General features: G+C 70.1%; 59 protein-coding genes and 1 tRNA gene (2 of these 60 only partly in view). 38 read left to right on the top strand and 22 right to left on the bottom strand.

Annotated elements, in window-relative coordinates:
- The 3 genes in view from ABD798_RS08015 to ABD798_RS08005 are tightly spaced (at most 3 nt apart) and all read right to left on the bottom strand, a layout consistent with a single transcriptional unit that may run on beyond the window.
- Nucleotides 1-480, bottom strand: partial view of a hypothetical protein gene (locus tag ABD798_RS08015; RefSeq protein WP_344872210.1) — the 5' end (the start) only. Its footprint begins 1080 nt before the window's first position; only the first 480 of its 1560 coding nucleotides appear in the window; its start codon is at nt 478-480; its stop codon lies beyond the left edge, outside the window.
- Nucleotides 473-1345: a hypothetical protein gene (locus tag ABD798_RS08010; RefSeq protein ID WP_344872208.1), complete on the bottom strand. Its 873-nt coding sequence runs from the start codon at nt 1343-1345 to the stop codon at nt 473-475. Before ABD798_RS08010 ends, ABD798_RS08015 begins: the two co-directional genes overlap by 8 nt.
- 3 nt (nt 1346-1348) lie before the next feature.
- Nucleotides 1349-2293, bottom strand: coding sequence for a glycosyltransferase family 2 protein (locus ABD798_RS08005; protein WP_344872206.1), 945 nt, complete (start codon nt 2291-2293; stop codon nt 1349-1351).
- A gap of 51 nt (nt 2294-2344) precedes the next feature.
- On the opposite strand from ABD798_RS08005, the gene msrA reads away from it, so the two are divergent.
- The gene (gene msrA / locus ABD798_RS08000; protein WP_344872204.1) at nt 2345-2932 is read left to right on the top strand and encodes a peptide-methionine (S)-S-oxide reductase MsrA; all 588 of its coding nucleotides are present in this window, start codon (nt 2345-2347) and stop codon (nt 2930-2932) included.
- Nucleotides 2933-3077: 145 nt separating this feature from the next.
- Here the strand turns inward: msrA and ABD798_RS07995 are convergent, their stop codons facing one another.
- The 3 genes from ABD798_RS07995 to ABD798_RS07990 all read right to left on the bottom strand — a co-directional run bounded on the left by ABD798_RS07995 (nt 3078) and on the right by ABD798_RS07990 (nt 4106).
- Nucleotides 3078-3257: a hypothetical protein gene (locus tag ABD798_RS07995; protein WP_344872202.1), complete on the bottom strand. Its 180-nt coding sequence runs from the start codon at nt 3255-3257 to the stop codon at nt 3078-3080.
- Complete coding sequence (locus ABD798_RS37200) at nt 3232-3663, bottom strand: DUF3800 domain-containing protein (protein ID WP_425549176.1); 432 nt, start codon at nt 3661-3663, stop codon at nt 3232-3234. Before ABD798_RS37200 ends, ABD798_RS07995 begins: the two co-directional genes overlap by 26 nt.
- 152 nt (nt 3664-3815) lie before the next feature.
- Nucleotides 3816-4106 (bottom strand): DUF6247 family protein, encoded by a 291-nt coding sequence (locus ABD798_RS07990; protein WP_344872200.1) that lies wholly within the window; start codon nt 4104-4106, stop codon nt 3816-3818.
- Between the two features lie 78 nt (nt 4107-4184).
- Between ABD798_RS07990 and ABD798_RS07985 the strand changes: the two genes are divergently transcribed.
- Nucleotides 4185-5102, top strand: a complete 918-nt coding sequence (locus ABD798_RS07985) for a phosphotransferase enzyme family protein (protein WP_344872198.1) — start codon at nt 4185-4187, stop codon at nt 5100-5102.
- A 6-nt stretch (nt 5103-5108) separates the two neighbouring features.
- On the opposite strand, the gene ABD798_RS07980 is transcribed toward ABD798_RS07985, so the two are convergent.
- Entirely contained in the window at nt 5109-5732 is a 624-nt protein-coding gene (locus ABD798_RS07980) for a LysE family transporter (RefSeq protein WP_344872196.1), read from the bottom strand.
- A gap of 151 nt (nt 5733-5883) precedes the next feature.
- Nucleotides 5884-6492, bottom strand: coding sequence for a lytic polysaccharide monooxygenase auxiliary activity family 9 protein (locus ABD798_RS07975; RefSeq protein WP_344872194.1), 609 nt, complete (start codon nt 6490-6492; stop codon nt 5884-5886).
- 161 nt (nt 6493-6653) lie between these two features.
- On the opposite strand from ABD798_RS07975, the gene ABD798_RS07970 reads away from it, so the two are divergent.
- Nucleotides 6654-6974: a hypothetical protein gene (locus ABD798_RS07970; RefSeq protein ID WP_344872192.1), complete on the top strand. Its 321-nt coding sequence runs from the start codon at nt 6654-6656 to the stop codon at nt 6972-6974.
- Here the strand turns inward: ABD798_RS07970 and ABD798_RS07965 are convergent.
- Nucleotides 6971-7750, bottom strand: a complete 780-nt coding sequence (locus ABD798_RS07965) for an alpha/beta fold hydrolase (protein WP_344872190.1) — start codon at nt 7748-7750, stop codon at nt 6971-6973. The two genes, ABD798_RS07970 and ABD798_RS07965, sit on opposite strands and share 4 nt — an antisense overlap.
- 18 nt (nt 7751-7768) lie before the next feature.
- Here ABD798_RS07965 and ABD798_RS07960 point away from each other — a divergent pair, with 18 nt between their 5' ends.
- Both ABD798_RS07960 and ABD798_RS07955 read left to right on the top strand, forming a co-directional pair.
- Nucleotides 7769-8185 carry an NUDIX hydrolase gene (locus tag ABD798_RS07960; RefSeq protein WP_344872188.1) on the top strand — a complete coding sequence of 139 codons (417 nt, stop codon included), beginning with the start codon at nt 7769-7771 and terminating at the stop codon, nt 8183-8185.
- A gap of 83 nt (nt 8186-8268) precedes the next feature.
- Nucleotides 8269-9738 (top strand): chitinase, encoded by a 1470-nt coding sequence (locus tag ABD798_RS07955; protein ID WP_344872186.1) that lies wholly within the window; start codon nt 8269-8271, stop codon nt 9736-9738.
- A 4-nt stretch (nt 9739-9742) separates the two neighbouring features.
- On the opposite strand, the gene ABD798_RS07950 is transcribed toward ABD798_RS07955, so the two are convergent.
- A complete protein-coding gene (locus ABD798_RS07950; protein WP_344872184.1) occupies nt 9743-10927 on the bottom strand; it encodes an SGNH/GDSL hydrolase family protein in 1185 nt (394 codons plus the stop codon).
- A 107-nt stretch (nt 10928-11034) separates the two neighbouring features.
- Between ABD798_RS07950 and ABD798_RS07945 the strand changes: the two genes are divergently transcribed.
- Complete coding sequence (locus ABD798_RS07945; protein WP_344872182.1) at nt 11035-11820, top strand: crotonase/enoyl-CoA hydratase family protein; 786 nt, start codon at nt 11035-11037, stop codon at nt 11818-11820.
- Here ABD798_RS07945 and ABD798_RS07940 read toward each other — a convergent pair.
- From ABD798_RS07940 to ABD798_RS07930, 3 genes are all read right to left on the bottom strand, one after another.
- On the bottom strand, nt 11807-12220 hold the full coding sequence (locus ABD798_RS07940) for a PPOX class F420-dependent oxidoreductase (RefSeq protein ID WP_344872180.1): 414 nt from the start codon (nt 12218-12220) through the stop codon (nt 11807-11809). The genes ABD798_RS07945 and ABD798_RS07940 overlap by 14 nt on opposite strands.
- A 163-nt stretch (nt 12221-12383) precedes the next feature.
- Nucleotides 12384-12455, bottom strand: a tRNA-Gly gene (locus ABD798_RS07935).
- A 77-nt stretch (nt 12456-12532) separates the two neighbouring features.
- On the bottom strand, nt 12533-13276 hold the full coding sequence (locus ABD798_RS07930) for an alpha/beta fold hydrolase (protein WP_344872178.1): 744 nt from the start codon (nt 13274-13276) through the stop codon (nt 12533-12535).
- A 52-nt stretch (nt 13277-13328) separates the two neighbouring features.
- Between ABD798_RS07930 and ABD798_RS07925 the strand changes: the two genes are divergently transcribed.
- From ABD798_RS07925 to ABD798_RS07915, 3 genes are all read left to right on the top strand, one after another.
- A complete protein-coding gene (locus ABD798_RS07925; protein WP_344872176.1) occupies nt 13329-14024 on the top strand; it encodes a TetR/AcrR family transcriptional regulator C-terminal domain-containing protein in 696 nt (231 codons plus the stop codon).
- A 219-nt stretch (nt 14025-14243) separates the two neighbouring features.
- A complete protein-coding gene (locus ABD798_RS07920; RefSeq protein ID WP_344872174.1) occupies nt 14244-14681 on the top strand; it encodes a DUF983 domain-containing protein in 438 nt (145 codons plus the stop codon).
- A 155-nt stretch (nt 14682-14836) separates the two neighbouring features.
- On the top strand, nt 14837-15703 hold the full coding sequence (locus ABD798_RS07915) for an Fpg/Nei family DNA glycosylase (RefSeq protein WP_344872172.1): 867 nt from the start codon (nt 14837-14839) through the stop codon (nt 15701-15703).
- On the opposite strand, the gene ABD798_RS07910 is transcribed toward ABD798_RS07915, so the two are convergent.
- Genes ABD798_RS07910 through ABD798_RS07900 form a run of 3 tightly spaced genes read right to left on the bottom strand, consistent with a single transcriptional unit; the run spans nt 15704 to nt 18481 of the window.
- Nucleotides 15704-16324: a LutC/YkgG family protein gene (locus ABD798_RS07910; protein ID WP_344872170.1), complete on the bottom strand. Its 621-nt coding sequence runs from the start codon at nt 16322-16324 to the stop codon at nt 15704-15706.
- Complete coding sequence (locus ABD798_RS07905; RefSeq protein WP_344872168.1) at nt 16317-17747, bottom strand: LutB/LldF family L-lactate oxidation iron-sulfur protein; 1431 nt, start codon at nt 17745-17747, stop codon at nt 16317-16319. The genes ABD798_RS07910 and ABD798_RS07905 overlap by 8 nt, the downstream gene beginning before the upstream one ends.
- Nucleotides 17729-18481 carry a (Fe-S)-binding protein gene (locus ABD798_RS07900; protein WP_344872166.1) on the bottom strand — a complete coding sequence of 251 codons (753 nt, stop codon included), beginning with the start codon at nt 18479-18481 and terminating at the stop codon, nt 17729-17731. The genes ABD798_RS07905 and ABD798_RS07900 overlap by 19 nt, the downstream gene beginning before the upstream one ends.
- A gap of 145 nt (nt 18482-18626) precedes the next feature.
- Between ABD798_RS07900 and ABD798_RS07895 the strand changes: the two genes are divergently transcribed.
- From ABD798_RS07895 to ABD798_RS07845, 11 genes are all read left to right on the top strand, one after another.
- A complete protein-coding gene (locus ABD798_RS07895) occupies nt 18627-19838 on the top strand; it encodes a sensor histidine kinase (protein WP_344872164.1) in 1212 nt (403 codons plus the stop codon).
- A 21-nt stretch (nt 19839-19859) separates the two neighbouring features.
- Nucleotides 19860-20729: a S49 family peptidase gene (locus ABD798_RS07890; RefSeq protein WP_344872162.1), complete on the top strand. Its 870-nt coding sequence runs from the start codon at nt 19860-19862 to the stop codon at nt 20727-20729.
- 140 nt (nt 20730-20869) lie between these two features.
- Nucleotides 20870-21706, top strand: a complete 837-nt coding sequence (locus tag ABD798_RS07885) for a LytR/AlgR family response regulator transcription factor (protein ID WP_344872160.1) — start codon at nt 20870-20872, stop codon at nt 21704-21706.
- Nucleotides 21703-22197 (top strand): DUF485 domain-containing protein, encoded by a 495-nt coding sequence (locus tag ABD798_RS07880; RefSeq protein ID WP_344872157.1) that lies wholly within the window; start codon nt 21703-21705, stop codon nt 22195-22197. The genes ABD798_RS07885 and ABD798_RS07880 overlap by 4 nt, the downstream gene beginning before the upstream one ends.
- 16 nt (nt 22198-22213) lie before the next feature.
- A complete protein-coding gene (locus ABD798_RS07875; RefSeq protein ID WP_344872155.1) occupies nt 22214-24034 on the top strand; it encodes a sodium/solute symporter in 1821 nt (606 codons plus the stop codon).
- A 176-nt stretch (nt 24035-24210) separates the two neighbouring features.
- Nucleotides 24211-24561, top strand: a complete 351-nt coding sequence (locus ABD798_RS07870; RefSeq protein WP_425549175.1) for a DUF485 domain-containing protein — start codon at nt 24211-24213, stop codon at nt 24559-24561.
- The gene (locus ABD798_RS07865; protein WP_344872153.1) at nt 24558-26189 is read left to right on the top strand and encodes a solute symporter family protein; all 1632 of its coding nucleotides are present in this window, start codon (nt 24558-24560) and stop codon (nt 26187-26189) included. Before ABD798_RS07870 ends, ABD798_RS07865 begins: the two co-directional genes overlap by 4 nt.
- 118 nt (nt 26190-26307) lie before the next feature.
- On the top strand, nt 26308-26835 hold the full coding sequence (locus tag ABD798_RS07860; RefSeq protein ID WP_086818572.1) for a SigE family RNA polymerase sigma factor: 528 nt from the start codon (nt 26308-26310) through the stop codon (nt 26833-26835).
- Between the two features lie 13 nt (nt 26836-26848).
- On the top strand, nt 26849-27715 hold the full coding sequence (locus ABD798_RS07855; protein WP_344872149.1) for a hypothetical protein: 867 nt from the start codon (nt 26849-26851) through the stop codon (nt 27713-27715).
- A 64-nt stretch (nt 27716-27779) separates the two neighbouring features.
- A complete protein-coding gene (locus ABD798_RS07850) occupies nt 27780-28103 on the top strand; it encodes a rhodanese-like domain-containing protein (protein WP_344872926.1) in 324 nt (107 codons plus the stop codon).
- Nucleotides 28104-28108: 5 nt separating this feature from the next.
- Nucleotides 28109-29008 carry a DUF4328 domain-containing protein gene (locus ABD798_RS07845; protein ID WP_344872147.1) on the top strand — a complete coding sequence of 300 codons (900 nt, stop codon included), beginning with the start codon at nt 28109-28111 and terminating at the stop codon, nt 29006-29008.
- Nucleotides 29009-29161: 153 nt separating this feature from the next.
- Here ABD798_RS07845 and ABD798_RS07840 read toward each other — a convergent pair whose 3' ends face one another.
- Nucleotides 29162-30400 (bottom strand): cytochrome P450, encoded by a 1239-nt coding sequence (locus tag ABD798_RS07840; RefSeq protein WP_344872145.1) that lies wholly within the window; start codon nt 30398-30400, stop codon nt 29162-29164.
- 41 nt (nt 30401-30441) lie between these two features.
- Between ABD798_RS07840 and ABD798_RS07835 the strand changes: the two genes are divergently transcribed.
- From ABD798_RS07835 to ABD798_RS07815, 5 genes are all read left to right on the top strand, one after another.
- A complete protein-coding gene (locus ABD798_RS07835) occupies nt 30442-31314 on the top strand; it encodes a glycerophosphodiester phosphodiesterase family protein (RefSeq protein ID WP_344872143.1) in 873 nt (290 codons plus the stop codon).
- Between the two features lie 20 nt (nt 31315-31334).
- A complete protein-coding gene (locus ABD798_RS07830) occupies nt 31335-32288 on the top strand; it encodes a DUF5926 family protein (RefSeq protein WP_344872141.1) in 954 nt (317 codons plus the stop codon).
- A 136-nt stretch (nt 32289-32424) separates the two neighbouring features.
- Nucleotides 32425-33120, top strand: a complete 696-nt coding sequence (locus ABD798_RS07825; protein WP_344872139.1) for a hypothetical protein — start codon at nt 32425-32427, stop codon at nt 33118-33120.
- Between the two features lie 93 nt (nt 33121-33213).
- A complete protein-coding gene (locus ABD798_RS07820) occupies nt 33214-33708 on the top strand; it encodes a SigE family RNA polymerase sigma factor (RefSeq protein ID WP_344872137.1) in 495 nt (164 codons plus the stop codon).
- Complete coding sequence (locus tag ABD798_RS07815; RefSeq protein ID WP_344872135.1) at nt 33705-34397, top strand: hypothetical protein; 693 nt, start codon at nt 33705-33707, stop codon at nt 34395-34397. Before ABD798_RS07820 ends, ABD798_RS07815 begins: the two co-directional genes overlap by 4 nt.
- 65 nt (nt 34398-34462) lie before the next feature.
- Here ABD798_RS07815 and ABD798_RS07810 read toward each other — a convergent pair whose 3' ends face one another.
- Nucleotides 34463-35017 carry a ferritin gene (locus tag ABD798_RS07810; protein ID WP_344872133.1) on the bottom strand — a complete coding sequence of 185 codons (555 nt, stop codon included), beginning with the start codon at nt 35015-35017 and terminating at the stop codon, nt 34463-34465.
- 270 nt (nt 35018-35287) lie between these two features.
- Between ABD798_RS07810 and ABD798_RS07805 the strand changes: the two genes are divergently transcribed.
- Entirely contained in the window at nt 35288-36088 is an 801-nt protein-coding gene (locus tag ABD798_RS07805; protein WP_344872131.1) for a hypothetical protein, read from the top strand.
- Nucleotides 36089-36314: 226 nt separating this feature from the next.
- Nucleotides 36315-39203, top strand: a complete 2889-nt coding sequence (locus ABD798_RS07800) for a beta strand repeat-containing protein (protein ID WP_344872129.1) — start codon at nt 36315-36317, stop codon at nt 39201-39203.
- A gap of 154 nt (nt 39204-39357) precedes the next feature.
- Here the strand turns inward: ABD798_RS07800 and arcA are convergent, their stop codons facing one another.
- Nucleotides 39358-40578 carry an arginine deiminase gene (gene arcA, locus ABD798_RS07795; RefSeq protein ID WP_344872126.1) on the bottom strand — a complete coding sequence of 407 codons (1221 nt, stop codon included), beginning with the start codon at nt 40576-40578 and terminating at the stop codon, nt 39358-39360.
- A 121-nt stretch (nt 40579-40699) separates the two neighbouring features.
- On the opposite strand from arcA, the gene ABD798_RS07790 reads away from it, so the two are divergent.
- Both ABD798_RS07790 and ABD798_RS07785 read left to right on the top strand, forming a co-directional pair.
- A complete protein-coding gene (locus tag ABD798_RS07790) occupies nt 40700-41533 on the top strand; it encodes a glutamate ABC transporter substrate-binding protein (RefSeq protein WP_344872125.1) in 834 nt (277 codons plus the stop codon).
- Nucleotides 41534-41684: 151 nt separating this feature from the next.
- On the top strand, nt 41685-42662 hold the full coding sequence (locus tag ABD798_RS07785; RefSeq protein WP_344872123.1) for an SDR family NAD(P)-dependent oxidoreductase: 978 nt from the start codon (nt 41685-41687) through the stop codon (nt 42660-42662).
- Between the two features lie 90 nt (nt 42663-42752).
- On the opposite strand, the gene ABD798_RS07780 is transcribed toward ABD798_RS07785, so the two are convergent.
- Both ABD798_RS07780 and ABD798_RS07775 read right to left on the bottom strand, forming a co-directional pair.
- Entirely contained in the window at nt 42753-43565 is an 813-nt protein-coding gene (locus ABD798_RS07780) for a CPBP family intramembrane glutamic endopeptidase (protein WP_344872122.1), read from the bottom strand.
- A gap of 49 nt (nt 43566-43614) precedes the next feature.
- Entirely contained in the window at nt 43615-44337 is a 723-nt protein-coding gene (locus tag ABD798_RS07775; protein WP_425549191.1) for a DUF2470 domain-containing protein, read from the bottom strand.
- A 269-nt stretch (nt 44338-44606) separates the two neighbouring features.
- Between ABD798_RS07775 and ABD798_RS07770 the strand changes: the two genes are divergently transcribed.
- The gene (locus ABD798_RS07770; protein ID WP_344872118.1) at nt 44607-45602 is read left to right on the top strand and encodes a hypothetical protein; all 996 of its coding nucleotides are present in this window, start codon (nt 44607-44609) and stop codon (nt 45600-45602) included.
- A 23-nt stretch (nt 45603-45625) separates the two neighbouring features.
- Nucleotides 45626-46690 carry a hypothetical protein gene (locus ABD798_RS07765; protein WP_344872116.1) on the top strand — a complete coding sequence of 355 codons (1065 nt, stop codon included), beginning with the start codon at nt 45626-45628 and terminating at the stop codon, nt 46688-46690.
- On the opposite strand, the gene ABD798_RS07760 is transcribed toward ABD798_RS07765, so the two are convergent.
- On the bottom strand, nt 46648-47835 hold the full coding sequence (locus ABD798_RS07760; RefSeq protein ID WP_344872114.1) for a homogentisate 1,2-dioxygenase: 1188 nt from the start codon (nt 47833-47835) through the stop codon (nt 46648-46650). The two genes, ABD798_RS07765 and ABD798_RS07760, sit on opposite strands and share 43 nt — an antisense overlap.
- Nucleotides 47836-47915: 80 nt before the next feature.
- Between ABD798_RS07760 and ABD798_RS07755 the strand changes: the two genes are divergently transcribed.
- The 7 genes from ABD798_RS07755 to cydD form a co-directional block, all read left to right on the top strand.
- The gene (locus ABD798_RS07755) at nt 47916-48806 is read left to right on the top strand and encodes a hypothetical protein (RefSeq protein WP_344872112.1); all 891 of its coding nucleotides are present in this window, start codon (nt 47916-47918) and stop codon (nt 48804-48806) included.
- Complete coding sequence (gene fahA / locus ABD798_RS07750) at nt 48803-49999, top strand: fumarylacetoacetase (protein ID WP_344872110.1); 1197 nt, start codon at nt 48803-48805, stop codon at nt 49997-49999. The genes ABD798_RS07755 and fahA overlap by 4 nt, the downstream gene beginning before the upstream one ends.
- A 27-nt stretch (nt 50000-50026) precedes the next feature.
- On the top strand, nt 50027-50656 hold the full coding sequence (locus ABD798_RS07745) for an IclR family transcriptional regulator (RefSeq protein WP_344872924.1): 630 nt from the start codon (nt 50027-50029) through the stop codon (nt 50654-50656).
- Between the two features lie 73 nt (nt 50657-50729).
- Nucleotides 50730-51713 carry a sporulation protein gene (locus ABD798_RS07740; protein ID WP_344872108.1) on the top strand — a complete coding sequence of 328 codons (984 nt, stop codon included), beginning with the start codon at nt 50730-50732 and terminating at the stop codon, nt 51711-51713.
- Nucleotides 51714-51831: 118 nt separating this feature from the next.
- Nucleotides 51832-53328, top strand: coding sequence for a cytochrome ubiquinol oxidase subunit I (locus ABD798_RS07735; protein WP_344872106.1), 1497 nt, complete (start codon nt 51832-51834; stop codon nt 53326-53328).
- An 11-nt stretch (nt 53329-53339) separates the two neighbouring features.
- Entirely contained in the window at nt 53340-54347 is a 1008-nt protein-coding gene (gene cydB / locus ABD798_RS07730) for a cytochrome d ubiquinol oxidase subunit II (RefSeq protein ID WP_344872104.1), read from the top strand.
- A gap of 80 nt (nt 54348-54427) precedes the next feature.
- On the top strand, nt 54428-55630 hold the beginning of the coding sequence (gene cydD / locus ABD798_RS07725) for a thiol reductant ABC exporter subunit CydD (RefSeq protein WP_344872102.1). The gene runs 2115 nt beyond the window's last position; only the first 1203 of its 3318 coding nucleotides appear in the window; its start codon is at nt 54428-54430; its stop codon lies beyond the right edge, outside the window.

Here is a 55630-nt window from a genome sequence, read left to right as displayed (position 1 = left end):
GCGCCCGCGCTGCGCGTAGAACACCGCCAGGACGCCGGGCACCGCCATGAGCAGCCAGGTGGCTCCGGTGACACCGACCCCGTAGAGCTCCAGTTCGCGCGAGCCGAAGAGCAGGAACGAGAACGCGGCGGTCAGCGCGAAGCGGCTCGTGACGCTGAGGTCCTTGGGAAGCATGCGGTGCAGCACAACGAGCACGACCAGCGACAACACCACGGTCAGCAGGCCGAGGACGTGGTTGTTGCCGCCCAGGTACCGCGCCTCCGCCCAGAACAACAGGCGCGGGATGAAGGTCGGGTGCCCGTTGTGCTGCTTGAGCAGGCCCGCCGGGTCGAGGGTGCCGTCAGGATGCGTCGCGCCCTCGACGAACCACCAGTAGTCCGCGAAGTTCAGCCGTGACGACCGCAGCACCTCGAAGACCGTCACGATCACGGGCAGCGCCGCGACCGCGGACAGCACCGCCGCGGCTCGCTTGTCACTCACCCTGGTTCCCCCTCGTGAATCCAACGGCCAGCGCGATGTCGGCGACCGTATGGCACAGCCGCAACAGCAACGCCACCGAGGCCGCTTCCGCACCGCCGACGAGCGGAGCCAGCGCCGCGATCAGCACCGCTTCCCTGGCGCCGAGCCCGGCCGGGGCGATCACCACCACCAGCCCGACCACCCACGCGATCGCGAAGGCGCCGGTGCAGGTCACCGCCACGCCGAGCATGTCGTCCGCCGGTGCCAACGGCGTTACCAGCACGAACGCGCTCAGCCCGTAGGCGGTCCACGCGGGAACCATCCACGCCAGCGCGGCCCCTGCCGAGGACCACGTCATCGGCAGCCGCTCCGGCGCCCCGAGCTTGGCGGGAATGCGCTTCACGAGCGCTGTCAGGACTCCGGGGTGCAGCAGCGCCAGCGCGGGCACCGCGATCAGCAGGCTGAGGTCCGTTCGGCCCGGCAGCAGAGCCGCTCCGACCAGCACGCCGCTGACCAGGTGCACTGCCAGGAAGCGCGCTCCGACGCCGAGCGTCACCGCCGCAGGGACCCCGTGCCGCGCGGCGAAGCGAACTTGGGCGACGTAGGGCCACACCAGGCCCGGGAGGTACTTGCCGACCTGCGCGGGGAAGAACACCCCGCACGTGTCCACTGTGGACAGACGGTGGCCGAAGGCGGTCAGGCCCGCCGCCCACATCCGCGAGGTCGCCAGCAACCCGAGCCCCGCGAGCGCCGCCGCGACCACCGCGCGCACCCACCCGATGCGCTCGAAGCCCGCGAGGACCTCCGGAATCCGGTCGTGGAAGCCGATCGCGGCGGCGGTGACCGCGACCACCACGAACAGGATCTGGGGCAGGGCTTTGCGCATCAGCTAGCGATCCGCGTCCGTGGTGCGATCGACGACGAACCGTTCGACTTCCTCGCTCTGCAGCGTTCGCGCCAACACCAGTTCCGCGATCAGCCCGAGCCCCACCAGCTGCACGGCCAGGATCTCCAGCAGCACGCCGAGCGTGAGCAGGGGGCGCGTGCCGATCGACTGGTCCGTGAAGACCCAGACCCCGGTCAGGTAGAGCAGGATCACGGTCCCCACCAGGCCCGACAGGGCGCCCAAGCCTCCGAAGAGATGGCCCGGCCTGCGTCCGTACCTCGTCAGCGCCACCACCGTGAGCAGGTCCAGCGCTCCGCGCAGGTAGCGCTCGAAGCCGTACTTCGACCGCCCGTGCTCGCGCGCCCGGTGGTGCACCGCTTCCTCGCCGACCCGGAAGCCCATCGCGTGCGCCAGCGCGGGCACGTAGCGGTGCAGCTCGCCGTGGATCGGGATCGTCGTGAACACCTCGCGGCGCCCGGCCTTCAGCCCGCAGTTGTGGTCCCGCAGCCGCAGCCCCGTCACCCAACCAGTGATCGTGTTGAAGAACTTCGACGGCAGCCGCTTCGACAGGGGGTCCTTGCGATCCTTCTTGTGACCGCTCACCAGGTCCGTGCCGTCGTCCAGGCGCGCGACGAGCCTCGGCACCTCCGCCGGGTCGTCCTGGAGGTCCGCGTCCATCGTCACCAGCAGTTCGCCCCTGGCTTCCCGGATAGCCACCGCGAGCGCCGCCGCCTTGCCCATGTTGCAGCGCAGGCGCAGCGCGCGGACCCGGTCGTCCGCCTCGGCCAGCTCTGACATCACCCGCCAGCTCTTGTCCGTGCTGCCGTCGTCGACGAACACGACCTCCCAGTCGAAGCCGGGGTCGAGGCTCTCGTGCAGCTGGCGGACTAGTTCGGCGATGGTGTCCTGTTCATCCTTGGCGGGGACGAGGACGGACAGGGTCGGCACGCGGAGGATTCTGCACGTTAACCGCAGTCCCGGCGCGCGTACCCTGGAACCGTGACCGCGACCCACGCCGTTTTCCCCGACCGGACCATCCAGCCGCCCTTCCCCCAGGGCACGCAGACGGCCGTTTTCGGCATGGGCTGCTTCTGGGGCGCCGAGCGCTTGTTCTGGCAGACCCCCGGCGTCTGGACCACCGCCGTCGGCTACGCGGGCGGGCGCACCGACTCACCCACCTACGAGCAGGTCTGCGCGGGCATCACCGGCCACGCCGAGGTCGTCCTCGTGGTGTTCGACCCCGCCCAGATCTCCTACGAGGCGCTGCTCCGCGTCTTCTGGGAGGGCCACGACCCCACGCAGGGCATGCGCCAGGGCAACGACATCGGCACCCAGTACCGCTCCGCCGTCTACTACACCTCCGACGAGCAGAAGGCCGTCGTCGAGGCCAGCCGCGACGAGTACCAGAAGTCCCTCTCGGCGGCCGGCTACGGCCCCATCACCACCGAGATCGCGCCGCTGCGGGAGTTCCACTACGCCGAGGGCTACCACCAGCAGTACCTCTCCGACGCCAAGAACCCCAACGGCTACTGCGGCCTCGGCGGCACCGGCGTCTCCTGCCCCGTCGGGCTGGGCGTCGCCGAGTGAGGATTCCACGCGTGGCCTTCTCGAACCGTTCCAGCTAGACTGTTACGCACAGGGCCTCTGAGGAGGTCGCGGGGACAATGCTTGGTCTGCTGCCAGACCCTTCCGCAAGGATGACGCACCCCGGACCCCCTTGAAGGCCCTGTTTTCACAGGCCCTCCGCCGGCCACCACGGCAGCCCGCGAAGTGCTTGTTCGTCGCCGAGCAACTTCAGCCCTCGCCCCCACGCCGCACCCGCCGGACTTCGACGCAGCTGGTGCCTGGTGGCGAGGAGATGAGCGGCTTCGTAGCCGCCGAACTCGTCAGGGTGACAAGCGGCGTACAGCATTCCCGCGTACTGGTCCGCGACCTGGAGTCCGTCGCACGCTGTTTTGGTCGCTGAAGTGGACGGAGTGCAGGCACCGCCACGGAAGGCCGACTGCCGTTCCGCACTGCTGTTTCTTGGCGAAGTACGAACGTGTTGCCTTGTCGACGAACACGTACACGGCGCTGAGCTGGGGAAGCGTCCTCAGCCGCCCCGTCACGTACTGGCGTCTGGCAAATGTCTTCACGTGCCTGTTCCAGTGCAACGCGGTGCTGGGCGGCACCTTCAACGTGGAACGGATCTCGTGCACCACTGCACGGACCGCTGCCTCGTCCTCGTCAGGGATCAGAACTGCCGCGAATGCGAAGAACGGAGACGAGCGGGCGGAGGTTCCACGGTCTCCGGTCTCGTCGACGTAGACGCGGAGCAACTTCCTTGTCGGACCGGGAGAGCTCCCATCGCCCTCCCCGTTCTTCTCGTGATCATCACCATGATCTTCCAGGGTGGGACCAACTCCCGGGCGGGCGACCCCACCTTGCCAGGGTGGCAAAAGCGCAGATCAGAAGGTGTATGGAGACGTGCTCATCCGGTGATCTCCTGACGCCAGGACTCTGGGCCGAGGTCGTTCAGTGGTTCGCTGAGCTGCCTGACGAGATCAGGGTGGGAGTGGATCTCGGCGGTGGTGCGCCACGCGTGCAACGTCTCCGCGAGCGGTGACCAGTTGTCCGCTTCGGCGCACGCGCGGAACACCCGGACGAACTCCTCGGCGAACTCCTGGCGGTCGGCCTCGGGAAGCACCGAGATCCAGGGGAACGCTTCGGACCAGGTCACGTGGTTCGGTCGCTCGTCGGCGTGCGCGGGAACCGGCTTCATGAAGCCAAGATGGCACGAAGCGGAGGTGCCAGCGCAAATTGGTTGCGGGTGATGGCTGAGCCGCTGAGGATTCGTTGCGTGACAGAGTTCGCCGCCGTTGCCGACGCGGCCGGGTTGTTCGAGCACTTCGGGGTGCGGCCGACGGAGAGGCACTCCTGCTACCAGTGGTCGCCGGTCTTCCGGGCGGAGCACGACGGCGAGGCGGTGGTGCTCAAGCGCACGGCGCCGTTGATCGCGGACTGGTGCCGTCGCCTTAGTGCACAAGGCTTTCCGGTGGTGGTGCCGGTGCGGCTGGACACCGCCAACCCGGCGCGGGTGGACGGTGAGGACTGGGTGGTCTACCCGTGGGTGGACGGGCGCCGTTACGACGGGAGCCCTGCCGACATCGCGGCGACTGGGGACCTGTTGGGGCGGTTGCACGCGCTGGGTGGCACGGAGCTGAGGCCGTTCACGTGGCCGACGTACGAGCCCGGCGAGCCCGCGAAAGACCTGCCAGAACTGCGTCAGAAGTTCGGTGAGCACGCGCCGGAACACCTGGACGCGATCATGGCGCGCCTGGAGCCGCTGGGGGAGGGCTTCGAGAGCTCGACGTTGCCGGCGATCAGGGACGCCGGGCTGCCGGTGGTCGACGCGACTATGGACTTCAAGGCCAACAACCTGGTCTTCACCGGCGACGGCCCGGTCCTCATCGACCCGGACAACGGTGAGTGCCTGCCGCGCGTGCTGGACCTGGCGTTGGCGGCGTTGATGTTCCACATGGAGGACACGCCCGACAAGCCGTTCACCACGGCCGAGTGGATCACCTTCCGCGATGCCTACTCGGCGCACGTCGAGCTGACCGACGCGGAGGTCGCGGCCTGGCCGGACGCGGTCGACTACATGTTGTGGGAGTTCGGGACCTGGGCGATGGCCGACAGTTCCGAGTGGCATGTGGCGCGCCAGCGCTCGTTCCTGATCGGCCTCGCCCAGGTCAGGGCGGACGATTTTCCTGTCTGAGCTGGCTCAGCCGGACAGCAGTGTCCCGACGGCGAGGCCCGCGATCACCGCACTGGACACCAGCGCGGTGACCAACCGGCCGCGCCGCCCGGTGAGCAGGCGGCCGAGCACGGTGCCACCACCGGCGAGGACCAGCTGCCAGCTCGCCGAAGCGACGAACGCGGCTAGCACGAACACCAAGTCCCCCAACGGTCCCAGGGCCAAGGCGTGCTGCCTGCCGAGCACCAGGGCACCGAAGTAGACGAGCGTCAGCGGGTTGAGCAGTGTCAGCCCCAAGAAGCCGAAGAACGCGCGCAGCGGTGTCGTCGGCCGTGTGTCGGCCTGGCCGGGCGGGGCGCGGTGCTGCCGCAGCGCCGTCACCGCCGTGCGCGCCGCGAGTCCCAGGAGGACGGCTGCGGCGAGCCAGCGGAGCGGGACGGCGACGGGCTGGACGACCCCGGCGAGCGCGGCTCCGCCCAACACCGCCACCACGGCGAACAGGCCGTCAGCGGTGGCGACGCCGAGTGCGGCGGCCGCACCGACGCGGAACGAGGTCCTGGCGCTCAGACTCATGATCAAGGCCGCGATGGCTCCCACCGGCACGGCGATGCCGTACCCGGCGAGCAAGCCAGCGACCAGGACCTCGGTCACGACCTTCGCGGATGGTCGTGACCGAGGCCCCGGAACGCCTGCTGTCGCCGCACACCAACCGCTGAAGCGGAAGTCTGCGCGCGAGGCATACGGGTTTCAGTCACGCCGCGAAGTCTGCGGCACGACCTCCGCCCTGGCCAAGCGAATTACCTCAGCCGAAATTGACGTCCGCGCAGGAGTAGAACGCGTTCGCCGTGTCGTGGACGTCCCACACCGCGTAGATCAAATGCCTGCCGGACTTGCCGGACGGCAGTTGCGCGGAGTGCGAGTACGTCGTCGGAGGCTGTTGTCCGCCGTAGTCGACGGTCTTGAACGGGGTCAGTTCGAGCGAATCCCGCGTCAGTGGCTGCGACGGGTTGTAGCCGTTCTTGGTGATGTAGTAGTGGAACTTGGTCGTGCGGTGCGGAGCGGTGAACGTCCAGGTGAACTGGTAGTTCGAGCCGCTGGCCAGCGTCGGGGCCGGCCAGGTCCCACCGCGCGGGTCGTCGAGCTGCTTGAAGCTCGCGTTGCCCGCGCTGCACAGGCTCCCATTGGCGGGACCCGCGCTGGGGAAACCCTTCGGGCCTTCGACGCTCTGCGGCTCCCATTGGATCGGACCGCAGTTCTGGGCAACGCCGAGCTTGCAGTTGTAACTGCGGCTCGCCGGGCTCTGGGTGTATCCGTGCGCATTCGCTGTGCCTGCTGTGACCAGACTGAGTGAAACAGGGATAAGGCCGAACAGGGCGACCCCGACTGCCCGCTTGAAGTGCTTGCTGAGCATTTCTGCCCCTCTCCGGCGGCGGAGCGCTTTCGATGGTTACATTCGGCCGGAGGGGGCGGACAGCGCCGGGCGGGGGAACATCCGCCGCCGTTCGGGGGCCACTTTGGTCTAGACCTCGGGGCTGGCTGGCCCACTACGATCGGACCGGCGGACGGAGCGAGATGGCACTTTCCCCTGATGTGGAGCGCATTCTGCGGTTGCTGCTGCCCGGATCCGAGCCCTGGCACGGAGAACTGCTGGCGCAGTTGCCCGCGACCAAGTCCGGGTCGGGGTGCGACTGCGGCTGCCCCACGGTCGACCTGGCCGTCGACCGCTCCTCCGGGACCCGCGCAACGTCGGCGCCCAACGGCATGATCGCCTCCGCCGCCGGGGCCGACGGCGGCGTGCTCCTGTTCGTGCACAACGGGTATCTGTCGATGCTGGAGGCGTACTACTACGAAGACTCAGTCGCTGCGTGGCCCGAGGACCTCGCGCTCGACTAGATCTCGCTGAGGAAGTGCGCCAGCGCGCCGTTGACCTGCTCGGGAGCGGTCAGCGGAGTCGCGTGCGCACCGCCGTCGATCGGTACGACACCGAAGCAGTACCGCAGCGCCTCGCTCAGCTCCTCGGCCTCCTGCGCGCCGAACAACGGGTCCGCGGTGCCGTACATGACCACTGCGGGACAACGGATCTGGCGCAGCCGTTCGCTGATGTCCTCGCGCTCCAACAGGCACGTCGCGGGCTCGGCGACCAGCTCCCGGTCGCGCTCGCGCCACTTCGCGATCCAGCGCGCGTTCTCGCCGGGCTCGTTGATGGTCAGAGCGGCGAAAACCGTTGTCAGCTCGTCGATCGGGCCCTCGGTGAGCCATCTGCCGAACATCTGGCCGTAGAACTCGCGCGCTCGCGGTGACTCCTCGCCAGGGAGCGTGCTGATCAGCGCGAGCGCGACGATCCGGTCGGGGGCGAGCAGTGCGGCGCGCACCGAGGTCAGACCGCCCTCGGCGACCCCGATCAGCGCGGCCTGTTCGATCTCCAAGTGGTCGAGCAGGCCGAGGCAGTCGCGTGCCTGGTCCCAGTAGCTGAAGGGGCGCCCGTCGGACTCGGTCAGCCCGTGCCCGCGCGCGTCCCACGTGATCACCCGGAACTCGCGGTCCAGCTCCTGCTGAGCGGCGAACATCTCGTGGTCCATGAGGATGCCGTGCGAGAACACCAGCGCGAGGCCTTCGCCGCCGCTGTCCTGGAAGTGCACCCGCTGCCCGTTGATCTCCGCGAAAGGCATGCCGCGCAGCCTGGCACAGTGGCCAGCGTGGGATTCATCGACCGGGTCGCCCTGCTGAACATCCGAGCCGGGGAGGTGCTCACCGCGCGCTCGACCGGCAACAACGTGTTCTACCTCCCCGGTGGAAAGCGCGAGCCTGGAGAGTCCGATGTGGACACTCTTCGGCGCGAAGTGATGGAGGAACTCGGCGTCACCGTGCGGGTCGAAAGCGCACAGCGGTTCGGTGTCTTCGAGGCGCAGGCGCACGGCTTCCCGCCCGGCGTGCTCGTGCGAACCGCTTGCTACACGGCGGAGTTCGCCGGGGAGCCGGTTCCGCAGGGCGAGATCGCCGAGCTGCGCTGGATCGGTCCGACCGGCCGTGACCTGCTGTCGGTCGCCGACGGCCTGATCATGGACGAGCTTGTCGCTTCGGGTCTGATGTGGTCTAGACCTTGACAGCGCTCGGTGTGGTCTAGTCCACTCATGTGAACACTCCGCCGCCGCAGAGGACGCGCAGCCCTGCGCCGGTGGGAGGAAACGTGGCTCGACGAGTCCTGTTCGCTCGGGTTGCCGCGCTGGCAACCCTGTTGCTGGGCGCGACCTTCCTCGCGGTGGTCCCGGCGTACGCGGGATCGGTCACCGCGACCTTCGTGAAGCAGAGCAGCTGGGACGGCGGCTACACCGCGCAGGTCACCGTGCGCAACGACTCCGGAAGCGCCGTGAACGGCTGGAAGGTCGAGCTCGAACTGCCTCAGGGCAGCGTCGGCGCGTACTGGGACGCCTTGCAGACCAACCAGAACGGGCGCTACGCGTTCACCAACCGCGAGTACAACGGCGCGGTCCCGGTCGGCGGCAGCGTCACCTTCGGGTTCAACGCCACCGGCAACGGCTCGCCCGCGAACTGCCGGATCAACGGAAACCCTTGTGAGGGCAGCACGACGCCGACCACCACGACGACTCCGCCGCCCACGACGACGACTTCGGTCGTGCAGCCGCCCGCAGGGGACAAGCTGCTGGTCGGGTACCTGCACGCGAGCTTCGCCAACGGCTCCGGCTACGTGCGCATGAAGGACGTGCCCAACGAGTGGGGCATCATCCAGCTCGCCTTCGCCGAGCCCACGTCGGTGACATCGGGCGAGCTGCGCTTCTCGCTGTGCCCGGTCGCGGAGTGCCCGAACGTGGAGAGCGAAGCGGAGTTCATCGCGGGCATCAAGCAGAAGCAGGCCCAGGGCAAGAAGGTCCTGATCTCCATCGGCGGGCAGAACGGCCAGGTCCAGCTCACCACGACGGCCGCGCGCGACGCCTTCGTGCGCTCGGTCAGCGCGATCATCGACAAGTACGGCCTCAACGGGCTGGACATCGACTTCGAGGGGCACTCGCTCTACCTGGACTCCGGCGACACCGACTTCAAGAACCCCAAGACGCCGGTGATCGTCAACCTGATCTCCGCGCTGAAGACGCTGAAAGCCAAGTACGGCAGCGCTTTCACGCTCACGATGGCCCCGGAGACCTTCTTCGTGCAGCTCGGCTACCAGCACTACGGCGGCCAGGGCGGCGCCGACAACCGCGCGGGCTCCTACCTCCCGGTGATCCACGCGATGCGCGGCGACCTGACCCTGCTGCACGTGCAGCAGTACAACTCCGGCCCGATCATGGCCCCGGACAACCAGTACAAGCAGATGCCGAGCGTGGACTTCCACGTTGCCATGGGCGACATGGTGCTGGGCGGCTTCCCGGTGCGCGGCGACACCAGCAACGTCTTCCAGGGGCTGCGCCAGGACCAGGTCGCGCTGGGACTGCCCGCGAGCGTCAACGCGGGCAACGGGCACACCCCGGTCGCCGCCGTGCACAAGGTGCTCGACTGCTTGATGAAGGGCCAGAACTGCGAGTCCTACAAGCCGCGCGGGACCTACCCGAACCTGCGCGGCCTGATGAGCTGGTCGATCAACTGGGACCGGTTCAACGGCGGCGAGTTCTCCCGGGAGCACTACGCCTATCTCAACAGATGAGGCCCTAGAGCTTCGCCAGGTCGACGGCCTTGCCCATCGCCTCGTAACCGGTGTTGTTGGGGTGTAGCCAGTCGGTGGTGGAGTGGGTGGCCCGCATCTTCTGCGGGTCACCCGGGTCGCGCATGACGGCGTCGAAGTCCACCACCGCGTCGAAGGCCCCGCTGGTCCTGACCCACGTGTTCACGTCGGTCCTGGTCTTCTCCAGCGCCTCGCTCCACTTGTTGGAACCCTTGAACGGCAACAGGGTTCCGCCGAGCACGCGGACGCCCTTGGCCCGCGCGGCGTCGATGATCTTGCGGTAGCCGGCGGTCAGCTCGGCGGCCGTGGGCGGAGTGCCCGCGCGGCGGATGTCGTTGATGCCCTCCAACAGGATCACCGTGCGCACATTGGTCCGCTGGAGCACGTCCCACCGCACGCGGGTGATCGCGGCCTGTCCGTTCGCGCCGTCCCTGAGCACCATGTTGCCGCCGATGCCCGCGTTGAGGACTCCGCGCTGGTCGTTGGCGGGCAAGGAGAGCAGCCGCCGCGCCAGCACGTCGGGGTAGCGGTGGTTGCCGTAGGTCGAGCCCGCGCCGTCGGTGATCGAGTCGCCGAGCGTGGCGACGCTGCGGTTCGCGGTCGGGGACTGCACGTCGAGCGCGGTCATGAAGTACCAGGAGCCGGTCTTCTTGGTGAACGCCGCGCCGGAGGTGTCCGCGGCGTGGTCTGCCGCGTCCGTCGCGATGAAGGAGTCCTGCTTCGCCATGCGGTGGTAGGTGACCTGCTTCGGCGAAGCCGTCACGTGAATGCTCACCAGCACGTCCGCGCCGGGGGAGACCGCCATCGCGAGCGGGTCGCTGAGCACCTCGCCGCCCGCCGGGATGCTGACCGCGCGCTTGCCGCCGAAGCTGAGGCTCTTCGGGGCCTGGTTCGTGGCCGGACCACCGCCGAGCGAGGCCGTCACGTGGCCGATCGCCGCGGCTTTCTCGCCGTAGCGGTTGGACAGCCTCAGCCGGACCTGCGAGCCGCCGACGCTGATGTGCGCGGCGGAGCGCACGGTGTAGCTCGGCACGGTGATGTCCGTGGTGGTGCTCGTCATCATCGCCGTGGTCCACGAGCCGACCCAGGCCGGTGCCGCCGACGCGGAGCCCGGCAGAACCATGCTGACCACGAGCGCGAACGCCGTGACGAACGATCTCCAAGCACGCATGCCGTGACTGTTCCGCAGCCCTTCGCGGACGGTCAATCCTCGATCAGTTGCTCTACGGGACTGACCGGGATAACGTCCGATACTCGCCGGTAACCTGGAGGTTCTTCATGTCGGGGACGGGACTGATCACCACCGAGCGCAGGGGCCGGGTGCTGCTGATCGGCTTCAACCGGGCGGACAAGCGCAACGCCTTCACCTCGACGATGCTCGCCGAGCTGGCGACGGCCTACACCGAGCTGGAGCGCGACCCCGAGCTGTGGGCGGGCGTCGTCTTCGCGCACGGCGAGCACTTCACGGCGGGCCTCGACCTCGCCGAGGTGGCGCCCAAGATCGTCGACGCCGGGTTCCCGCTGCCCGAGGGCTCGACCGACCCGTGGGGCACGCAGGGCCTGCCCAGGACCAAGCCCGTCGTCGTCGCCGTGCAGGGCTGGGTGCTCACGCTGGGCATCGAGCTGCTCTTGGCCTCGGACATCCGCATCGCAGCCGAGGACTCCCGCTTCGCACAGATCGAGATCAAGCGCGGCATCTACCCGTTCGGCGGCGCGACCATCCGCTTCCCGCAGGTCGCGGGCTGGGGCAACGCCATGCGCTGGCTGCTCACCGGCGACGAGTTCGACGCCGCCGAGGCACTGCGCATCGGCCTCGTCCAGGAGGTCGTCGCGCCCGGCGAGCAGCTCGACCGCGCGATCGAGCTGGCCGAGCGCATCTGCGAGCAGGCCCCGCTCGGCGTCCAGGCCACCATCGGCTCCGCTCGCACCGCCGCGACCGAGGGCGAGGCCGCCGCGATCGCCAACCTCGTGCCCGGCCTGATGAAGCTCATGGCCACCGACGACGCCAAGGAAGGCGTGATGTCCTTCGTTGAGCGCCGCAAGGCCAGCTTCACCGGTCGCTGAGCGAGGGGCCTGCCTCCGTCAAGGTGATCCGCAGCAGCACGCGCTCCTCGGCGGTCATCGCGGCCCGGTACTCGTCCCAGTCGGAGTGCTCGCCGTTCACCGCGCGGTAGTACTCGACCAGTCCGTCCATGGCCTCGGGCAGCTCGACGATCTCCACGGAGCCGCTGACCTGCACCCAGCGCCCGAAGAACCCGTCCGGCAGCACGCACAACCACGCGCGTGGATCTCTGCTGAGATTCCGCGTCTTCGCCGCCGCGGCGCGGGTGCTCACCACCACGCGCCCGTCCGCGTCCACCCCGGCGAGCACCGGTGACATCTGCGGCGTCCCGTCCCGCCGCACCGTCGCCAGCACTGCTCGGTGCTGTTCCCGGACAACGCCCAACGCCGCTTCGAGGTCCATGACAACCACTCCATGCCCAACCAGGGAACGATGCTGGTTCAGCTAAGCGCACGGGGGCTGGTGCCGCAGGAGCCCGCACCGTGGGGGGTGTGGGGGGTTCGACCCCCCAAAATCATGAAGGCCAGAGGGAAGACGGCGAAGCCGCCGAACACTCTGGCCTTTGAGCGGATGACGGGATTCGAACCCGCGACCCTCACCTTGGCAAGGTGATGCGCTACCACTGCGCTACATCCGCATTTCCAACCGACTTGGTGTCCGGCTGATGTCAGGAACTCTAACGGATGCGGGAAGCGAGATTCCAACGGGGGTCGGCTACCTCGCCTTGTCCACGAACGCCGAGATGGCCTCGGCGAGGCGTGCGGGGACCTTGACGTCGGCGGAGTGACCCTGTTTGTGCAGCACAAGGCGGTCGGCGCGGGGGAGCGCGCGTTCAAGCGCGTCGAGCCGCTGAGCCAGGTGCGCGGGGCTTCGGTCTCCGCCGACGAGCAGGGTCGGCACGGCAACGCGCGAGTACTCGTCGAGGCGGGCGCCGAGCCGGTCGATGGCTTCGAGGTCGTCGATCTGGTGCGGGACGAGCGCCCGGTACTGCGGCGCGAGCGCGACGACCTTGCCGATGAGCCACGCCTGCCACCCGGGCAGCCCGACGGTGTCGCGCATGAAGATCGCCAGCGCACGACCCGGTTTGCCCTCGGCCAGCGCTGCGCGGGCGCGAGTGAGGGCCTCGCCGCCCAGCGGTGGGCCGAGCACCACGGGCGCTTCGTAGATCACTGCGGCGGTGAACCTCGACGGAGCCGCGACGAGCGCTTCGAGCGCGACGATCCCGCCGGAGGAGTGGCCGTAGACGACGAGCGGCCCCTCGACGTCCTTGACCAGCTCCAGGACGTCCTCGACCTCCTCGGCGATCGAGCACGGCGCGTTGCCGGGTTTCAGCTCCGGCCGGTACTGGCGGCGGCGCATGGTCAGCACGCGGAACCGTCCGGCCAGGTGTTCTGCGAGCTTCGCGGTCCTCGTGCCGTCATCCAGGCCCGGGCCGATGAGCAGGATCGTGGTGTCCATGGCTCCTCCTTAGCGATGCTAAGTTAGCTTAGCGCTGCTAAGGTGGCAAGTGATGAGCGCGACGAGGAAACCCGGGCTGACCCGGGAGGTGTTGATCGAGACGGCGCTGCGGCTGCTGGACGAGGTCGGGCTCGACGGGCTGACCGTGCGCAGGCTGGCCACGGAGCTGGGCGTCCAGTCGCCCGCCCTGTACTGGCACGTCAAGAGCAAGCAGGAGCTGCTCGACGGCATGGCCGACGCGATCGTCCTCTCCGCGGGGATGGGGCCGCCGCGCGAGGACGAGAGCTGGCAGGACTGGCTGCTCCGCCGCTGCCGCTCCTATCGCCGGTCGCTGCTGGTCCACCGCGACGGCGCACGCGTGGTGTCCGGCTCGGCCGCCCTCAGCGAGGAGACGATCCGGCTGTTCAACGACGAGCTGACCGCGATGGTCGGCCGCGGGTTCACGCCGGTCTTGGCGCTGCGCACGATCACCGCGGCCTCGCAGTTCATCAACGGCTTCGCGCTCCAGGAGCAGTCCGCGGTCGACCGGGCGGTGCCGGACACCGACGACCGGCTTGGCGGGCTCGCGCGGGTGGTGCCGGGCGGGATGAGGTCGGCGCTGGTCCTGGCGATCGGCGCGGGCGGGAGCGCGGGCGGCGACGAGGCGTTCGAGCACGGGCTGCGGGTGCTGGTCGACGGCACCGCCGCCGCGCTCGCCCGCGAGGCCCGGCCGGACGAGTTGCGCGCAGTGGATGTTGCTGGTCAGTGATCGACTTTCGGTCTTTGCCTCACCCGCACGTGCCAAGAGGGGGTTACTCGCGGCAGAATCCCCGCGTGATGCTCACCGCTCGCAGCCGTTTGCCCGGAGGTTCGGTGCTAGCCAGTTTCACCCGCGGGGCCTACGTGCGTCGCGGTACCGTTACAGACACAGAGCGCTCGGTGAGTCGTGGCACCAGCGTGACCGGTGCCGACGGCTGAGGAGGCGCTGATGACGCGGTTGGTTCGAGGAGCGGACGGTCGGATGTGGACCGTGCGCACCCATATCGAGTGGTCGAACCCCGCCGGGGTCGACGAGTTCGAGCACGACGTCAACGCCGGGCGGACCTCGGGGATCGTCATGGCGGTGATCGTCGTGGGCCTGGTCGCCGTCCTGGTGGCGTGGACCCCGAGCGACGTGATCATCCCGTTCTGGCTGCTGCTGGCGCTGGCGATGCTCATCCTGTTCTTCCCGGCCCGCTGGGCGCTGCGCAGGCAGTGGACCGTGGTCGCCGAGACCCCCGGTGACCTCGAAGAACACGGTCCCGAACGCTGGGTCGGCGCGGTGCGCGGCATGATGGCCGCCCACCAGGAGACCACCAAGATCGCCAGGGACATCGAGGTCTACTCGACGCCCGCCGTCGACGGCCCCCTCCAACCCATCGACTGACCGCAGGCCCGCTCCGCGTTTTCGTACCCAATGTGGCATTTGTTTCGTTAAGTGCAACAAATGCCACATTGGGTACGTAGCTGTGCCGGTGTTGGGCGGTTGGTGGTTACGCGTGACTGCGTGCGCGGGCGGAGTGCTTGGGTCAGACTGGGCGGGTGCCTGAACTTCCCGAGGTCGAGGCACTCGCGCACCACCTGCGCGAGCACGCCACCGGACGCACTGTGCGCAGGGTCGACGTCGCGTCGTTGACCGTGCTCAAGACCGTCAGCCCGCCGTGGACCGCGCTGCACGGGCGCACCGTCACGGGCGCCGCCCGGCACGGCAAGTTCCTCGACCTGGACTGCGACGGCCTGCACCTGGTCACGCACCTGTCCAGGGCGGGGTGGCTGAGGTGGGCGGACACGCTCGCCGCAGCACCGCCAAAGCCGGGCAAGGGACCACTGGCGCTGCGCGTGCACCTCGGTCCGCCCGGCGAAGGGCCCGGGTTCGACCTGACCGAGGCCGGGACGCAGAAGCGGCTTGCCGTCTACGTCGTCGAGGACCCGGCGACCGAGGTCCCGGGCATCGCCAGACTCGGGCCGGACGCGCTCGCGATCACCAGGGACGAGTTCGCCGAGCTGCTCAAGAACCGCTCCGAGCGGCTGAAGACGGTGCTGGTCGAGCAGTCCACGCTCGCGGGCGTCGGCAACGCGTACTCCGACGAGATCCTGCACACCGCGCGGCTCTCGCCCTACGCGACCAGCAAGAAGCTCAAGGACGACGCGATCGACGAGCTGTACGCGGCCCTGCGCCAGGTGCTCACCGACGCCGTGGAGCGCTCGGTCGGGCAGGCGGCGGCGCGGCTCAAGGGCGAGAAGCGCTCCGGGCTGCGCGTGCACGGGCGCGCGGGGATGCCGTGCCCGGTGTGCTCCGACACCGTCCGCGAGGTTTCCTTCGCCACCAAGGCTTTCCAGTACTGCCCGACGTGCCAGACCGGCGGCAAACCGCTGTCGGACCGGCGGATGGACCGGCTGCTGAAGTAGCTACTGGTCGACGATGATCACTTCGAGGGTGCGCGGACCGTGCACGCCCTCGACGCGGTCAAGCTCGATGTCGCTGGTGGCGGACGGACCGCTGATGAACGTGAGCGGGCGGACGGGGTCCAAGCGCGCCAACGCTTCCGGCACCGTGCCGACCACTTGCTCCGCGCGCACCACGCACAGGTGGTAGTCCGGGAGCAGCGTCAGCGCGCGCCTGCCCTGGCCGACCCCGGCGTCGAGCACGATCGTCCCCGTCTCGGCGATGCCCACCGCGCAGGCGGTCAGCACGCCGTCGCTGGAGTCCATCGCATCGATCGACAGCGGCGGGGAGTCTTGCTGCCACTCCACATCGGGGCTCAGCCAGTCCTCTGGCAGGTCGGTCGGCGCGATCATCCGGCGCGCGCCACGGGCTTCGAGCAGGCCGTCGATCCACACGGTCAACCGCTCGGCGCGGACGCGGTGCACGATCGCGCGGTAGTCGGCGACGCGCTCGGCGAACACGTCGATGAGATCGCCGAGATCTCGGGAAACGTCGTAGTCGCGAGGGATCGGCGCTGGCTGGGGGTTGTCGCGCAGGGCGCTCTTGATGCGGCGCAACACTTCGGTGCGGGCTGAGCTAGCCACGGGTTCGCCTCCACCACGCGCGGAAGGATTCGGCCGGGGGAACGGGGAGATCGCGCGAGTCGGTCCACTTCGAGCCGGGCCACGGCAGCCTTCCTATGCGCCCTCCCTTCGCGACGAAACGACCGAGCGAGCCGGCGCGCTGGGCGGCGGCGAAGCGCTTGGGGTCGCGCATCACCCACGCCAGCGCGGACATCGCGACCGCCTCCGGACCGCGCTTTCGCTTGGCGGACACCACTTTTCCGCGCAGGTGCACGAGGATCTTGGGGATGTCGATGCGGACCGGGCACGCGTCGAAGCACGCTCCGCACAGCGACGACGCGAACGGCAGTGACGCGGTTTGCTTGTCCTGCAAGTTCTCCATGAGCTGCGGGGTGAGGATCGCGCCGATCGGGCCGGGGTAGACCGAGCCGTAGGCGCCGCCGCCCGTGCGCTCGTAGACCGGGCAGACGTTGAGGCACGCGGAGCACCGGATGCAGCGCAGCGCCGCGCGACCGACCTCGTCGGCGAGCGTGGCGGTCCTGCCGTTGTCCAGAAGCACCAGGTGGAACTCCTGCGGGCCGTCGCCTGGCGTGACACCGGTCCACACCGAGGTGTAGGGGTTCATCCGCTCCGCAGTGGAGGAGCGGGGGAGCAGCTGGAGGAACACTTCGAGGTCGCGCCACGACGGCACGAGCTTCTCGATGCCCATCACGGTGATCAGCGTCTGCGGCAGGGTCAGGCACATGCGGCCGTTGCCCTCGGACTCGACCACGACGACCGAGCCCGTGTCGGCGACGGCGAAGTTCGCGCCGGACACCGCGACCTTGGCGGTGAGGAACTTCCGCCGCAGGTGCGCGCGTGCAGCTTCGGCCAGTTCACGCGGCTCGTCGGTCAGGTCATCGGGGGCACCCGGCATCTCCCTGCGGAAGATCTCCTTGATCTCCGAGCGGTTGCGGTGGATCGCGGGGACCAGGATGTGCGACGGGCGGTCCTTGCCCAGCTGCACGATCAGCTCGGCGAGGTCGGTCTCGATCGCCGTGACCCCACCGGCTTCGAGCGCCTCGTTGAGGCCGATCTCCGCGGTGGCCATGGACTTGATCTTCACGACCTCGTCGGCGCCGGCGGCCTTGGCCAGCCGCAGCACGATCTCGTTGGCCTCGGCGGCGTCCCGCGCCCAGTGCACGATCCCGCCGCGCGCGGTCACCGACTGTTCGAGCCGTTCCAGGTAACTGTCCAAATTGGACAGAACCTCGTTCTTGATCGCCTCGCCCGCGCGGCGCAGGTCCTCCCAGTCGGGGAGTTCACCGACCGCGAGCGCGCGCTTGCCCCGGATCGTCGTGGTGGCCTTGCGGAGGTTGCGGCGCAGCTGCGTGTCGGTGAGCGCTTTCTTCGCCGCGACCGGAAAAGCGGGGGTGCCGAGCCAGGTCACCGGGTTGCGCGCCACGGGTCCTCCTCCGTGCTGGCCAGGATTTCGGCGAGGTGGACCGGCCGCACGCCGGTGCGCAGCCGCGACAGGCCACCGCCGATGTGCATCAGGCAGGAGCTGTCCCCCGCGGTCACGACCTCCGCGCGCGTGGTCAGCACGCAGCTCATCTTGTCGCCGAGCATCGCGGTGGAGGTCTCGGCGTTCTTCAGCGCGAACGTGCCGCCGAAACCGCAGCAGGAATCGGCGTCGGGCAGTTCCACCAGATCCAGACCGCGCACGTTCTCCAGCAGCCGCAACGGTTTCTCACCGACGCCGAGCATGCGCAGCGAGTGGCACGTGGGGTGGTAGGTCACGCGGTGCGGGAAATACGCGCCCACATCGGTCACGCCGAGCACGTCGACCAGGAACTCCGACAGCTCGTAGGTGTTGGCGATCGCCTGGGAGGCCGGGGAACCCGTCAGGTCGGGATAGACCTCGCGAACCATTCCCGTACATGAACCGGAGGGTATGACGACCGCGTCGTAGCTGGAGAAGACGCGGGTGTAGTTGTCCGCAAGTGGCCGCGCCTGATCGCGGTATCCGGTGTTGAAGTGCATCTGCCCGCAACAGGTCTGGGCCTGCGGGAAGTCCACGACGCAGCCGAGCCGCTCCAGCAGGCGCACGGTGGCCTTGGCCGTCTCGGGGAAAAGCGTGTCGGCGAGGCAGGTCGCGAAGAGCGCGACTCGAACGGCTGTTCCATCGAGAGTTCGCACACCGGACACCCTCTCCCGGCGGTACCGTAATGTTCAACAGGAAGCACCGACCACATCGGGCACGAGCCGGGTTCATCCATTCGGCACAGTTTTCAGTGCGCCAGGACAGTTGCCTTGCGGGGCCGTCACAGCGGAGCATGAGCGAGTGAGTGAGCTGCTCACCGACAGAGCAATCATGGGGAGCATCGCGGGCATAGCCGTGCTCGCGCTCTTCGTCATGCTCTGCCGCGCCCGGCGCGTCAGCACCTCCGTCGAGGACGCGACGCTGACCGCGCTGCACCGGGTCACCCAGGCGGCACCCGCGCTGCGCGAAGGACTTTCCGTGCGTTCGGCCGACCAGGCGACGCCGCACCTGCGCGAACTGCTGGCCTGCGTCGCGGTCGCGCTCGTCGACCCCGACGGCGAACCGCTGTCCTGGGCGGGCGAGGCGAACTACCACTTCGAGGACCTGCGCGACATCGTCGCGATCGCGGTCAACGACCGCAAACCCGCGCTGGCCAACCACGGCACGATGGACTGCGAGATCAACAAGTGCCCGATGCGGCACGCGGTCGCCTACCCGCTCGAGGTCGACGGCTCCATCGTCGGCGCGATGGTCGTGGTCGCGGGCATCGGCGGCAAACGTCTGCTGCGCGCCGCTGAAGAGGGCGCGCGCTACGTCGTCACGCAGCTCGAACTCTCCGAGCTCCAGGAGTCCCGCGAGCGGCTGGCCATCGCCGAGGTCCGCGCGCTGCGTGCGCAGATCTCGCCGCACTTCATCTACAACGCGCTGACCACGATCTCCTCGCTGGTGCGCACCGATCCCTCGCAGGCCCGGGACCTGTTGCAGGAGTTCGCGGAGTTCACCCGCTACTCCTTCCGCAACGCCGGGCCGTACGTGACGCTCGCCGACGAGCTGCGCAACATCGACCGCTACCTGACGCTGGAGCGCGCCCGCTACGGCAACGACCGGCTCAACGTGAAGCTCCAGATCGCGCCCGAGGTACTGCCCGTCGTCGTGCCGTTCCTGACGCTGCAACCGCTGGTGGAGAACGCGGTGCGGCACGGCCTCGCCAGCAAGCCGGGCGGCGGGACGGTCACGGTGGCCGCGATCGACGACGGCGCCGAGGCCATGATCAGCGTCGAGGACGACGGCGTCGGCATGGACCCGCAGCGGCTGCGCGAGGCGACCGACAACGCGCACATGACCGGCGCGCACGTCGGGCTCGGCAACGTGGACGACCGGCTGCGCAGGGCCTTCGGCAACGACTACGGCCTGGTCGTGGAGACCAACCTCAACGCGGGCACCAAGGTCGTGCTGCGGGTGCCGAAGTTCGCCGTCGGCGTGCACGCGCCGCCGCCCGCGCCCGTGGGCTGATCCTTCCGTAGGGTCGATGGCATGAGCGTGACCGAGAAGCTGGCCGCCCGACTGCCCATCCTCGGCAACCAGGGCGAACGCGCGCCCGTCGTCGCCGTTGTCCGCCTGCACGGGGTGATCACCCCCACCCCGTCGCCGATGGCGCGGGGCGCGCTCAACCTGCAGAGCCTGGACTCCGCGCTGACCAAGGCCTTCGAGCACGACCGGCTCGCCGCGGTGGCGCTGCTGATCAACTCGCCCGGCGGGTCGCCGACGCAGTCCGCGCTGATCGCCGGGCGCGTCCGCGAGCTGGCCGACGAGAAGAAGGTGCCGGTGCTGGCCTTCTGCGAGGACACGGCTGCCTCCGGCGGGTACTGGCTCGCCTGCGCCGCCGACGAGATCTACGCGCACGGCACCTCCATGGTCGGCTCCATCGGCGTGATCAACTCCGGGTTCGGGCTGGAGAACGTGCTGGAGCGCTTCGGCGTGCAGCGACGGCTGCACACCGCGGGCACCAGCAAGTCCCGGCTCGACCCGTTCAGCCCCGAGAAGGCCGAGGACGTCGTGTGGTTGCGCGGCATCCTCGACCAGCTCCACGGGCAGTTCACCGACTGGGTGAAGCAGCGGCGCGGGGACAAGCTGCGCGGGACGGACGAGGAGCTGTTCAACGGCGAGGTCTGGCTCGGCGCGAGGGCGGCCGAACTCGGGCTGATCGACGGCGTCGGCACGCTGCGCCAGGTGGTCACCAAGCGCTGGAAGGGCGCGGAGATCGCGGTGACCGAGCCGAAGAAACCGCTGCTCGCCAAGCTCGGCATCGGCGCGAGCGCGCTGTTCGGTTCCCCTGCCGACAAGATCCTCGGCGCCGTCGAGGCCGTCGAGCACCGCGCGTGGTGGTCCCGACTGGGCCTGTGACCCCGGCGCCGGTAACGGTGCGGTGCAGCGGTGGCGCGGGATGACCGTGTGTTGGGCTAACGTCTGCGATCTGTCACCCTGTTGTCCCGACACTGGTCGTGGACATCAGACCTGGGCGATCGGCAGGATATGGCGTCACTGTGAGTACGAACGGAAAGCCAGCGGGGCTCATCGTCTTGGCCATCGACGATGAGCCCAACAACCTGGACGAGATCGGGTACCTGCTGGACTCCAATCCGCGGGTGCGGCGAGTGCTGTTGGCCGGCGACGCCACCGAGGCGCTGAGCATCCTGCGCGGCGCCGATCCCGAGGTGCACCACCGGTTGCGCAACAACATCGCGCCGGTCGACGCCGTCTTCGCGGACATCCAGATGCCCGGCCTGTCCGGGATGGAGCTGGCCAGGCTGATGGTCGGCGTGCAGCCCGCCCCCGCGCTGGTGTTCATCACCGGCTTCGAGGAGTACGCGCTGGGCGCCTACGAGCTGGGCGCGCTGGACTACATCGTGAAGCCGCCGCGCGAGGACCGCATCGAGCGCGTGCTCGGGCTGGTCGAGCGCACGCAGCTGACCGCCCAGCTGGAGACCGCTGCCGCCGCCGTCGCCGAGCCGGTCGAGGAGGAGGTCATCCCGGTCGAGCTGGCCGGGACGACCAAGCTCATCCCGCGCTCCTCGGTGCGATGGGTGGAGGCCCAGGGCGACTACGCGCGGCTGCACACCTCCGACGGCAGCAGCCACCTGGTGCGCATCCCGCTGGCGCAGCTGGAGGAGAAGTGGGCTGACGCGGGCTTCGTCCGCATCCACCGCTCGTACTTGGTCGCGCTGCCGCTGATCACCGAGCTGAAGATGGTGTCGTCGGGCTACACAGTCCGGCTGGGCAACGAGGCGGGAGCGCCCGAGCTTCCGGTCAGCCGCAGGCACACCAGGGAACTGAAGGACCGCCTGGTCCGCGCGCCCAAGAACAACTGGGGCCAGCGGTGAGCTTCCCGCACGGCCAGGACCCCCTGGACGGGCTGGGTCCTGGCGCGCAGGAGCACACGCGCAACGGGCAGGACGGGCACGAGGACTCCGCGGAGGACGAGCCGACGTACCCGTTGCGCGGCAAGCGGCGGGTGAAGGTCGTGCTCGCCGAGCGGCGCGGCGCGCGGCGCATCCTGCGGCCGATGGCCCAGCTGGAGGGCCAGGACACCCCGATCGCCGAGAGCGTGGTCAAGGAGCTGGTCCGCAGGCAGCTCAAGATCGCCATCGCGCTGGCGGGCCTGGTGCTGGGGCTCTACGCGGGGCTGCCGGTGCTGTTCGTGATGGTCCCGGAGATCGGCGAGGCCGTGATCTTCGGCATCCGGCTGCCCTGGCTGCTCGTCGGCGGGCTCGCCTACCCGTTCATGGTCGCCGTCGGCATGGTCTACAACCGCGCCGTCGAGCGCAACGAGGCGAAGTTCGCCAACCAGTACACCGGCATGGTCGAAGACTGAAGGCCAGGCGGACGCGATGGTGCAGAACAACTGGGCGCTGGGCGGGGTCATCCTCGCGATGGCGCTCACCATCGGCGTCGGCGTCTACGGCGGCCGCAGGTCCAAGACCACGCCGGACTTCCTCGTCGCGGGCCGGACGATCAAGCCGCACGCCAACGCCGCGGCCATCGCGGGCGAGTACCTCTCCGCCGCGTCGTTCCTCGGTGTCGCCGGGCTGGTGTTCACCAAGGGCGCGACGGGGCTCTGGTACCCCTTCGGCTACGCGGGCGGCTACCTCGCGCTGCTGCTGTTCGTCGCCGCGCCGCTGCGGCGCTCCGGCGCGTACACGGTCCCGGACTTCGCCGAAGCGCGACTCAGCTCGCTCGGCCTGCGCAGGCTGTGCACGGCGGTCGTCGTGCTGCTCGGCTGGTGGTACCTGGTGCCGCAGTTCCAGAGCGCCGGCCTGACGCTGTCCACGTTCACCGGAGTGCCCGCGTGGCTGGGCGGGCTCGCGGTCGCCATCACCGTCACGATCAACGTGGTCGGCGGCGGCATGCGGGCGATCACCCTGGTCCAGGCGTTCCAGTACTACCTGAAGCTGTTCGCGCTGGCGTTCCCGGCGTTCGTGCTGTTCTTCGTCTTCCTCGGCGACAACAGGGCCGACTACCGCTCGCTGTCCGAGCCGCTGCCTCCCGCGTTCGCCAGGGAGACCACGGTCGACGTGAAGACCGCGGTGCGGCTCCAGGTCTCGCAGCCGGTGTCCCTGAAGGCACGGGGTTCCATCGACGGGGCCCCGGTGGACGGCGGAGCGATCTGGGCCGCAGGCACGGTGAAGTCGGTCGACAAGGGCACCCAGCTGATCTTCCCGGCCGGTGCCCCGGTCCCGTCGGTCACCACCGCCGCCGCCGACAACGCCAGCTGGCTGCGGCCGATGTCCGGCGGCTGGCCCCAGGTGCTGGAGATCTGGTCGCTGATGTTCGCGACGTTCTTCGGCACGATGGGGCTGCCGCACGTGCTGGTCCGCTTCTACACCAACCCGGACGGCTCCTCGGCGCGCACGACCACGCTCTACGTGCTCGTCCTCGTCGGCGGCTTCTACCTGTTCTCGCTGATCTTCGCCGGGCTCTCCCGGTTGTACGTGCCGGAGCTTCTGGTCACCGGCCAGGACAACGCCGCCGTGCTGCTGCTGCCGAGCGCGATGCTGAACAACTGGTTCGGCCAGCTGCTGGCGGCGCTGACCGCGGCGGGGGCCTTCGCGGCGTTCCTGTCGACCTCCTCCGGCCTGCTGGTCAGCGTGGCGGGCGTGCTCTCGACGGACGTGCTGCCCGGACGCGTGCGGGACTTCCGGTTGGCGACGATCTTCGGCTCGCTGGTGCCGATCGTGTGCGCGCTGCTGTTCCCCAACCTCGGCGCGGCGCAGTCGGTCGGCCTCGCGCTGTGCCTGGCGGCGTCCACGTTCTGCCCGCTGCTGATCCTGGGCATCTGGTACCGGGGGCTCACCCCGTTCGGCGCCACCATGGGCATCCTCACCGGCGGCGGGGTCGTGCTCGCCTCCACCACCTACGTCCTGGCCACCACCTCGACGAGCGGCTGGGTCAACTCGCTCGTCGCGCAGCCCGGGATGATCAGCGTCCCGCTCTCGTTCCTGTCGATGTGGTTCTTCAGCAAGCTGTCCTACCGCAGCGTGCCCAAGGACGTCGCTCAGGTGATGTTGCGGATGCACGCCCCCGATCGGTTGGGATTCACGAAGGACCGCGACGTCCAGCAGTTCGGGAACAAGGCCCAGCCACCCGTCGACGTGTCCAAGCGGACCTCGACGACGCTGACCGGCTGGGCCAGTCGGCGGCAGCGCAAGTAGGCGCTTTCCCGCTGATCAGGGCCCGTTTCTAGGTCCGTTCGGACCAGTCTTTCATCCGGTCGTCGACCATTCGGCCCGGCTATCCCAACGATTGGGCACGTCCCGTTTATACGTGACACAGCTCTCGGATACGGTCCCCGGAAAACATGAACATCCCATCAGAACGGGGAGGTTCCGTGAGTTCCACTGAGCGGTCTGCGAGCGGTGGTGAGCCCAGCCAGGAGGACTGGGCCGCCATGCAGGCCAGCCCGGAGTTCGGCGACCTGCGTCGCCGGCTGCGGCGGTTCGTCTTCCCGATGACCGCGCTGTTCCTCGGCTGGTACCTGCTCTACGTGATCCTGGCGGACTACGCGCACGGCTTCATGAGCGTCAAGGTGATCGGCAACATCAACATCGGCCTGGTGCTCGGCCTGCTGCAGTTCGTCTCCACCTTCCTCATCACCACGCTGTACGTGCGGCACGCGAACAAGAACCTCGACCCGCTGGCCGAGGACCTGCGGCGCAGGGTCGAGAAGGAGGACGCGTGAACCTCGCACAGACCGTCGCGGGATCACCGTGGCTGAACATCAGCATCTTCGCCGCCTTCGTGGTGATCACGCTGGTGGTGGTGTTCCGGGCGAGCAAGAACACCAAGTCCGCCGCCGACTACTACGCGGCGGGGCGGGCCTTCACCGGGCCGCAGAACGGCATCGCCATCGCGGGTGACTACCTCTCCGCCGCGTCCTTCCTCGGCATCGCCGGGGCCATCGCGCTCAACGGCTACGACGGCTTCATGTACTCCATCGGCTTCCTGGTGGCGTGGCTGGTGGCGTTGCTGCTGGTCGCGGAGCTGCTGCGGAACACGGGCAAGTACACGATGGCCGACGTGCTCAGCTTCCGGATGCGCCAGCGCCCGGTGCGCACCGCCGCGGCGATCTCCACCCTCGCGGTGTCCTTCTTCTACCTGCTCGCGCAGATGGCGGGGGCGGGCGGCCTGATCGCCCTGCTGCTCGGCGTCACCGACAGCTGGGCGCAGGCGGGCGTGATCGCGGTCGTGGGCGTTCTGATGATCGTCTACGTGCTGATCGGCGGGATGAAGGGCACCACGTGGGTGCAGATCATCAAGGCGGTCCTGCTGATCACCGGCGCCGCCGTGATGACGCTGTGGGTGCTCGCGCAGTACGGGGTGAACCTGTCCTCGCTGCTCGGCGCGGCCGTGGAGAACAGCCCGAAGGTGGGCGAGAAGCTGCTCAACCCGGGTCTGCAGTACGGCAAGACCGGGCTCACCCAGCTCGACTTCCTCTCCCTCGGCCTCGCGCTGGTGCTCGGCACCGCGGGCCTTCCGCACATCCTGATGCGCTTCTACACCGTGCCCACGGCCAAGGAGGCCCGCCGCTCGGTGGTCTGGGCGATCTGGCTGATCGGCATCTTCTACCTGTTCACGCTGGTCCTCGGCTACGGCGCGGCGGCCATCGTCGGCCCCGACAAGATCAAGGCGGCTCCCGGAGCGGCGAACTCGGCCGCCCCGCTGCTCGCCTACGAACTGGGCGGGACGCTGCTGCTCGGCCTGATCGCCGCGGTCGCCTTCGCCACCATCCTCGCGGTCGTCGCGGGTCTGACGATCACGGCGGCGGCCTCCTTCGCGCACGACATCTACGCCAACGTGATCAAGAAGGGCGTCGTCGAGGACAAGGACGCGGAGGTCAGGGTCGCCCGCAGGACCGCGGTGGTCATCGGCATCCTGTCCATCCTCGGCGGCATCCTGGCCAACGGGCAGAACATCGCGTTCCTGGTCGCACTGGCCTTCGCCGTCGCGGCCTCGGCGAACCTGCCGACGATCCTGTACTCGCTGTTCTGGAAGCGGTTCAACACCGCGGGCGCGCTGTGGAGCATCTACGGCGGCCTGACCGTCACGGTGGTGCTGATCGTGTTCTCGCCGGTGGTCTCCGGCAAGCCCGTCGACCCGGTGACCGGCAAGAGCGCCTCGATGATCCAGGGCGTGGACTTCCACTGGTTCCCGCTGGACAACCCGGGCCTGGTCTCGATCCCGCTGTCCTTCCTGCTCGGCTACCTCGGCACGGTGCTGAGCAAGGAGAAGGCGAACGCGGCCAAGTACGCCGAGATGGAGGTGCGCGCGCTCACCGGCGCGGGCGCCGAGAAGGCCATCGACCACTGAGTTCGCCCCTCGTCGAGACGGCCCCGTCAGCACCAGCTGACGGGGCCGTCCCACGTGTGCAACCCCACGGGCCGCCACCGCGTATTACCCGGTGACGACACGGCGGAGGAGGAGCGGGTTGACGCGGCGCGACGACGAGTTCGCCGAGTTCTTCTCGGCGAGGTTCGACTTCGCCAGACGCATCGCGTACGCGCTGTGCGGCAACTGGAACGAGGCCGAGGAGCTGGCCCAGAACGCCTTCGTCAAGGTTTACGCGCACTGGCGCCGGGTTCGGTCCGAGACAGCCGACGCCTACCTGCGAACCGTGCTGACCAGGACCTTCCTCGACACCAAGCGGAGGGGCCGGGCACGGGAAGAGCCCACCGAGTCACCACCGGAGCGTCCGGTGGTCCAGGACACCGGCGCGATCGAGGACCGGCCCGCGCTGCTCGCCGCGTTGCAGAAGGTGCCGCCACGCCAACGTGCGGTCATCGTGCTCCGATTCATCCAGGATCTGTCCGTTGAGCAGGTTGCGGACGTGCTCGGCTGTACGACGGGCACCGTCAAGAGCCAGACATCACGAGGGCTGCAAGCCCTTCGCCAGGCGTACGGTCCCGGCGACGGAAACACACCTGCGTTGCACCCGGCGACGCGGGCGGGCTGCTGAGGAGGTGATCGACATGTGGGATGACGAACAGGACCTGCGTGCGGCGCTGCAGCGCGTCGTCGACGGCGCGGCGCCACCACCGGCAACCAGGGTGGAGGAGGTGATCCGCAGGGGACGCAGACGCGTGCTGATCACCAGGATCGGCACCGTCGCCAGCGCGATCGTCGCCGTGGTCGGGATCGGCGTCGGCGCCTCCGCGCTCGGCAACCTCGGTCTCGGCGCGGACGGGGAGCGGCTGCCGCCCGCCGGCCCGGTCGTCTCCACCCCGCCGGTGCCGCTGCCGGAGTCGCCCCGCCCCGGCTGGTCCGTGCACGAGCCGATCTACGTCTCGCCCGCGCCCACCCCGAGGTATCCGGAGGCGCGCGCTCCCGTCTGCCAGCAGATCAGCTTGCCGGTCGCGAGCGGGCGCGAGGTGCTCCCGGAGGAGAAGTACCTCCCGGTGCTGCTCAACGGGCTCGCCAAGCACTACCAGGGCGACACCGTGCAGGTGCTGAGCAAGACGTGGGTCAACGTGAACCGAGGCCTCGCGGAGGTCGCGGTCTACAGCAAGGACAAGCAGCTCCAGCGCACGTTCTCGCTGGCGGCGGGCCGCTACGGCGGACCGCTGGCGCAGGCCGCCGAGTACTACGCCTCGGCGGTCGCGGGCGGCTGCGCGCAGAAGATGCACTGGCTGAACCTGCCCGGCGGCGCCGTCGTCCAGGCCTCCACCGAAGGACTGCGCGTGTTCACGCCGTCCGGCCGCTGGTACCAGATCACCGGCTACGAGATGTCGCTGGCGTTCCGCACCACACTGCCGAAGGACGGGCGCAAAGCGGATCTGGTCGCGCTGCCGGAGAACGTCATCGTCGACCTGTTGAGCAACCTCGCGGCCCTGGGCTAGCTGGTTGCCGCAGGTTCACTGCGGCGATACGCGGTGGCATGGCAGCATCTGCGGTGTGAACCCCATGCAGGTGCCCACTGTGGACGTCACCGAGCTCGGCGCGGACGTGACGCTGCTCGACGTCCGCGAGCACGACGAGTGGAACGCGGGCCACGCCCCCGGCGCGCTGCACATCCCGCTGGGCGAGCTGGCCGAACGCCTCTCCGAGCTGCCCGAGGACGGCGAGCTGCACGTGGTCTGCCGGATGGGCGGCCGCTCCGCGCGGGCGGTGGCCTTCCTCAACCAGAACGGGTGGGACGCGATCAACGTCGCCGGTGGAATGCAGCGCTGGCAGGCGGTGGGCAAGCCGCTCGCCGCCGACTCCGGCGCCGAGCCCGAGGTGATCTGAGCACCATGCGTCCGGGTCGTCCGATGGCGGTGGACTGGGTCGCCAGTCCGCCCGTTCCCGTGCGCCCGTACCGGCAGCGCCGCCAGCAGCCGCCCCGCTACACCGGGCCGCCGTCCTACCCGGCTCCGCCGAGGTGGGGTCTGCCCGCGCTGCCGTGGCGCTGGCAGATGTCGGTCCCGGGAACCACCCCCCGGGTCAGCCCCGCCGAGCGGATGCGCGTGCTCTCCGGGACCGCGACCACGCTGCTGTGGGTCACCTCGTTCGCGTGCGGCCTCGCCGCCGTCGCCGAGCTGTGGCGCTACGTCATGCTGCTGATCAGCCGCTCCGCCGTGCTCTCCTACGGCTGGCTCAAGGCCTCCGACGCCCTGGTGATCACCGCGGGCGTGCTCGCCCCGGTCACCGCGCTCGTCGCCGGTACCGCCGCCGTGCTGTGGCTGCTGCGCGCGCGCCAGGCGGCTGCCGAGGCCACCGGCAGAGCGCCCGCGCGGCCCGACTGGCAGGTGCTCGTCGGCCTGCTGCCCGGCCCCAACCTCAGCATCCCCGGCTCCACGCTGACGGAGCTGGAGCACGCCGCCCTCGGCGAGCCCGCCGACCGCAGGCCCACTCCGTCCAGGCAGCTGCGCGTCTGGTGGATCACCTGGGTGGGGGGACTGGTGCTCGCCGCCGTCACGCTGCTCTGGAGCCTGCGCTCCGGCGTCCAGGCCCAGGCCGACGGCGTGGTGCTGCGCATCCTCACCGACTCCGCCGCCGTGGCCGTCGCCGTGCTCAGCGTCCGGGTGATCACCAGCATCACCGCGCTGCTCTCCCCGATGGAGAACGCCGCCGCGCACCGCATGCTCGTCGTCCGCGTCGACGGCGCGCCCACCCCCGAGCGCCGCCCCCGCTCCACCACCCACCGCCGCTGACCCTCGCGGCTACCCCCACCCCACGCGCGCCAACGCCGGGTTTGGTGCGTTGAACGCGCTGAACGGGTCGTTCAGGTACTTGAGCGCACCAAACGACCCGTTCAGCTCCCTCAACGCACTGAACGGGTCGTTCGGGGCGTTGGCGGTGGGCGGCTAGGCGGGGGTGGTGACGGGGAGGGCGCGGAGGCCCCGGATGACGAACTCGGAGCGGCGGAGGGGTTCTCCGGCCAGCTCCAGGTGGGGCAGGCGGGTGGTGAGGGCCTCCAGGGCGGCGACGATCTCGATGCGGGCGAGCGGGGCGCCGAGGCAGTAGTGGATGCCCATGCCGAAGCCCAGGTGCGGGTTGGGTGAGCGGGTGATGTCGAGGCGGTCGGGCTCGGCGAAGACGAGCGGGTCCCTGGCGGCGGCGCCGAGCAGCGCGGCGATCTTCTCGCCGGGGCGGAGCACGTGGCCGGCGATCTCGACCTCTTCGGTGGCGGTCCGCTCGAACAGCTGCAACGGCGAGTCGTAGCGGATGAGCTCCTCGGCGGCGGTCTCCAGCAGGCCGGGGTCGGCGACGAGGCGGTCCCACTGGTCGCGGTGGCGCATCAGCGCGAGCACGCCGTTGCCGACGACGTTCACGGTCGCCTCGTGCCCGGCCATCAGCAGCAGTACCGCCGTGGCGACGAGCTCGTCCTCGGTCAGCCGCGCGCCGTCGGAGTCGGTCACCGCCACGAGGTCGCTGACCAGGTCGTCGCCCGCGCGGCGGCGGCGCAGCGCGATGAGTTCGCGGAGGTAGGCGACGAACTCGGCGGCGGCGCGCTCGGCGATGTCGCGCTGGTCGTCGGGAAGGCCGTACTCGTACATCTTCACGATCGAGTTCGACCAGGGCTGGAGCAGTCCCCGGTCGGAGTCGGGCACCCCGAGCAGCTCGGCGATGACCTGGATCGGCAGCGGCGCGGCCACGTGCGCGAGCAGGTCACCGGCGCCGTCGGAGCTGATGCTGTCCGCGAGGTCGGCGACCAGGTTGTCGGCCAGGTTCCGGACCCACGGGCGCAGGCGCTCGACGTGCCCGCGACCGAACGCGGCGGAGATGAGCTTGCGCAGCCTGCCGTGCGTGGGCGGCTCGTTCTCCAGCAGCGAGTTGCGGTGCAGCAGGTTGAACGCGGTGAACCGGTCGGCGGGCAGCGCGTCCGCCCAGATCCGGCCGAGGGAGCGGTGCCGCAGCACCGAGGAGCAGGCCGAGTGCGAGACCGCGACGGCCATGCCGAGGCCGCCGTGCCAGTGCACCTCGCCGCGCGTGCGCAGCTCCGCGAACGCCGGGTACGGGTTCAGGATGAACCGTTCGTCCCTCGGATCGAAGGGCGGTTCATCCGATCCGGTCGACCAGTCGCGGGAGTATGCCTGGCTCATGATTACCGACGGTAAGTCGCCAAGGTTGCGATAGTCCAACGGTGCGGTACCTATGGGTGTGCGCCGTCACTCCGGTCGGCTCGCGGGTCGCCGCCGAGCGCCTCGCGCCCGCTCGGCGCACTGGCACCATCGACGGTGTGCACCCCGAGACCGAGGTCGTCGCCCACCGAGGAGCCTCCGCCCACCGCGCCGAGCACACGCGTGCCGCCTACGAGCTGGCCATCGCCGACGGCGCGGACGGGCTGGAGTGCGATGTCCGGCTGACCGGGGACGGCCACCTCGTGTGCGTCCACGACCGGCTGCTGGACCGCACCTCCGACGGCACCGGGCCGGTCAGCACGCACATGCTCGCCGAGCTGGCCGAGCTGGACTTCGCCAGCTGGTCGGGCGCGGAGCCGGAGATCGGCGTGCTGACCCTGGACGCGCTGCTGGCGATGGTCGCCGACCACGACCGGCCGGTGCGGTTGTTCATCGAGACCAAGCACCCCATCCGCTACGGCGGCAGGGTGGAGCGCGAGCTGGTGCGCCTGCTGGCCCGCTACGGCAAGGCGAGCCCGCTCAGCCTGGACGCCGCCGGTGCGGTCGTCATGTCCTTCTCCTCCGCCGCGATGCGCAGGGTGAAGCGCCTGGCGCCCGCGGTGCCGACGGTGCTGCTGACCGCGGGCCCGCCGAGGAAGCTGCCGCCGTGGGCGGACATCCTCGGGCCGGGCATCCGCAAGCTGCGCGCCGACCCGGGCTTCGTCGGGCGCGCCGCCGCGCGGGGCCGGCCGACCTACTGCTGGACGGTGAACGAGCCGGAGGACGTGCTGCTGTGCGCGGAGCTCGGCGTGCGGTACCTGGCAACGGATTCGCCCTCGGCGACCCGGTCGCTGCTGGCCCGGGAGGGGTCGACTACGGTCGCGAAACCGAAGTGAGTCGAGGTCGAGGAGGACCGGTGGCCAAGCGCGCAGCGGCCAAGCGCAAGGGTCGCGGAAGCGACGCCGTCGAGGGCGCGGTCAACGCCCGTCAGCCGTGCCCCTGTGGCTCCGGCAAGCGTTACAAGGCCTGTCACGGCTCGTCCTACGGACCCGCCGACGTGATCACCACCCGGCCGTTCGAGGGCCTTGCGGCCGAGTGCGAGCTGATCGCCCTGCGCGAGTTCGTGCCGTCGGCCACCGCGCCGCTGTCCCTCAAGGAGGCGGGCGAGCGCAAGGTCACGCTGGCCACCGTGCTGCCGATGGCGGCGGCCGCGCTGGTCCGCAGCGACGGCGAGGCGTTCGTCGGCATGCAGGTGCAGACGCGCTCCGGCGACATCAGCGCCGACCTGGGCCGCTCGATCCGCTGGGCGCTGACCGCCGAGCCTGGCGACGTGCTCACCGTGGCCGCCGACGCGCGCGAGGAGGCCAGGCTCCAGGACGTGCTGGCCGAGGGCGCGGGCCTGGACGTCAGCGTGCACGCCGACTTCGGCTGGTGGATCCCGGGCGAGGACGAGCCGACCGGCGAGGTCGCGCTGTCCCTCCAGCGGGCCAACGAGGCGATCATGCCGACCGAGCGGGTCGCCGGCGTCACCGCCGCCTACTGGGTGGACGCGGGCGACAAGGCGCACGTGCGCTGGGTCCGGCCGGAGCCGGAGGAGAAGCTGCTCGCCGCGATGGCCCGCCTGTCCGCCAAGGGCGAGCTGGACCTGGGCGAGAACACCCGCTACGCGGGCTGCTTCCGCGCGCACGGCCTGCTCGTTCCCGTCTGGGACATCGACAGGGAGATGCACGCCAAGGAGTGGGAGCAGCCGGTCGCCGAGCTGGGCAAGCGGCTGGACGCCGCGCTGGCCACGATCGACAGCGAGCCGCTGACCGACGCCGAGCGCCGCTCGAGGGACGGTCTGCGCGGCAGGCAGGTCACCCTGCGCTGACCTGGAACAGTGGACGCCGGGCGCTCTTCGGGGGAGCGCCCGGCATCTTTTTGGTATCCGGAGGCAACCTTCGCGGATCTCACCGCGTGTCCCCCCTGACGGCACACACGGCGGGATGGATGGAGGGTGGTGAGCGATGAGCCTCGACGAGGACCTGCGTCGGTTGTTCGACGACGAGCGCCTCGGCCTGCCGGTCCGCCCCGATGCGGAGCAGACCGTGCTGAAGGGGGCGAGACGGCGGCGCACCCGCAGGCGGACCCTCGCCGTCGGCGGTGCGGCCGTCGCGGTGGTCGCGGCGCTGAGCGGTGGGATCGCGTTGAGCGGCTTCGGCAGACCGGCCTCGGCGCCACCGGCGACCGAGCAGGCGGACCGACCCGACCCCGAGGCGACGGTGGCGCCCGCCGCGGACGACACCACGTTCGGCCCGGACGGCCTCGGCAGGCTGAAGCTGGGCATGACCGAGGCGGCGGCCGTGGCCACCGGCCTGATCAAGGCCAACTCCAAGCCGGAGTCCGACGGCGGCTGCCGTGGCTACAACTACGCGGGCGAGACCGTCCGGCACGGCTACTACTCCCTGTTGTTCTCCGCTAAGCACGGCCTGGTCCGGCTGGAGGCGACGCCGGGGGCGAAGACGCCGGAGGGCATCGGGATCGGCTCGAAGCTGGGCGATCTGAATCGGGTTTACACGGGCAACAAGGTGAAGCACGGTGCGGTGGGGGAGCGGGTGACCGATGTTCCCGGCAACCCGAACGCCAACTACTGGGTGATCGTCCGCAACGACGTCCTCACCGAAGTCCGGTTGGAGCTGAAGGATCAGGACTGCTACCGCTGACTCCTTCTGACTTCTGAGGACTCGTGGCAACCGCGCGGCGGTGTCGCGCGTGTAGTCGCTGTCAGCGGGGTGGAGCTTCATGGGGACGGGACGATGGACGAGGACTTCGGCGAGTTCGTGCGGGCGGCGCTGCCCGGCCTCTTGAGGTACGGGCACGCGCTGACGGGCAACCCGCACGACGCCGCCGACCTCGTGCAGACGGTGCTCGAGAAGGTGGGCTCGCGCTGGGCGGCACTGCTGCGCAAGGGGGCGGAGCCGATCGCGTACGTGCGCAGGTCGATGGCGAACGCGCACGTCAGCCGGTGGCGGAGAACGCGACGGGAGAACCTGGTCGCGGAGCTGCCGGACATCTCGATCCACCACGACCACGACCGGCTGGAGGACGAGCCGCTCTGGCAGGCGCTGCGGGCGCTGCCGCCGAAGCAGCGCGCGGTGATCGTGCTCAGGTACTACGACGGCCTGTCCGAGGCCGAGATCGCCGAATCGCTCGGGGTCACCAAGGGGACGGTGAAGAGCCAGACGAGCAAGGCGATGGCGTCGCTGCGGCTGAGACTGGGCAACCTCGTCGGGGACGGCGGCGATCGATGAGCCTCGACGACGAGCTGCGCCGGATGTTCCAGGACGAGCGGATCGACCTGGCACCGACGCCGGTCGCGGAGCGGGCCATCGTCGCCGGGGCACGCAGGCGCCGCCGCAACCGCCGAGGTCTCGCCGTGGGGGCCGGCGCCCTCGTCGCGGTGTTCGGCGTCGTCGGGGGGATGGCCGCGTCCGGCTTCGGGCACGTCGAGAAGACACCCGCGGCCCAGCCCAGCACGACAACCGCGAAGCAGCCGCTGCCGACGGTGCTGGGGCCCAACGGGTTGGGGCCGCTGCAGTTGGGCATGACGCGCAAGCAGGTCCACGACACCGGCCTGGTGTCGCAGGACGTGCTGGACCAGCAGCAGGCCGCCGAGCACCGCTGCACGACGCACGAACTGCTGGACTCCTCGGGCGCCAGCTTCGGGACGGTGGTCCTCTCGCGCAGCGCCGGGCTCGCCGAGGTCCTGCCGCGCAACGCGCCGCGCACACCGGAGGGGTTGCGCGCGGGGATGACGGTCGAGCAGGCGGGCAACCTCTACTCCGAGCTGCGCAAGGTCGTGCTGAGCGCCGGTTCCGGCAGCGCGCAGACGCCGGTGCCCGGCAACAGCAGGGCCGTCTTCACCGTGGACTTCAACAACTCCAAGGTCACGGCGATCAGCCTGCGCTTCAACGACAACGACGAGGACTGTTCGGGCTGAGCCGAACGCGCGACGGCCGGTCGGTCCACAGTGGACTGACCGGCCGTCGCCGTGCGTGCTCCGCGCTAGACGGCGCCACCCGCCGCCGGGGGAGCCGTCGGGTCGCCGCCGCCGTCGCCGACGCTCTCCCGCACGAGGAAGTCCTCGATGTGGAAGAGGTTGTCGCCCGCGCGGTCGACGATCGTGAGCAGCGTCGACATCGAGGAGACCTCCTCGACCTGCTCCTTGAGGAACCACTGGATGAACTGCTCGCCGAGGTAGTCGCCCTCGTCGCGGGCGGCCCTGGCCAGTGCGGTGATCTCCTCGGTGACCTTGCGCTCCTGGTTCAGCGCCAGCTCGACCGGCTCCCGCACGGTGGTGAAGTCGTTGCGGACCTCGTCGACGCCCGGGATCGCCACCTGCAGGCCGTTGTCCAGCAGGAACTGCACGATCATCATGGCGTGGTTGCGCTCCTCGAGCGCCTGTCGGTAGAAGTGCGCGGCCATCCTGGGCAGGTCCTGCGCGTCCAGCCAGACCGCGACGGCGATGTACTGCTGCGAGGCGGTGAACTCGTTGCGTACCTGCGCCCGGAGGAGTTCGTGGAACTTCGTGGTGGTGGTGGTGGTGGTGTTCGGGGCCATGAGAGCAGACGCTACCCCGCGATCCGGCTATACACCGCTGCTGAGCTGGTTCGATAGTGATAGCCGGAGCGCTTTCACATAACCGTCGGTAACCCGCACTTGTGCTCACTCCCCGTATAGGGAAGGGTTGCCGTTAACTCGATGAGGCGACCTTGACTCTCCGAGGTTTACCTAGATCCATTTCTGTGGCACCTTCTCTCCTGTCGGACAGAAGTTCCTTGGAGAACTTGGCCCGGCACCCCTCAACTCCTTAATCGAAGGGCGACTTCCTTGTTCGGGAACCAGACGCGACGAGTGGGCCAGGGCGGCGTTGTCCGCCGCGCGCTCACCCGCACCGCGCTGGTCCTCGGCGGAGTCGCTGCCAGCTGGCTGATCGCCTCCGGCACCGCGAGTGCCCAGGCCGAGCCCATGGCCGCCGCCTTCGAGCCGGTGATGCAGATCGTCGCCGCCGTGGAGGACGTCGCGACCCCCGTGGTCGAGCACGTCACCACCCCGGTCGTCGAGGTCGGCAAGGCCGTCGAGAGCACCGTGAGCGGCGTCGTCCGCCACGTCCTCGGCGCGGTCACCGGCCGCGAGCTGGACCGCCCGCAGCAGAGCGCGCCCCTGGTCTCCGGCCTCGCCGGACTGGTCGGGCTCGGCGCGCCGACGGCGGAGGGCTCCGCTCGCTCCTTCCCAGCTGTGGCAGGAGATTCCCTGCTCAGCGACGGTTCCTCCGACGACACGTCGGCGGACACCCCTCAGATCCCGGCGTCCGCGCTGTCCAAGCGCGCGCCGGCCGACGTCCAGCAGCCCGCTGCGACGTCCCCCGCGGCCAACGCCGCCTCGTCCGGACCGCGTCCTTCCGACCCGGTCCGGCTCCCCGGTTCGCCCATGCCGAAGCTCGCGATCATCGCGCCTTCGAGCAGCACTGCCTCCTCTGACGAGGACGCACGGGCGGACCAGCTGCCGAGCCACGCGGTGGGCTTCGACGCCCCCGGTGCGCGTGTGGTGAGCGAGCTGTCCATCAGCGCCGATGCGCTGGCGCGGATGGCTGGCGACGACCACCGGCAGCCCGGCACCACTCCTGACTGAAACCCCGCACGGCGAGCCGTCTGACGCTGTCTGCCAACAGCGCACCAGACCGCTCGCCGTGTCGCGTTGAAGAACCAAGAACCACTTCTCAGGTCCAGGCGACCAATTTCCGCACTGCCATGCGATGGCGCCTGTCTTCTTCCCGCAAGGGACTACGAAAGGAACAATAATGAACACCTGGGCGAAGCGTGGAATCCGGGCCGCGATTGTTACCGGTGGGATGTTCATGCTAGGTGCCGGGATTGCGCAGGCCCACGAGGCCGACAACCCCGATCGCCCCATCAACACGGTCGACGGCACGATCACCGTCAAGGTGAACATCGACGGCAACCAGATCGGCGCCCCGCTCGGTCTGACCAAGATCGACCTGCCCTCGATCAAGCGCGACATCTCGATCAACCCGACCGCGGTCGTCGAGGGCATCATCGGCCGTGACGGTGCCAAGCTGCTGCGCGGCAACACCGTCCAGCCCGAGCTGGTCGTCCCGATCAACGTGACCGGCAACGCGATCGCCGTCCTGGGCGGCAAGGCCGAGGCCCACAGCAGCTCCGTGACCTCCGCGAGCAGCGGTGGCGGCGTGGAGACCGACGGCTCCGAGCACCCGGTCGCAGGCAACGTCGTCGCCCCGCAGATCGCCCTGCCGGTCGACATCTCCGGCAACGCGATCGCCGCGATCGCCGGCCGCGCCGAGACCCACAGCTCCTCCGAGGTCAACGCCGCCACCGGTGGCCCGATCTCCACCTCGGGCGAGGAGTCCCCGCTCGCGGGCAACGTCGTCTCCCCGCAGCTGGCCGTTCCGGTGCAGGTGACCGGCAACGCGATCGCCGCGATCCTGTCCGGCGCGGAGAGCAACTCCGAGTCCAAGGTCGGCGCCTCCTCGGGTGGCGACATCACCACCACCGGTGAGGACGGCGCGCTCGCCGGCAACATCGTCGCCCCCACCGCGGCGCTGCCCATCGAGGTCAACGGCAACGCGCTCGGCGCGGTGCTGAGCCTGCCCGACTCGAACTCCACCACCGAGCTGTGCGCCGAGGCCGGTGGCGACCGCACCACCACCGGTGAGGACGCCATCCTCGCGGGCAACCTGATCGCTCCGTTCGTCGCCGGCCCCGTCGTGGCCTCCGGCAACGGCGGCGGCGTGCTCGTCAACGCCGACGCGGACAACAGCTCCTCCACCGACGTCTCCGCCACCGGTGTCACCCGCACCAACGGTGAGGAGGGCGTCCTCAACGGCAACCTGGTCTCCCCGGCCGGCGCGCTGCCCGTCGAGCTCGTCGGCAACGCCGTCGGCGCCGTGTCCAACGTGGACGCCGCTGACGAGCAGGTCATCTCCTCGGTCGCCGGTGGCGACCGCTTCTCCAACGGTGACAACGGCCTCGTGTCCGGCACCGTGGCCGCTCCGAACGTGACCGGCCCGGCCGGCGCGCTCGGCAACGTCGCGGGCGTGCTGCTCAACGGCGACGCGCAGCAGAACAACACGGTCGACGTGCACGCGGGTGGCTACACCGGCAGCTCCGGCAACGACGCCGTCATCGGTGGCAACGTGCTGCAGCCGTCGGTCGCCGCGCTGACGCCGCAGGTCTTCGGCAACACCGGAGGCGTGCTCACCAACGGCGAGACCCACGTCACCAACGACCGCACCAGCACCAGCGGTGGCAACACCAACGCCGACGACGACGCCGGTGTTGTCAGCGGCAACGCCGTCGCCCCGACCCTCGCGGGTCCGGTCGACATCTTCGGTGCGGCCGTCGGTGCCGCTTCGCACCTCGACACCACCGTCGAGAACTCGGCTGACGTGAAGGCCGGCGGCGAGGTCAAGGCGTACGGCAAGGACGGCCTGCTGGCCGGCACCGTCGTGCACCCGGCGATCGCCCGTCCGACCCAGGTCTTCGGTGTCGCGGGTGGCGTTCTCACCCACGCCGACGCCCTGACCTCCAACGAGGTCTCCTCCGTCTCCGGCGGCAACACCGTCACCGGTGGCGAGGAAGGCGTTCTGACCGGCAACACCGTCGTGCCTTCGCTCTCCGGCGCGACCCAGGTGTTCGGCATCGCCCCCGGTGTCGTCAGCAACGCGGGCACCACCGCCAGCAACCTGACCGACACCCAGGCCGGTGGCGACCACACCACCGCCGGCACCGACGGCGCCCTCGCAGGCAACATCGTCGACCCGTCGCTGGCCCCGCCGGTGCAGCTGTTCGGCAACGCCGTTGGCGTCGCGTCGAAGCTGGACGCCGAGGCCGCGAACGCGATCACCTCGATGTCCGGTGGCACCAACAGCACCGACGGCAGCAACGCGGCCGTCTCCGGCAACGTGGCGTGGGTGCCGCTGGCCGGTGCGGTCCAGGCGTTCGGCAACGCGGTTGGTGTCGCCACCAACAACTCCGCCGCCGCCACCAACGACACGCTGTCCGAGACCGGTTCCGCCACCGCCACCGACGGCACCGGCGGCGCGGTCGCGGGCAACGTGATCAACCCGGCGCTGGGCCCCGTGGTCCAGGTCTTCGGCGACGCCGTCGCCGTCGCCGCGGTCAACGACGCCCTCGGCTCGAACGTGACCGCGGTCAACGCGGGTGGCGACATCGCCACCGCCGGTGACGAGGGTGCCCTCGCGGGCAACGTCGTCCGCCCGGCCGTCGGCCCGCTGGCCCAGGTCTTCGGCAACGCGGTCGGCCTGCCCGGCGGCAACGCCACCGGTGTTGCCGACAGCACGCTGGAGTCGGTCGTCGGTGGCTCCGCCACCACGAGCGGCCACGGCCTGTCCGGTGTCGACGCGAGCGTGCCGGTCGGCGCGGGCGTCCAGGTCTTCGACATCCCGGTGCGGGTGCTGGGCCAGGCGCTGGCCAGCGGCGACCACGCCACCTCGGTGATCGTCGGCGAGGAGCCCGCCCAGGCGCTGGTCCCCGTCACCGACCCGAAGCTGCTGGGTGCCGTTGAGCTGCCCAAGCTGCCCTTCGGCGGCCAGTCGCGCGCCGCGACCAACGCCCTCCCGCTGCCGGTGGAGCTGGTGCAGCTGCCGAAGCTGCCCGCGCTGCCCAAGCTGCCCGAGGTCGGCGGCGTCGCCGGTCAGGCCCCCGCGCTCGGCATGATCGACATGCTGCGCATGTTCAAGGGCTGAGGCTGACCAACTGAATGAGGACGCCCGCCCCACCGTGGGTGCAACCAGGGGCGGGCGCCCTTGACCCGGTCATTCCTCCATGACGGGCACTTGCACAACCGAGCGGCCCCGGAACGTCATCGACGTTCCGGGGCCGTTTTGCGTTGTGCCGCAGCTACTTCAAGGGCTCGCGAAGCATCGGGCAGGACATGCAGCGCGGTCCGCCACGGCCGGAACCCAGCTCCGAGCCGGAGATCCGCAGCACCTCCACGCCCGCGTGCTCCAGGCGCTCGTTGGTCTCGACGTTGCGCTCGTAGGCGACGACAACGCCCGGCGCGACGGCCAGCGTGTTGTTGCCGTCGTCCCACTGCTCGCGCTCGGCGGTCACCGGGTCGAGGCCGGTGTCGATCACCCGCAGCCGCTCGATGCCCATCGCCTCGGCCGCCGCCTCCAGGAACGGCTCCGGCCCGGTCACCTTCACGCCGTCGGAGCCGTCGGGGCGGATCGAGTACGCCGACAACGTGTCCCGCACCGCCGGGTACATCACCACCGCGTCGCGGTCGACCATCGTGCACACCGTGTCCAGGTGCATGGTCGCCCGCTCCTGCGCGATCGGCACCGCCAGCACCGTGTGCACCAGGCCGTCGGCGAACACCGAGCGCGCGAAGGACTCCGCACCGGCGGGCGTCGTGCGCTCGCCGACGCCGATCGCCAGCACACCGGGGGAGAGCAGCAGCACGTCGCCGCCCTCCAGCGGAGCGGAGTGCGCGCCGTACGCGCGGCCGCTGTGGCTGAACCTCGGGTGGTAGGCGTAGATCAGGTCGGTCAGCGCGGTCTCCCGCCGCCGCGCGGGCAGCGCCAGCGAGGTGATCGCCACCCGGTCGCCGACCCACACCGACGAGTCCCGCGTGAACAACAGGTTCGGCAGCGGGTCGACCGCGAAGTCGTTGGGGTGGTGCATCCGCCGGACCAGTGAGGAGCCCTCCGCCGAGGGCAGTTCCTCGAAGGTCATCCCGGACATCAGCACCGAGGCGAGGGTGCGCGCGTCGACCCCGGAGAGGTGCGAGCGCAGCGCGTCGGCCAGGTCCAGGCCGAGGCGCCGCTCGTCGACGGCGGAGTGCACGCCCGCAGCGCGGGCCCGGCCGTCGGCGAGTGCCTCGCCGAGCAGGTCGGCCAGCAGCAGCACCTCCACGCCCCGGCCCGCGAGGGTCTCGGCGAAGGCGTCGTGCTCGGCCTGGGCCCGGTCCACCCACGGGATGCCGTCGAAGAGCAGCTGGTCGTTGTTGCGCGGGGTGAGGCGCTTGAGCTCGTCACCCGGCCGGTGCAGCAGGACGGTCCGCAGCGGACCGACCTCGCTGTCGACGCCGAGCGCCGTCGCGCTGGAAGGAGCTGTCACGAGGCGGAGACTAACCAACGACCGCCGCGACGGCCGCGAAGTGCAACATTCATCCGTTCGGGTAGCCTCCGAACGGCGTGGGCAGGGCCGCCCGCGCAACGTTGCGGAGGGGTCTGCACAGATGCGTCGGTTCCGTGCGCTTTCGGTCGCGCTGACGATGTTGGCGCTCACGGGGTGCGGTGTGTTCGGCTCCTCGGGCCCGGCGGAGGACCCGCCACCGCCCAACGGCCCCAAGCTGACCATCGGCATCAAGTTCGACCAGCCCGGCGTCGGCCTGCGCACGGCCTCCGGTGCCTTCGAGGGCCTGGACGTCGAGGTCGCCCGCTACATCGCGCGCGAGCTGGGCGTGCACCCCGGCAACATCACCTTCGTGGAGGCCCGCTCCGGCGACCGCGAGGCCATGCTGGAGCAGGGCAAGGTCGACATGATCGCGGCCAGCTACTCCATCACCGACGCCCGCAAGCAGAAGGTCGACTTCGCAGGGCCGTACTTCGTCGCCGGGCAGTCGTTGCTGGTGCGCAAGGCCAACAGCGACATCACCGGGCCGGAGTCGCTGGACTACAGCGACTGGAAGCTGTGCTCGGTGACCGGCTCCACCCCGGCCCAGCGGGTCAAGGACTCCTACGCGCGCAGCGTCACGCTGGAGCAGTTCTCCTCCTACAGCGAGTGCCTCAGCGCGCTGGAGCGCGGCGACCTCGACGCTCTGACCACCGACGACGTCATCCTCGCCGGGTACGCCGCCCAGCAGCCGGACAGGTTCAAGCTGGTGGGCAAGCCCTTCTCCACCGAGCGCTACGGAGTGGGCGTGCGCAAGGGCGACGAGCGGCTGAGCAAGATCACTGCGGCTTTGCGGAAGATGATCTCCGATGGCAGCTGGAATCGGATCGTCTCCGGCAGCGTCGGCAAATCCGGGTACAAGATTCCTGAACCACCGCAGGTCGTCGAGAACCCCTGAGGCGTGGCGCCCTGCATTTCCGCCCGCGCCTTTGTCCACCCACGTCAGACGTACTCCTGGTCAACCCTGGGTTTGACTCCTCTTGCGACCAGAGCGTGAAACCGTCCCACCTCCGGGTGAACATCGGACTTTCGCGGCTACTCTTCGGCACATGAGCGGCAGAGGCGTTCTCCAGCGCGACGTCGTGGTGGTGACCGGAGCCGGTCGCGGCCTCGGCAGAGCCATCGCGCTGGAATGCGCGCGGGAGGGCGCCTCGGTCGTCGTGGCCGACATGGCGCCGGAGGCCGCGTCCTCGGTCGCAGAGGAGATCGCCGACGAGGGCGGCCACGCGGTGCCGGTCTACGGCGACGTCACCGACTCCCGCGTCGCGGAGCGGCTCGTGCGGGTGGCCACCGAGACCTTCGGCGGGCTCCACGCACTGGTCAACAACGCCGACGACCTGCGGACCGGCAACGGTCCCCGCGCCGCGGACACCGAGTGGGACGAGGTGGTTCGCGGCTACGTCAACGGCGGCTGCGAGCCGTCGCGGGCGGTGTGCCGGTACTGGAGGGACTCCCGAACACCGGGCCGGATGGTGCACACCACGCCCGCGCTGGGCTTCGGCGGCCGTGACGGCTACCTGGGCTACGGCGCCGCGAAACTCGCGTTGAGTTCCCTCTCGGCGATCGTGTCCATGGAAATGGCACCTTTCGGCGTCACCAGTAATGTCGTCGCTCCGGTACGCAGAACCCGAAACTTTGCCGCGTTGTCCCGTTCCGGTGAGAGCCGGGGCGTGCCGGGAGTTGCCGGTGGTGACTTCGAACTTTTTACCCTCGACAACTGCGCCGCTCTGGTGGCATTCTTGGTGTCGCAAGCCTCCGCTTACATCAGCGGGAAGGTGTTCGGCATCCAGGAAAGCAATGTTGAGATCTACCAGTCCTGCGTGGCCGCTGCGGAAATCACGGCAGGCTCCCTGAGGTGGAGCGCTGACGAACTCGTCGGTCGAATTGACGAACTGTTTTTTGCGACAGGTATTCAACCGGGACATGAATATCGGCCGGAAAGAATGCGTTACTACGACGTGGTTGGACTTCCCTCGCCAAGTGGTCTGGCTCCGCCCAGTCAGATCACTCACGGCCGATCGGGCTAGCTGCCTGCCCATCGGCTTCCGGCGGGCGGAGCGGACACTCCTTGCCCCCCACCCAAGAGACCGCTCCGCCCGCCGTATAGACGTAGACGGCTAGGGCAGCCAGGGCACGACGCCCTTCAGCAGCGCGTAGCCCACGAAAGCCACGGTGTCGATGAGCGCGTGCGCCACCACCAGGGCCCACAGCCGCTGCGAGCGCTGCCAGAACCGGCCGTAGACCAGGCCCATCACGATGTTGCCGACGAACCCGCCGAAGCCCTGGTAGAGGTGGTAGGAGCCGCGCAGCACCGAGGACAGCAGCAGTGAGCGGTTCTCGCTCCAGCCGAGCTGGCGCAGCCGGGTGATGAGGTAGCCGACGACCAGCACCTCCTCGGCCCACGAGTTCGCGATCGCCGACAGGATCAGCACCGGGGCGCGCCACCACACGTCGTTGAGCGTGCTCGGCATGACCGTGAGGTTCAGCCCGATCGCCCGCACCACCAGGTAGAACACCAGCCCCGGCACGCCGATCAACGCCGCGAGGCCGATGCCTGACGCGAAGTCGCGGCCACGACGCGTGCGATCGAGGCCGATGCTGCTCAGTCGAACACCGGCGCGGTAGAGCAGGTACACCCCGAGCGCGCCCCACGCGAGCAGCTGCGTCACGCCGAGCAGCTGGTAGAGCAGGTCGATCAGGCCCAGCTCCGAGCGCGAGGTGTTGAGCGCGACCGACTGCTGGCTCAGCGGAACCGGCTGCATCAGCGAGTTCAGCAGCGACAGCAGGCTGCGCGCGCCGGAGAGCCCGAAGGTGATCGAGAAGACCAGCAGGACCTCGAGGACGACGGCTCGCCGCCGCGCCGGATCGGTGATCGTCTCGATGCCGTCCGGCCGCGCCGGTGCCAGCCAGGAACGCACGCGGTTGGTCACCAGCGCACGCTACTGCCGTTCCGGTGGACCTACTGCCGTTCCGGTGGACTCAATGACCGTAGGTCTGGGCGAGGAAGGGGCAGCCGACGAGGCGGCGGAGCTCGGCGGCCAGCTGGCGCGCGTCGTGCACGGGCTGGGAGAAGGCCAGCCGCACGTCGTGGTCGCCGGTGATCGACTCCACCCGCAGCCGCAGCCCGTAGCGGTCCAGGCCGAGCGGGCGCACGTGACCGCTGCGCAGCTCGTCCGGGATGTGCTTGGCGAGCTGGCCGACCACGTCGCCGTGCGCGGACTCCAGGTGCCGCAGCCATCCGGTCTCCATCAGGCAGAACGGGTCCGGCCGGGCGTCGGTGAACTCGGTGGGCTCCACCGACGCGGTCCCCTCCGCGTCGGCGAGCACCAGCGAGGCCGGGACCAGGCGCAGCATCACCGCGCCGTGCCCGACGTCGAGCAGCCGGTGGTCGGGTCGCTGCTCGGCGACCGCGAGCGCCTCGGCCCGCGACTCCGCCGGGTCGAGCGCCTGCAACCAGCCGGTCAGCCACAGCAGTCCCCTGACCGGTTCCCGCAACCGGACCGGGGCCGAATCGGTGATCTCCAGCATCGCGGTCAGCTCGCCCCTGGGCGCCTGCCACGCGAGCCCGACCAGCTCGTGGTGCGCGGGCATCAGCAACGCCGTGGTGCCGTCCGCGTGCACGTGGTGCAGCAGCGGTTCGACGCGCACCGGATCGGAGTGCTGGGTCGGCATCAGCACCGCGGGTCCACCCCGCGTCGCCATGCTCCTGGCCCGCTCCGCCGCGTTCGGCGTGGGCGCCTTCGTGGTCTCGACGTTCACCGCTCACCTCCTACTTAGGTGAGCCTAACCTGTGTTCGGGATAGGGGGAAGGGCCCCGTTCAGTGCTGCTGATTCAGGGGCTCACTTCCGGCCCTCCAGCGGTCACCATGGGGGGCGTGCACCCCAGCCAAGCTGCAGCGCAGTCCGTTCCGGCTCCACCGACCGACCGTCCAGCGGCTGAGACGCCGCACCTGAGGATGGCGATCCGGCTGATGAAGCGCCAGCTGCTGAGCTGGTGGCTCGTCCTCGCCGTGCTCGTCGGCGGGGCCACCGCGGCCAGCCTCGCCGACGTGTCCGGCTTCGTGCAGGCAATCGTGTGGATCTCGGTCAGCCTGTTCGTGGCGATGGCCATCGACCTGCTGCTCATGCTCGACGGCTGGACCCGCGCCACCGATCGGCTGCTGCCTGAGGGAACCTGGCGCCCGGCGACGGCGGAGCTGGAGCAGGCGGGCCGCGGCACGCTGATGATGACCGTGACCGAGAAGGACGGGGACACCTTCCGGCTGCGCACGCTCGGCATGCCGGGCCTCATCCGCGAGGTGCTCGCCCGCACCAGGAACGTGTGGGTGGTCGGCCCGGACAAGAACGGCTGGGCGGTGCTGGTCGCCCCCGGACTGCACTCGCCGCTCGGCGGGAAGCTGGAGAAGGGCAAGGCGCGCCCGGCCAACCCGGTGCTGCCGGAGGCCCCGATCACCGGGCCGGACGCCCCCGCCGCCGAGGATTTCGTCGTTGCGGGCCAAGCGAAACTCAAGGCGGGTGCGACCGGGCGCGGGCTGGCCGCCGCCGGTGCCGTCGTCGGGCTCGGGCTGGTGGCGCTGGCCGTTGCCTGGCTGCTCGGCGGGCTGCTGGTCGGTGCGGCGCTGCTGGCGCTGTGCGTGATCGCCGCGGTGCCGTTGGTGCTCGCCGCGCGTCCGCTGGCCGTGTGGAAGCCGTTGCCCGAGCTGCTCACGGCAGGCACGTGGACCCGGATGCCCGCCACCATCGACGAGCCCTGGCAGCCCAACGCGCGCGGCTCCGCCGACGGCAGCGCGAAGGTGCGCCTGCCGTCCGGGCAGACCGTCACGGTGGCGCTGCCCATGGTCAGCTGCGACGTCGTCGAGTACACGCGGGCCACCGGCACGATGTGGTTCGCCGGGACACCCAGGCCAGGATCGGACAGCGCGATCGGAGTTCCTGGATATCCGCTGGTCGATCTCGCCCGGCTGTGAGCTGAGCGGGTTACCTTCCTCCCGTGCCACCTCCACCGGTCACCGGAACCGCGTCCGAACTGCGCTACCTCGACGTCACGGTGCGCGCGAGCCAGCGGCAGCTCCGAACCATCTGGCTGAGCGCCGCTGCCATGTGGTCGCTCGGCGCGTTCGTCTTCACCGTCGGAGCCAGGAAATCGGCCGGCATGCCGATCCTCGTGCTCGCGGCGCTGACCACGGCCTTCGCGGTCGCCCAGTACATGGCGGTCGGTCGGTGGCTGCGTGCGGCGACGCGGATGTTCGCCGCTGAGTCCTGGCGTCCCGTCGCGGTGCGCGCGGTGCGAGGCCGGTTCCTGGAGCTGGAGTCGGATCGCGTGCTCCACGTTCGGCTCGCGGCCGCCATGGACCCGCTCCTGCAAGCCGTCGGGCGCGCGGAGCAGCTGTGGATCGTCGGGCCGGACGAGTGCGGGTGGGTCGCTCTGCACCTCGCCGACGTGCGAACGCCGTTGCCGGGGCGCGTGGTCCCGGAGCGCCCGGACGTGCCGGTCACGGCGATCTCCGCCTACGACCCGCAGGCGCCCGCGTCGGCGGACGTCGTCACCTCGGGCGCGGCGCGGTTGCTGATGCGGTACTCCCGCCAGCTCTACGCCCCGGCGAAGATCGTGTTGGCGATCGGGCTCGGTGTGCTGATCTCGGGTCTGTGGACCGGAAATCTCGTGCCCGCGGCGGTCAGCACGATCACGGTGCCGATCGCGGCAGTGCTGTTCGTCCGCGCGCGGAAACGACTCGGCGGCTGGGCGAAGCTCGACCAGTTGCTGGACGCGGGTCCGTGGCAGCGCGTGCAGGCCGAGCTCGACGAGCCGTGGCAGCCGAACGCGCGCGGCTTCGCCGACGGCACCGCGACGCTGACCCTGCCGGACGGCGAGCGGACTCCCGTGCGCCTGCCGCTGCTGGGCTTCGACGTCGCCGAGTACGTCCGCAACACGGGCACGGTGTGGATCGCGGGCGAGCCCGGGGCGACCTTCGCTGTCGGCGCCCCGGGCAGCCCGGTCATCGCTGTGGCGGATCAGGTCCAGTCGGGACCGCGCCGCGCCCAGGTCCAGGCGTAGCGCGGGTCCTCGCTGACCTGAGCGGCCTCGCCGAGGTTGAGCGGGCGGAACGTGTCGACCATGACCGCGGTCTCGTCGAAGCGCTCAGCGCCGAGCGAAGCCTCAGCGGCTCCCGGCTGCGGTCCGTGCGCGCAGCCCGACGGGTGCAGCGACAGCGAGCCCAGGCCGATGCCCGAACCCTTGCGCGCCTCGTAGTTGCCGCCCACGTAGAACATCAGCTCGTCGGAGTCGACGTTGGCGTGGTTGTACGGCACCGGCACCGCGAGCGGGTGGTAGTCGACCTTGCGCGGGCAGAACGAGCACACGACGAAGTTCGGGCCCTCGAAGGTCTGGTGCACGGGCGGCGGCTGGTGCAGGCGACCGGTGATCGGCTCGAAGTCCGCGATGTTGAAGACCCACGGGTAGAGGCAACCGTCCCAGCCCACCACGTCGAACGGGTGGTTGGCGTAGGTCATCCGCGTCAGGCCCGCGCGGTGCCGGACGAGCACGGGCACATCTTCGCCGTCGACCAGCAGGGGAGCGGTCGGCACGCGGATGTCGCGCTCGCAGTAGGGCGAGTGCTCCAGGAACTGGCCCTTCTTGGACAGGTAGCGCTTGGGCGGCCCGATGTGCCCGGTCGCCTCCAGAACGAACAGCCGCAGCTCCTCATCGCCCTCCGGCACGATCCGGTAGGTGCACGAGGTGGGGATCACCACGTAGTCGCCGACGCCGACGGTCAGCGCGCCGTAGATCGTCTCCAGGGTGCCCGCGCCGGTCTGCACGTAGAGCAGCTCGTCGCCGAAAGCGTTGCGGTACAGCGGGCTCGTCTCGTTCGCCGCGACGAAGCAGATCGCCACGTCGGCATTGCCGAAGAGCAGCCGCCGCCCGGTCACCGCGTCGACGCGGTCGGGCTCGTCCCACTTCAGGTCCTGCGTGCGGAAGTGCCTCGGCTTCAACGGGAGGTTCGCGACGGTGCCGCCCCTGGTGTCCTCGACCGTCTCGGCGTTGACGATCGCCGTCGGCAGGAACCGGTGGTAGAGCAGGGCGGAGTCGGAGGAGAAACCCTCGACGCCCATCAGCTCCTCGGCGTAGAGACCGCCGTCCGGTTTGCGGAACTGGGTGTGGCGCTTTCGGGGTAGTTCCCCCACCGTGCGGTAGTACGGCATCGCGGTTTCGGCCCCTCTCCCAGGTGTCCGAATAGCGGACATTTTTGTTCGTTGAGGTAGACGCCACTAGCGTGTCAGGCGTGTCAAGCGTCGAGGAGCTCCGCGCGCCCGGTCCGCGCGGCACACCGCCCCTGCTAGCCCGACTGGTTGACGACGCGGCGCTGTTCCCACCGGGCGAGGCCCCGATGGCGGACGCGGTGCGTCACCACCTGGACTCCCGCTCGGAGAACTGGGCCGGAATGATCGGGTTGTTCCTCTGCCCGGCGTCCCGGTTGCCCGAGCTGATCACCGAGCTGATCAAGGCCAAGCCGGCCAAGCCGGTCGGCCTGTCCCTGGTGATCGACACGGGCCTCGGCGGTGTACCCAAGGCCGTTTCCATCGTCGAATCGCGCAGCGAGCTGTTGGCGCTGCGCATGGTCGAGATGCCCGCCCCCTCCGACGTCGACGACGTCTGGCTGGAGCGCGTCTCCGAGTTCGTTCCCGAAGACGTCATCCGCGTCGTCGAACCCCGGCGGCCCGGTACCACCAACGGCACCATCAGCCACGAGGAGTGGCTGGCCAGCGTGCGCCGGGTCGCCGACCACGGCAGCTGGCCCAAGCTCCGCTGCGGCGGCATGACCTCCGACGCCTTCCCGGGCGTCAACGAGGTCGCCGACTTCCTCGCCGTCAGCAGCAGCGCGGGGGTGCCCTTCAAGGCGACCGCCGGGCTGCACAACGCACTCCGGCACGTCGACGAGAACACCGGCTTCCAGCACCACGGCTTCCTCAACCTGCTCGTCGCCACCGCGCGCACGCTCTCCGGTGGAGACGCTCGGGCGGCTCTGGCCAGCGAGGACCCCGAGGCGCTCGCCGAGGAGGCTGGCAGCCTCAACGAGGCCGCCGCGCACGCCGTCCGCGGCGTGTTCGCCTCCTACGGCTCCTGCTCGCTGACCGAGCCCGTCGAGGACCTGAAGGGACTGGGGCTGCTGTGAGTTGGATCGAAGATCCGGCGTTCGGCCCCGACCACCCCTTCGGGCCGCAGACGCTGCCCTACGGCGTCTTGGAGGGTCAGGGCGTCGCGGTGCGGGTGGGCGACCACGCGCTGCCGCTGCGCCCCATCGCGGCCTCCTTCAGCGAGCGGCTGGAGGAGCTGGTCTCGGCCGACTCCCTGGACGCCGTCCTCGCTGCGGGAAGGCCGGTGTGGAGCGAGCTGCGCGCGCGGCTGACCGAACTGGTCACCGCGGGCTCGGCGCCGCGGTGCGCCAAGCTGCTGCCGCTGAGTGAGGTCACCAACCGGCTGCCGTTCACGGTGGCCGACTACGTCGACTTCTACTCCTCGCGGCACCACGCGGAGAACGTCGGCCGGATGTTCCGGCCCGACGGTGACCCGCTGCTGCCCAACTGGACGCACCTGCCCGTCGGCTACCACGGCCGCGCCGGGACCGTCGTGGTCTCCGGAACGGACGTGGTCCGCCCCAACGGCCAACGCAAGGGTCCCAACGACCCCGCGCCGGTCTACGGGCCCAGCACCCGGCTCGACATCGAGGCCGAGGTCGGCTTCGTCTGCGGCGGTCCCGCCACCTCGCGGGTCTCGGTGAACAAGGCGCCGGAGCACATCTTCGGCGTCGCGCTGGTCAACGACTGGTCCGCCCGCGACCTCCAGGCGTGGGAGTACGTGCCGCTCGGGCCGTTCCTGGCCAAGTCCTTCCTGACCTCGGTCGGGGCGTGGATCACCCCGCTGGACGCGCTGTCCCAGGCACGGGTGACCCCGCCGCCGCTGGGCAACGAGCTCCAGGACTACCTGGTGGAGGACCGGCCGCTCGGTCTGGACCTCCAGCTGGAAGTGCGGTGGAACGGCACGCTGGTCAGCCGTCCGCCGTTCGCGACGATGGCGTGGACCTGCGCGCAGCAGCTGGCGCACATGACCGTCAACGGCGCCACCGTCCGCCCCGGCGACCTGTTCGCCTCCGGCACCGTCTCGGGACCGGAGAAGCAGGAGCGCGGCAGCTTCCTGGAGCTGTCGTGGGGCGGGAAGGAGCCCGTCCTGCTCGACGACGGGACCGAACGCGCCTTCCTTGAGGACGGGGACACCGTGGTGATCACCGCCACCGCACCGGGACCCGACGGCTCCGTCGTCGGTTTCGCCGAGGTGAGCGGCACCGTGCACGCGGCTCCGGTGGACTGAGCGGTGACATCAGGCGCCGCGGCGGGCGTGCCGAGAGAGAGCTCACTGACCCTGGAGCGGGGCCTCGCCCTGCTCCAGGCGGTGGCCGACGCGGACACCGAGGCGCCGAGCATCAGCGACCTGGCGACGGCGATCGGCGCGAGCCGCGCCGCCGTCTACCGGCTGCTGGTGCCGTTGCAGGCCAGGGGACTGGTGCGCAGGGAGGGTTCGCGCGTCCGCCTCGGGCTCGGCGTGCTGCGGCTGGCCGGACGGGTCATGCCGCAGCTGCGCTTCGCCGCGCTGCCCGCTCTGCGCTCTCTCGCGGAGCGGGTCGGCGCGACCGCGCACCTCACCGTCGCCGACGGCAGCGAGGCCCAAGCCGTCGCGGTCGTCGAACCGACGTGGACGGCCTACCACGTGGCCTACCGGGTAGGCACTCGCCATTCCGTGCAGCGCGGGGCGGCTGGCAAGTGCCTGAACCTTCCGCCGGACAGCGAGGGGTGGGTCGCGACCTCCGGCGAACTCCAACCCGGGGCTTTCGGCGTTGCCGCACCGGTTCGCGGGGTCGTTGGCCTGCGCGCCAGCGTCGGCGTGGTCTCGATGGAGACCCTGGTCAGTGCCGAGGTCGGGCCGATCGTGGTCGCCGCAGCAGCCGAAGTCGCCGCCGCTCTGCGGTGAATCGGGCACTTTGTGAAGTCCCGGTACGTTGAGCCACCGACATGATTTTTCTTCCCACTACAGGGGGATCTCGGTGGTCTTCAAGAAGCTGCTCGGCGCGCTGGGCATCGGCGGCCCTTCAGTCGACACGGTGCTGTTCGACCCGAACACGCAGCCGGGCGGCGTGCTGAGCGGTGAGGTCCGCATCCAGGGCGGCGACCGCGACGTGGAGATCGAGCAGGTCGTGCTCGGCCTGGTGACGCGCGTGGAGTCCGAGCGCGGCGACCACGAGCGCAACGTCAACGCCGAGTTCCACCGCCTCGTCGTCGAGGGCCGCTTCCGCTTGGCCGCCAAGGAGAACAGGAACATCCCGTTCCAGTTCCAGGTGCCGTGGGAGACCCCGGTGACCGACGTCTACGGCCAGCGCCTTCCCGGCATGACCATCGGCCTGCGCACCGAGCTGGCCGTGGCGAGCGCGGTGGACAAGGGCGACCTGGACCCGGTGTTCGTGCACCCGCTGCCCGCGCAGGAGTGCGTCCTGGACGCCTTCGGCGAGCTGGGTTTCCGCTTCCGCAGCGCCGATGTCGAGCACGGTCGCATCGCGGGCCTGCACCAGCAGCTGCCGTTCTTCCAGGAGATCGAGTTCCTGCCGCCGCACCAGTTCGCCGGGCGGATCAACGAGATCGAGCTGACCTTCGTCGCCGACGCGCACGGCATGGCGGTCGTGCTGGAGGCGGACAAGCGCGGCGGCTTCTTCAGCTCCGGCCAGGACGCCTTCGGTCGCTTCCAGCTCTCCCACCAGGACTCGATGAGCGCCGACTGGGCCGGGATGATCGACGGCTGGCTGCACGAGATCGCCTCGCGCCGCCAGTCCCACCACGGGCACCACGGACACCACGGCGGTCACGGCTACGACGACGACCACGGACATCACGGCGGCCATCACGGCGGGCGTGGCGGCATGGGCGTCGGTGGCATGGTCGCCGCCGGTGCGGCAGGCGTGGTCGGCGGCATGGTGCTCGGCGAGGTCTTCGAGGACATCGGCGAGTCCTTCTTCGGCGACGAGGACGAGGGCTGATCTTCGTGTTCGACCCCCGTCCGCAGGACCTAGGTCCCGTGGGCGGGGGACCCTCGGTCGGGCGATAGGGGACGTGTTGACCTGCTGATCAGCGGGCTCGGCAGGGCACCGTTGACCCGTGGACGTACTCGACATCGCCAGGTGGCAGTTCGGCGTCACCACCGTCTACCACTTCCTGATGGTCCCGCTGACCATCGGACTGGCCCTGCTGGTCGCGGTCATGCAGACCGCTTGGTACCGCACGGGCAAGCCCCAGTACCTGAAGATGACCAAGTTCTGGGGCAAGTTGATGCTGATCAACTTCGCCATGGGCGTGGTCACCGGCATCGTCCAGGAGTTCCAGTTCGGGATGAACTGGAGCGCCTACTCGCGCTTCGTCGGCGACGTCTTCGGCGCGCCGCTGGCCATGGAGGGCCTGCTCGCCTTCTTCGTCGAGTCCACCTTCCTCGGCCTGTGGATCTTCGGCTGGGAGCGGCTGTCCAAGCGCGTGCACCTCGCCTGCATCTGGGCCTTCTCCTTGGCCACCATGGCTTCCGCGTACTTCATCCTCGCCGCGAACTCGTGGATGCAGCACCCGGTCGGCATCGAGTACGTCAACGGCAAGCCCCAGCTCAACTCGATCTGGGAACTGCTGACCAACTCCACCGTGCTCGCCGCGTTCCCGCACACCATCGCGGGCTGCTTCGCGGTCGCGGGCACGTTCCTGGTCGGCATCGCCGCGTGGCACCTGGCCCGCAAGCACCGGAACACTCCTGCCGACGACCCCGACCGCAAGGTCTGGTTCGCGTCGCTGCGCCTCGGCGGTTGGGTCGGCGTCGTCGCGTTCGCGGCGCTCGCGATCAGCGGTGACCTCCAGAGCAAGCTCATGTTCGAGCAGCAGCCGATGAAGATGGCCGCGGCGGAAGCGTTGTGCCACACCGAAAAACCGGCCGGGTTCTCGGTGTTCGCCTACGGTGACGTGCAGCGCCCCGACTGCGAGAACGTCAAGAGCATCACCGTGCCCGCGCTGCTGTCCTTCCTGGCGAACAGCGACTTCGACAGCGAGGTCAAGGGCATCGACCAGCTCGTCGGCGAGTACCAGGCGCGCTACGGCGCGAACTACCCGGTCGATCCCCGCCTCGGCGAGCTGTCCGGCCGGCCCATCGACTACGTGCCCAACCTCCCGGTGACCTACTGGGGCTTCCGCCTCATGATCGGCTTCGGCGCCATCGCCGCCGCGGGTGCCGCGTTCGCGCTGTGGGTGACCCGGCGCGGGCGCGTGCCGCGCAGCCGGTGGTTCGCGCCCGCCGCGCTGCTGGCCATCGCGACCCCGTTCCTGGCCAACAGCTTCGGCTGGATCTTCACCGAGATGGGCCGCCAGCCGTTCGTCGTCGCGCCCAACCCCACCGGCGTCGACGGGGTGTGGATGTACACCGCGCAGGCGGTCTCGGCCGGGGTCACCGTCGGCGAGGCGCTGTTCTCGCTGATCGCGCTGACCACGGTGTACGGGGTGCTCGCGGTCGTGGAGGTGTTCCTGCTGCGGCGCTTCGTCCGCGCGGGGGTGGAGGGCGTGATGCCGCCTCCCGCTGATCCTCCGGACCCCTCGAAGTCCGACGCGCTGGCCTTCGCCTACTAGGAGTGTCCACAGTGGACCTGCCGGTCATCTGGTTCGTGATCATCGCCCTGCTGTGGCTGGGCTACCTGTTCCTGGAGGGCTTCGACTTCGGCGTCGGCATGCTGCTGCCCGTGCTCGGCCGCGACGACACCGAGCGCCGCGTGCTGATCAACACGATCGGCCCGGTGTGGGACGGCAACGAGGTGTGGCTGCTCGTCGCGGCCGGTGCCACCTTCGCGGCGTTCCCGAACTGGTACGCGTCGCTGTTCAGCGCCGCCTACCTGCCGCTGCTGCTCGTGCTGCTCGCCCTGATCGGCCGCGGTGTCGCGTTCGAGTACCGCGGCAAGGTCGATTCCGTGCGGTGGCGTCGCAACTGGGACCGCGTGATCGTCATCGGCTCGTGGGTTCCCGCGCTCGGCGTCGGGCTCGTGTTGTCCACCAACGTCTTCGGGCTTCCGCTCGATGCGCGCGGCGACCGCGTCGGCTCGGCTTTCGCCGCGTTCCAGTGGCCCGCGCTGCTCGGCGCCGTGGCCGTGGCGGGCTTCGCGCTCGTGCACGGTGCGGTGTTCCTGTCGCTCAAGACCGACGGCGAGATCCGTGTTCGTGCAAGGGTGCTGGCTCTTCGCGTTGCGCCTGTGGCGTTGTTGCCGCTGGTGGCGCTGCTCGTTCTCGTGCAGTGGCGTGAGGGCTTCACGTGGACTGTCGCGCCGCTCGTGCTGGCGCTCGTCGCGGTGGTCGTTGCGTTGCTGCGCCTGCGCGTTGGGCGTGAGGGACAGGCGTTCGCCGGGCTGGGCATCGCGCTGGCGTCGACGGTCGTCGTTCTGTTCGGCGCGCTCTTCCCCGACGTCCTCCCGTCCACCCTCGACGCCGCGAACTCACTGACCGTGAGCAATGCGTCCTCAAGTCCTTACACGCTCGGCGTAATGAGCTGGGTTGCGCTTTTCGGAACTCCTGCCGTCCTCGTCTATCAGGCCTGGACGTACTGGGTTTTCCGCAAGCGGATCAGCACCGCGCACATCCCGCCGGTGCACGTGCCATGAGCATCCCAGGCGCACCACTCCCCACCAGCGTGGACTCCGCGAAAACGGGAACGCGCGGTCCCCTCGGTTCGTTGCCGAGAATGTCGGTGTCGGCGCGGCGGGCCCTGGCCGTGACCGGAGTGCTGTCGGTGCTCACCGCCATCGCCCTGGTCGCCCAGGCTTGGGCCATCGCCACCGCCCTGGCGAGCGTGGTGTCCGGCGCTGCGGCCGGTGGCGCTGCGGCGCTTGGCTCCGCTGGCGGCGTGCTGGACGCGCTGCGCTTCCCGCTCCTCGTGCTCGCGGGCGCGGTCGTCGCGCGCGCGGCACTGGCGTGGGCCACCGAAGCCGTCGCCGCGCGGGCCGCAGCGGGTGCCAAGGAGGAGCTGCGCGCGCAGGTGCTGGACTCCGCGCTCGCCCGTGGACCGGAGTGGATCACCGGGCGTGGCGCCGCCGAGCTGACCACGCTCGCCACGCGGGGCCTGGACGCACTGGACGCGTACTTCACCCGCTACCTGCCCGCGTTGCTGTCCGCCGTGGCGACGCCGCTCGTGGTCGGTGCGTCGATCCTGTTCTCCGACTGGGTGTCCGCCGTGATCGTCGCGCTCACGATCCCGCTGATGCCCCTGTTCGCGATCTTGGTCGGCAAGCACACGGAGGACCAGGTCGCGCGTGCCGCCGACGCCAACGAGCGCTTGTCCGGCCACCTGCTCGAACTCGTGCGCGCGCTGCCCGTGCTGACCTCGCTCCGACGTGCTGCCGCGCAGGCGGAGGCGGTGCGCCGGGTGGGGGAGGCGCACCGCCAGGCCACCGGCGCGACGCTGCGCGTGGCGTTCGCGTCGGCGTTCGTGCTGGAGCTGATCGCGACGATCTCGGTCGCGGTGGTGGCGGTTTTCGTTGGCGTGCGGCTGGTTTCGGGTGATCTCACGCTCGCGGTCGGCTTGTTCGCGCTGATCCTCGCGCCGGAGTGCTACCTGCCGTTGCGCGCGGCGGGGGCGGCGCACCACGCGAGCGAAGACGGAGTGGAGGCGGTGCGCCGCGTCGCGGAGATCGCCTCCGACGCCCCGCGCGCGAGCGATGGCGGATGTGCGCACGCGACGGCCAGCGCGAGCGGTGAAGATCTGCTTGCGGTGGCGAGCGCGGGCACCGGAGCGTCGCTCGCGGGCGATCTGCGGCCAGGCTCGGAGAATCCGGGTAAGAGCGCGGCGCCGGTGTTCGCGCGCGAAGTGGTGGTGGACGCGCTGCGGGTCGAGCGGCGGGGGAGGTTCGCGCCGGACGGGCTGAGCTTCACGGTGCGGCCGGGCGAG

Source organism: Allokutzneria multivorans, from assembly GCF_039537405.1.
Taxonomy (GTDB): domain Bacteria; phylum Actinomycetota; class Actinomycetes; order Mycobacteriales; family Pseudonocardiaceae; genus Allokutzneria; species Allokutzneria multivorans.
The sequence above is the reverse complement of the archived record's forward strand: the minus strand, read 5'-3'. Positions and strand labels throughout refer to the sequence as shown.

What these genes read in the sequence shown, in the direction of transcription:
- ABD798_RS07995 (WP_344872202.1), bottom strand. Translation starts at nt 3,257, where the DNA reads ATGCTGTACGCCGCTTGTCACCCTGACGAGTTCGGCGGCTACGAAGCC.
- ABD798_RS07965 (WP_344872190.1), bottom strand. Translation starts at nt 7,750, where the DNA reads ATGCCTTTCGCGGAGATCAACGGGCAGCGGGTGCACTTCCAGGACAGC.
- ABD798_RS07815 (WP_344872135.1), top strand. Translation starts at nt 33,705, where the DNA reads ATGAGCCTCGACGACGAGCTGCGCCGGATGTTCCAGGACGAGCGGATC.
- ABD798_RS07990 (WP_344872200.1), bottom strand. Translation starts at nt 4,106, where the DNA reads ATGAAGCCGGTTCCCGCGCACGCCGACGAGCGACCGAACCACGTGACC.
- ABD798_RS07810 (WP_344872133.1), bottom strand. Translation starts at nt 35,017, where the DNA reads ATGGCCCCGAACACCACCACCACCACCACCACGAAGTTCCACGAACTC.
- ABD798_RS07855 (WP_344872149.1), top strand. Translation starts at nt 26,849, where the DNA reads ATGTGGGATGACGAACAGGACCTGCGTGCGGCGCTGCAGCGCGTCGTC.
- ABD798_RS07850 (WP_344872926.1), top strand. Translation starts at nt 27,780, where the DNA reads ATGCAGGTGCCCACTGTGGACGTCACCGAGCTCGGCGCGGACGTGACG.
- ABD798_RS07875 (WP_344872155.1), top strand. Translation starts at nt 22,214, where the DNA reads ATGGTGCAGAACAACTGGGCGCTGGGCGGGGTCATCCTCGCGATGGCG.
- ABD798_RS07775 (WP_425549191.1), bottom strand. Translation starts at nt 44,337, where the DNA reads ATGGCGACGCGGGGTGGACCCGCGGTGCTGATGCCGACCCAGCACTCC.
- ABD798_RS07940 (WP_344872180.1), bottom strand. Translation starts at nt 12,220, where the DNA reads ATGGACCTCGAAGCGGCGTTGGGCGTTGTCCGGGAACAGCACCGAGCA.
- ABD798_RS07920 (WP_344872174.1), top strand. Translation starts at nt 14,244, where the DNA reads ATGACGCGGTTGGTTCGAGGAGCGGACGGTCGGATGTGGACCGTGCGC.
- ABD798_RS07825 (WP_344872139.1), top strand. Translation starts at nt 32,425, where the DNA reads ATGAGCCTCGACGAGGACCTGCGTCGGTTGTTCGACGACGAGCGCCTC.
- ABD798_RS07930 (WP_344872178.1), bottom strand. Translation starts at nt 13,276, where the DNA reads ATGGACACCACGATCCTGCTCATCGGCCCGGGCCTGGATGACGGCACG.
- ABD798_RS07970 (WP_344872192.1), top strand. Translation starts at nt 6,654, where the DNA reads ATGGCACTTTCCCCTGATGTGGAGCGCATTCTGCGGTTGCTGCTGCCC.
- ABD798_RS07760 (WP_344872114.1), bottom strand. Translation starts at nt 47,835, where the DNA reads ATGCCGTACTACCGCACGGTGGGGGAACTACCCCGAAAGCGCCACACC.
- ABD798_RS07800 (WP_344872129.1), top strand. Translation starts at nt 36,315, where the DNA reads ATGCTAGGTGCCGGGATTGCGCAGGCCCACGAGGCCGACAACCCCGAT.
- ABD798_RS07820 (WP_344872137.1), top strand. Translation starts at nt 33,214, where the DNA reads ATGGACGAGGACTTCGGCGAGTTCGTGCGGGCGGCGCTGCCCGGCCTC.
- ABD798_RS07845 (WP_344872147.1), top strand. Translation starts at nt 28,109, where the DNA reads ATGCGTCCGGGTCGTCCGATGGCGGTGGACTGGGTCGCCAGTCCGCCC.
- ABD798_RS07945 (WP_344872182.1), top strand. Translation starts at nt 11,035, where the DNA reads ATGTCGGGGACGGGACTGATCACCACCGAGCGCAGGGGCCGGGTGCTG.
- ABD798_RS07790 (WP_344872125.1), top strand. Translation starts at nt 40,700, where the DNA reads ATGCGTCGGTTCCGTGCGCTTTCGGTCGCGCTGACGATGTTGGCGCTC.
- ABD798_RS07770 (WP_344872118.1), top strand. Translation starts at nt 44,607, where the DNA reads ATGAAGCGCCAGCTGCTGAGCTGGTGGCTCGTCCTCGCCGTGCTCGTC.
- ABD798_RS07890 (WP_344872162.1), top strand. Translation starts at nt 19,860, where the DNA reads ATGAGCGTGACCGAGAAGCTGGCCGCCCGACTGCCCATCCTCGGCAAC.
- ABD798_RS07840 (WP_344872145.1), bottom strand. Translation starts at nt 30,400, where the DNA reads ATGAGCCAGGCATACTCCCGCGACTGGTCGACCGGATCGGATGAACCG.
- ABD798_RS07785 (WP_344872123.1), top strand. Translation starts at nt 41,685, where the DNA reads ATGAGCGGCAGAGGCGTTCTCCAGCGCGACGTCGTGGTGGTGACCGGA.
- ABD798_RS07925 (WP_344872176.1), top strand. Translation starts at nt 13,329, where the DNA reads ATGAGCGCGACGAGGAAACCCGGGCTGACCCGGGAGGTGTTGATCGAG.
- ABD798_RS08010 (WP_344872208.1), bottom strand. Translation starts at nt 1,345, where the DNA reads ATGCGCAAAGCCCTGCCCCAGATCCTGTTCGTGGTGGTCGCGGTCACC.
- ABD798_RS07950 (WP_344872184.1), bottom strand. Translation starts at nt 10,927, where the DNA reads ATGCGTGCTTGGAGATCGTTCGTCACGGCGTTCGCGCTCGTGGTCAGC.
- ABD798_RS07975 (WP_344872194.1), bottom strand. Translation starts at nt 6,492, where the DNA reads ATGCTCAGCAAGCACTTCAAGCGGGCAGTCGGGGTCGCCCTGTTCGGC.